This is a genomic window from Alkalihalobacterium sp. TH-98, from assembly GCF_057473385.1.
The window spans coordinates 1-57,671 of record NZ_JBYCKM010000038.1 but is presented as its reverse complement, the minus strand read 5'-3'; the positions used below and the strand labels follow the sequence as shown (position 1 = coordinate 57,671).

Below are 57,671 nucleotides of genomic sequence, written 5' to 3'. Positions count from 1 at the left end.
TATTCTTTATTTAATAAGCCGTTTATTTTAGATTTAAACCCAGGTTCAAGTATTATTGAAGGCCTTACTAAATTAGGTTATGACGTCTATTTACTTGATTGGGGTACACCAGGTTATGAAGATAAGGGTATTAGCTTGGATGATTATATCCTTGATTACCTTCAAAAAGGTGTTCGGAGAGCGCTGCGTCATTCTGGAGCAGAAGAGATCTCAGTTATCGGTTACTGCCTAGGTGGAACAATTGCTTCTATATATGCAGCTATTGCTGAAGAACCTATTAAAAATTTAATCGTAGCCACTGTTCCAATCGATTTCAGTGTACAATCTGCACCCGATAAATGGGTAGAAGGAATGAGAAAAGGCGATTATAACGTTGATCGACTGATTGAAGTGTATGGCAATATGCCACCAGCTTTTGTCAATGCTATGTTCCGTTCGATCTCAGCTCCTGTCTATTTCACGCCATATGTGCAGTTATTGACAAAAGCACATGATGATCGATTTGTAGAAAGATGGCGCCGCTTAGATAAGTGGACGAAAGAACATGTACCGTTCACTGGAGAGGCTTTCAAACAACTAGCAAATGATCTTGGTCGAGACAATAAGCTCGTAAAAGGTGAATTAACGATTCGCGGCAAGAAGGTCGACTTAGCGAATATAAAAGCTGACTTATTAGTCGTTACTTCTAAGTATGATCACCTAATTCCAGAGGAACAGAGCCTGCCTATTATGGAGTTAGTTTCTAGTGAAGATAAGACGTATAAGTTAGTTGAAGCTGGCCATGTTTCCTTAGCATTATCTGGGAAGTTCCCTGTATTACTAGATGAATGGTTAACAGAACGTTCAAATTTAATTGCAAAAACAAAGTAATATTTGCTTAAATGCTTTAATACAATAAATTGTGGGAAGGACATAGCCCCTCCCACAATTATGTTTCTTTAATAGTGTCTATACAAATTGTTCTTGCCTGTTCTTATTTAAAAACGTACGAAGGGTATGATTAAACCTCTCAGTATCTTCAAGCTTAGCAATATGCCCCACGTTTCTAAAAATTACCAACTCAGAGTGTGGAATGCTTTCATGCATCATAATTTGGACCCATAATGGGACAACTGTGTCGTATTGGCACCCAATGACAAGCGTTGGAACTTTAATTTGCGGTAAGAGCTTACGGTTGTCGATTGCAAGACAAGCTTCCATTGATTTTTGATAACTATTCGGTTTAGGGTTATAGAATTGAAGAAATTTATTTGATTTTTCTTCATCCCAGGCGTAGAGACAAGTACGTGCTGCAATATCTCTAGCCTTCTTAGGGGTATATAACTTTGCTCGAAACTTTCTAAATCTTAAGAAAGACCTTCCGAGTAATTTAGGTGCATAGTGAAAAGTACTAACAAAGGTTAAAGTGCGGCAACGATCTGGCGCTTGCCTGTAAATTTCTTGAGCAACTGTACCACCCATGGACAAGCCACAAATGTGAGCGCTTTCAATATTAAGTGCATCAAGTAACCCTAAAACATCGCTGGCAAAGTTTTTAATGGATATGCCTTCATAAGTTTCACTTTCGCCGTGTCCGCGTAAATCTGGGATAATAAGATCGTATTGATCTGCTAGTTCATGTTGGTCAACCCAACCTTCTTTAATTTCACCTAAACCATGAATTAAAACGAGTGGCTCACCATTTCCGAGACGTTGGTAGTGGACGGGGATGTTGTTTACATTCACCGTATGCATATAAAAACCTCCTAGGTTTAATTTAGTTTCTTATAACGTTTTACCCAATATTTTGGAATGTTAACCAAATTGACACAAATCTTTTAATTTAAGTATATGCACTATTGACTAAATATGACCTCTATGTGTAAAATACACCTATAAGAATTTTTCCAGAGGTGTATAACTATGGCAAATGAAAAAAAAGATACTTCTATCGTGCCTTCAAAAAATTTTGTATTGCCATTCATTTTATTAATCTTAAGTAGAATGTCTCTTCACGGTTATGAGCTTATTCAAAAGTTACAAGCATTTGGTTTTCAAACGGTTGATCAAGGAAACTTGTATCGATTGTTAAGAAAACTTGAAAGCGAAAACCTTGTGAAATCTGAATGGGATACAACAGGAAGCGGGCCAGCAAAACGACTATATTCTATTACAGATGTAGGAAGAAACTATTTACAGGGTTATGCGAAAAAGCTTGAACTTTACCAGTCAATGCTTGATCAATTTTTCAATATGTATTCTAGTTTTCTTGAGCTCTACATCCCTTCTTTTAAAAAGGAGGATAAGATAGAGGAATTTGAAAAACAAATGAGGAGGAACGAAGATGAGTCAAAAGGCGAAGCAAAAGAATGAAACAAATCATGTAACTGATACTCTAGTAGAGACATTATGGGATCAATACGAGGGGGCACTAGCTCGCTATCGTACTCAAACAGATGAAAGATACGATGCATATCTAAATGCATTAAAGCAAACGAGAAAATTTAATCAGGACTACCGAGAAACACTCAAAGGTTTTTACCAAGAAGCTCGAAATACAAATAAAGAAGTTTATAATGGAATTACTTCTAATATCTCTGAAAGATTACAAAGAGAACCATCAGAAAAGTCTAAAGAAGTACAAAATCAATGGCGTGATGTTACAAGCAGATTAGAACAAATTTCTGTAACACCAATGAAACAAATGTTTGATATGATTAACCGTGTGGAAGATCGTATAGAACAAAACACTGAGCAATATATTAACTACCGCCGTAATCGCCGTAAAGCGTGGGCTTCTCTAACAGATGAGTATATCCAATATGCTAGAACACAAAATATTAATGCGGCTCGTCGCTTAGAGAATAGCTTCCGTACATTAGTAAACACTGGTAATTAATTTAATAATATAAATAAGCAAGAGGAGAGCATTAAGCTTTCCTCTTGCTTATTTTTGTCATCTTAAAAAAAGTTGTTTACTATCACTTAATAATATTTTTAAAAAGTGTTAACTGAAAAAATGCTTCGATTATCAAAGTTTATGCAAAAATTCGACAAATTTTATATTAAAAGCATAAGGACAAAGTCATAAAACTGAAGATTTTTGTCGGAAATGATCGACAAGTTTTTGTTATTAATGGAAAAATATTGTTGAAAATTCAAAAGAATTAACAATATAATATTAGTATATTAAAAAATATCAGAAAAATCAGATAGGGGTATTAACATGGAAAAAATCGTTGAAAAGAAAATTCCTAAAGCTACACCAGAAGAAGCAGCAGAATTATTCACTAGCCACTTAAAAGCTTCATTACATTTGCTAGATAAGTACGGTGAGCATGATATCGTACAAATTCCTACAAAAAGTGAGGATGAAAAAAACTTTTTCTTATTCAATGCAGATCACATTGAGGAAGTTCTAGTAAAAAAACAAAAGTCATTTAAAAAGGGTAAAGACTATGATGGATTAATGCTTCTACTTGGAGAAGGTCTTTTAACAAGTGAAGGTGAAAAACATAAAAAACAACGTAAGCTGGCACAACCTTCATTTCATATGAAGAGCATCGCCCAATATGCGGATTTAATGGTTAAAAATGCAGACAACTTAATGAAAGATTGGCAAGATGAACAAAATCTACTAATCTCAAAGGAAATGATGGAAGTAACATTGAACATCATCACTGAAACGATGTTCGGTACGAAACTCGATGAGAAATTATTAGGTGATATTGATGAATCTTTTAGTAATTTCGCAAGTACTTTTGTTGATAAAATCATTAATGGAAACCCTTCACAAGAAAATCAGATGAAATTATACCAAGCAGTGAAGACGTTAAATAAAGTTATTTATGCAATTATCGAAGAAAAGAGAAAGTTAATTGAAAACGGAGATCATGAACATGATCTACTATCAATGTTAATTTCATCTCGATATGAAGAAGATGGATCAGCTATGACGGATAAAGAATTATACGATCAAGTTATGACAATCTTCTTAGCGGGTCATGAAACGACAGCTCATACGTTAACTTGGACATGGTACTTAATTTCACAACACCCTGAAGTAGAGCAAAAGTTCTGGAACGAACTAGACACGGTTCTTAAGGGCGAAAAACCAACACTTGAGTCTGTCCGACAACTTTCGTATACAAACTGCATTCTACAAGAGTCTATGCGTTTATATCCAGCTGCTTATGAGATCGGACGTGAAGCTCTTGAAACAGTTGAGATTGGTGGCGTAACATTTAATAAAGGTGATAACTTCCGAATGAGTCAGTATGCAGTTCAACGCAGCGAACGCTATTTTGACCAACCGCATGATTTTATCCCGGAACGTTTTGAAGGCGATTTATTAAGAACAATTCCGAAGTATGCATACTTCCCATTTGGTGGTGGAACACGAATTTGTATCGGTAATAACTTAGCAATCATGGAAGCTGTTCTTATTCTAGCAACGATCGGTCAAAAGTATAAATTAACACTTGCTGAAGATCAAACGGTAAAACAAATCCCGTTAATTACATTAAGACCAAATCATGGTTTAACGATGGTAGCAACGAAACGATCGTAATATTAGACATGACACCAAATACTGAATGGTTAGTATTTGGTGTCATTATTTTAAAAAAGTATAAAATTCAAAGATGTCTAGCTCAAGCACCCAGTGACTAGCGAGAATTCGCTAAACGGGCGCTTGCGCTTTTCTTAGGAGGATACAATGTCAAAACAAGTGCAGAAAGTAGAAGTAAGAAGAGAGTTAAAAAAACAAATCAAAATCAAAGGTCAAAATGTGGCTTATCTAGACTTCGGTCACACTGATGACCCGGTTGTATTGCTTATTCACGGCGTTCCTGAATCGAGTATGTTATGGAAGGAAATCATACCTGCGATTGTTTCTGAAGGGTATCGGACGGTAGCCCCCGACTTACCAGGCTTTGGTCAAAGTGAACGTTTTGAAGAAACTTCAAGCTGGGAGCGTTATGAACAGTTTGTAACTGACTTTTTAAATGAGCTTCAGTTAGATCAGGTTCATATCGTTTTACACGATTGGGGTGGATTAATTGGGCTGAGATGGGCGAGTTCAAATGCTGAAAGAGTAAATAGTTTAATCATTACAGATACGACGTTTACTCCTGATTATACTTGGCATAAAGCTGCACAAATTTGGCAAACACCAGGGAAAGGGGAAGAACTTGTTAAGCAAATGGCGAATAAAGAATTATGGTTTGCTGGGATGAAAAAAGAAGTTCCAGGTGTGGGTGAAGATGTGCTTGAAGACTTTTTCCAAATCTTTTCAAGTGATGACACGAGATCTGTCATTTTAGAATTATATCGTTCCGGTGATATGAAAAAAGTTATACCTTATCAAGGAAAACTGCAGGAAATAAATAAACCTGTAACGATTATCTGGGGAGAAAACGATCCGTATGTCTCGACAGATTACGCTTATAAGCTTCGTGATCAAGAATTCCCTCAGGCTAAAGTTCACATTATCCCAGATGCGGGCCACTTTATTCATATCGAAGTTCCAGAAGCGACACAAACGTTTGTAAAGGACCATTTTAATAAAATATAAACTAGTCTTTTAGGTACTGCTGTTATTGATTAGAAAGTCGTGTTATCGATCCATTATTTAACAAATGATCGTTCGATCTTCCTTTTTTTCGGGGATTCATTACATATTACTACATGAAATTACATAGAAGATAAGGCGTTAGAAGCTGTTTCTACTATTTAAATAACTGATAAAATGACCTAACAGTAAAGAATAAAAAAGTTGGTGAAATAGCTATGTTTATGAATTTTGAGTTAGGTATAGACTTAGGAACAGCTAATATCCTTGTATATAGTAAAGAAAAAGGGATTATATTAAATGAACCATCCATCGTTGCGATTAACAAGCATTCTCATGAAGTTGTAGCCGTTGGAATGGATGCCAAGCAAATGGTGGGGAAAACGCCCGAAAACATTAGAGTGGTTAGTCCATTAAAAAATGGAGTCATTGCTGATTTTGATGTAACAGCGATGTTGCTCAAACATGTGATGAAATTATCTGCAAAGAAGCTAGGGTTGTCGTTTAGAAAGCCGAGTGTCATCATTTGTGCTCCTTCAGGCTCTACATCGGTCGAACAACGTGCAATCATCGATGCGGTCAGAAGTTGTGGGGCTAAACAAGTGGAGCTCATTGAAGGCCCCGTTGCAGCTGCAATTGGTGCTGGATTGCCAGTAGATGAACCAATTGCTAATGTTGTCGTTGACATTGGTGGGGGAACGACGGAAGTAGCGATCATTTCTTTTGGCGGTGTAGTTTCTTGTCAATCGATTCGTATTGGCGGTCACAAGTTTGATGAGGATATTATTCAATACATTCGCAAAAAGTACAACTTATTAATTGGAGAACGAACAGCTGAACAAATTAAAATGGACATTGGTTACGCGCCTTGCGATCATGAGCAAGAAACAATTGAAATTAGAGGAAGGGACCTTGTATCTGGACTTCCTAAAAACGTTACAATTAATTCAACAGAAATACAAGAATCAATGAAAGAAGATCTATTTCATATTCTAGAAGCCATTCGTGCAACACTTGAAGATTGCCCGCCTGAATTAAGTGGGGATATTGTTGATCGAGGGGTTATCCTAACCGGTGGAGGGGCTCTTTTAAATGGGATTGAGGATTGGTTGAGTGAAGAAATTGTTGTCCCCGTTATGCTAGCACCAAGTCCATTAGAGTCCGTCGCGATCGGTACTGGTAAATCTCTAAAAATGTTGTCAAAGATGAAAAAGCGTATAGGCTAATATAAATTGTTTGTAACTAATAACAAAAAGCATCTATAGTCAGTTGACTATAGATGCTTTTTGTTATGACCACTCAATAATCTAATTAAAGTATAAAAGAATGGCTACTGGCTATTCTAGTGATACATGAAGTTTAATAGTAAAGGATTAGATTTCGATGAAAAAAAAGAAACCGATTTGGAAAAAATGGTGGCTTTGGCTAGTGATCTTGTTCGTTTGCTTAAATATACTCATTACGAATTTATCTGAAACCGAATTTGACCATGAACAAGAACGAAATGAGTTAAAAGAAGGGAACATCTCTACTCATTAGTCAGGTGTGGAAAACTTATGTCTAGCGAACCCTCTTACTCATGTGACAAGGAGGTTGGTAGTACATGATTTATAATCTCGTGTTGAAGGTACGAAAAAACATTTGGCTTATACCCAGCGTTTATTGTGTATTAGCTACCGTATTAGCTCTTTTCATCATTTGGTTAGATACTGTACATGGCGAGAGAGTAGAAGCTACACTTCCTGCAACTATATTAATTAGTGTTGATCTTGCCCAGACGATATTAGGGATTATTGCTGCGGCTTTATTAACGATGATTACAATCACATTTTCTACAATTATGGTCGTTCTGACAACTTATTCCTCACAGTTTTCACCGAGAACGCTTTCAGATTTTGTAACGAATAAAGTGACGATGCGGGTGTTAGGAATTTATATGGGAGGGTTTATGTACTCCATCCTTTCTCTATTATTTATGAGAGAGGACCTAGAACATGAAGTGATAGCAGGGACAATTGGTGTGCTATTTTCCATCGTTTGCTTAGCCTTTTTCGCTTATTTTATTCATTTTGTAGCGACTTCTATTCAAGTCAATAAGTTAATTAGCGAATTGACTAGACATACACTTGATACGGTCTATAATCGCAAAAAGCCAGAAAGAAAAACGGAAACGATAAGTATTACCTTTAACAAGCCTAAGCTAGTCCCAGAGGGATTCACTAAAATGGAAGTAAAAAGCAGGACATTCGGATATATTCAACTTTTTCAATATGATCACTTATTAAAAAGAGCGAAAAAGGATGATCTTTACGTAGAAATCGTTCCTGCAATCGGCACATTTATCACTACAAACCAAACCATTTTTAACGTTTACTATCAACATAAAAAACCGAAGATCAATTTTCATAAATACGTAGAAGTGGGTAATGATCGCACGATTTTACAGGATGTTGATTTTGGTATACAAAAAGTGGTAGAAGTAACACTTAGGGCTTTGTCCCCAGGTATTAATGATCCAAATACAGCAATAGATGGAATTTTGCACTTAGGAAAATTATTAGCAGAAGCATGTAAACAAGATGGAAACTACATTATGTATTCCGATCAATCTGTCGTACGAGTGGTTGCTCATCAAAAAACAGTAGAGGAAATACTTTACGTCACTTTTTATCAGATCTGTCATTACAGTCGGGAAGATATATCAATCATGCTTGCCACTTATGAAGCTCTAATTATGATTGCAGAAGAAAATGATCAACAGATAAAAAATAAGATCTGGACCTTTAGCCAGTACATAGATAAAAGTTTTAATAAAAAGGTCCTTCAAGACCTCGATCTTCAATATTACTATGAAAAAGTAAATCAATTACGAGTAAAAACACTTAATCCTTTATGAAAACTGTAGATCACTCTACAGTTTTTTTTTTTTTTCTTTACGGTTTATGGTTTATGTATGTAGACAAGGAAATAAATGTCTCTTTGTACACATTTAACTATTTCAAAACTTAATTAAGCAAATTCCTAGGGATATGGAGGATCTTCCGTTATTTAGGAGGAAACGGCTACGTATTATAGTTAACAAACCCTTATTATAAATTAACAGCATGAATACTAAAATATCAGTAAATACAGAATTTGTGAAAAAATGTATATATGTTTAACATAAAATGTATGAAAGAAGTTTGTAAAAGTATGTGATGAATGACACTACTTTCGCTTTACAAAAAAGAAAGGGGCGCAAACAACTTGAAAAAATTAGAAAGAAAAAGAAACAGTAAGATGAAGAAATGGATGGGTGGTCTTGTAACATCTGCACTCTTACTAGGCATGGCAGCGTGTGGGACTGCTGATGAAACTCAAGGTGAAGCAGCAGGTGATGGAGGTACGCAGGAAGAAGCACAAGAGATTTCAGTTGCTGTTGTACAAGATTATCCACCGTTTGAGTACATAGTGGATGGAGATTTAACAGGATTTGATATTGATATTATCGAAGCAATTGCGGCTGAAGAGAACTTAAAAGTTAACTGGGAGATCATGAGGTTTGATGGTATTATCCCTGCATTACAAGCAAATCAAGTAGATGCAGCTGTATCTGCGATTACAATCCGCGATGATCGTGCAGAAGTAGTTGATTTTTCACAACCTTATTTTGAATCTGGTTTATCACTGGTTGTTCCAGTAGATAGTGATATTAATAGCATTGAAGATTTAGAAGGTGCCCAGATCGTTGGAAAACAAGGAACATCTGGTCTTGAAAAGGCGAGAGAATTTGCAGAACAGTATAACGGTGATGTAACGGTTCTCCAAGAAGATGCAACGATGTACATGGAAATTTTATCAGGTAACGCTGATGCATTGGTGAACGACTACCCAAGTGTTGCTTATAAGATTTCAACGGATGGTGAAGATACACAATTACGTATCGTTGGTGAACGTTTAACAGGTGAAGATTACGGAATCGCTGTATCTAAAGGTGCAGAAGGACTACTTGAGAAAATGGACAATGGACTCTCTACTATTATGGAGAACGGAAAATATGAAGAAATCTACAATCAGTATTTTGGTGAATAACGGGTTTTAAAGGTGTGACTGATTAGGTCTCACCTTTTTTACTTAATCATAAGGAGGAACTTACAATCGAGACTTTACAGATAATCATCGATGCGATGCCAGTGTTATTAAAAGGGATGTGGGTTACGGTTCTTATTACGGTCATTTCCCTTTTAATTGCATTGGTCATTGGTTTAGCTTTTGGACTATGTAGTATTTCTAGAAATAAGCTGTTACGAGCTATAGCAACCATTTATGTTGATTTAATTCGCGGCACACCGATATTAGTACAAATTTTATTTATTTATTTTGGTCTTCCATCAGCGACAAATATTACACTTACTGCCTTTACAGCAGGTGTCATTGCTATCAGTATTAACGCTGGGGCCTATTTAGTTGAAATCTTCCGAGCTGGAATTAATTCCATTGACAAAGGACAAATGGAAGCAGGTCGTACGTTAGGCTTTTCTTATGCACAAACGATGCGTATTATCATTTTACCTCAAGCTGTTCGAAGAATGATTCCAGCGTTCGTAAATCAATTTATCGTTAGTATAAAGGATACATCACTTCTTTCCGTTATCGGTATTGCCGAATTAACAATGTCTGGTCAGTCCATCTATGCGATGAATTTCCGTGCGTTTGAGATTTTAGGGATGGTCGGCATACTATACTTCGTCTTAATCTATACATTAACGTTATTTTCTCGCTGGCTTGAAAGGAGATTGGATGTCGCATGATCAAAATCGAAAATTTAAAAAAATCATTTGGTGACTTAGAAGTTCTTAAGGATATTAACGCGGAAATTAAACCACAAGAAGTTGTTTGTGTCATCGGTCCGTCTGGTTCAGGTAAAAGTACGTTTTTACGTTGTATTAATCGTCTAGAGGAACCAACTGGTGGCTCAATCTATATAGAAGGGAACGATATTACCGATCCTAAAAACAACATTAATAAAATGCGTCAAAAACTAGGGATGGTGTTTCAACAGTTTAACTTATTCCCTCATATGACCGTGCTACAAAACATTACATCTGCACCTATTCGGCTTAAAGGAAAATCAAAATCTGAAGCTGAGACGCTTGGGTTGGAACTTCTTGAGAAGGTTGGTTTGACAGATAAAGCAAGTGTTTATCCTGATAACTTATCGGGTGGACAAAAACAACGGGCAGCGATTGCTAGAGCACTAGCGATGGAACCTAGCATTATGTTGTTTGATGAGCCGACATCTGCTCTAGACCCTGAAATGGTCGGTGGTGTTTTAGAAGTTATGAAAGACTTAGCAAAAGAAGGAATGACGATGGTCATTGTAACTCATGAAATGGGGTTTGCTAAAGAAGTTGCTGACCGAGTGATTTTTATGGATGGCGGCTACATTGTGGAAGAAGGAGAGCCGAAAGCGATTTTTGGTAATCCACAACACGAACGTACTCAAGCTTTTTTATCGAAAATATTATAAGTAAATGGGAAAGGTGCTGGTTATTTATCAGCATCTTTTTTTCTAATTTGTGACCTTTTTTCCTTTATATAGACAAAACCTCTATTGTAGAAGAGAATGAAATAAAGGTAGTTAAGGAAATACTAAGTATAATTTCTAGATGTTAGAAAGAAGGAATGGAAGTGGAGAACTCTCATAACGAAGTAGATGTTGTCATTATCGGAGCTGGTTTATCTGGTTTGGCAGCTGCTTTTGAATTAAAAAAACAAAATATTTCTTTTACAATTCTAGAAGCCCGTGACCGTGCAGGGGGACGTATCTATAGTTTAAAAGAAGATCGTTTTGGCTTAGATTTAGGAGCCCAATGGATTAGTCCTCATCACGAGAGAATGAAACAATTAATTGCAGAGTTTAGTCTAGAAACGGTTTCGACGAATCAAAAAGGGAAAACGATTTACGAACAAAGAGGAAGAGTTAAGGAAGTGAACGGGTTTTTACCACCTGTATCACGCTTAGCTCTTATTGATCTTTTTAAAATTAAACGGAAAGTCAATCAAATAATTAAACAACTCCCAGACGAAGCCCCTTGGAATACGGAATTGGGAAAAAGCCTTGATCAAATTACGATGCAGGATTTTGTTAATGCTTCGATGTTTACAGACGAGGGGAAAATTCATTTTACGTTGTTGGCAGAAGAAGAATTAAGTACAAAAATGTATAATGTATCAGCACTCGATGTTTTTTGGTTTCTGAAATCGGCCGGAAGTGTAAACAAATTATTGTCCGCAGAGCAATATTGGATTCGAGAGGGAGCATCTTCATTAGTGGAGTGCATGGCAGAATCTCTTAAGAATTATATTGAGTATAACCGACCAGTTGAAGAAGTTAAATACGATTCATATAACAAGGCAGTTGTTTCTACAAGAGAGAAACAATGGAAAGCGCAGAAAGTGATAATCACTGTTCCACCTAATATTACAGGAAACATCAAGTTTGATCCCGAGCTCCCTGAAACCCGTATTGCACTACAACAGGAATCGGACTTTCCTTACGTTATGAAAATGGTAGTTGTATATGATAAACCGTTTTGGCGAGTAGCTGGTTTAAATGGATCCTTATTTTCAGATCAAGGTCCAATTAGTTTAACGATGGATAGTTCACCAATAGATCAAAGGTTCGGGGTTTTGACGATTTTAATAGGTGGGGAGAATGCACAAATCTTTAGTAAAATGGGTCAAGAATACCGCAGAACGGAAACAATTAAAACGTTAGTACGATTTTTTGGAGAAAAAGCAGGAACACCTATCCAGTTCTACGAAAAAGATTGGTCAGATGACAAGTGGACACGGGGTGGGTATGGAAGTCATTTTCCACCTGGGACGTTATCAAAATACGGAAGTGCTTTAACTGAGCCAGTAGGTCCTATACATTGGGCCGGGGCAGAAACAGCAACTCAATGGCGACTTTACATGGAAGGTGCCGTACAATCTGGACAAAGAGCAGCTGAAGAAGTTAGGTATGCTTTTCATTCCAAACAGTAGCAGCACATGAGGTTAGGAAATGAACCTCATGTGCTTTTTTCATAAAAGTTGTAAGTTATAAAAAGAAAATCGTCAAAAGGAAACCTTTTTCAGAATGGAGGAGTATTCTCAGTTCATTTCTGCACTAATTTTCGGTTCTGATTCAGTCTGATGTACAGCACTTCTTACTTTTAGGCACAAGACCAATCCAACCGATAAACAGATAGATGAGAATACAAAGGCACCCTTAAATCCGCCCCAATCATCAATTAGCCAGCCAGCAATAGTTGGCCCGATAAATTGACCAACTGCGAAATATAGGGTCACATAACTGAAAGCGAGCGGCATATCAGCAGGTTTTACTTGGTCCATACTAGCGGCCTGTATCAAGGTAAATAGACCGATTAAAGTACAGCTTAAACCAACCATATGAACGGTAAAACCGAGTATCGTAGGGTAAAGGATTGGAAGGAGCATAAACATTAACGTAAGCGCCATGGTTAAAATTAATGATTTTCTTCTTCCTAATTTATCAGATACAATTCCCCAGATGGGTCCGCTAAAAATAGATAAAATCCCATTTAAGGCTATTAATTGTCCTGCTAACTTTGCACTGATCCCATATTCAATCATAAAACTCATAATGAACAACATTTGAATAATGTAAGCGATACCAATAATTCCATAAATAAAGCCTACATTAATAACGGCAGGATTTTTATAAATTTCTCTTGGAGAAGATTGTTGATTATCTAATTCTTTGGAAGCTGTGTCGGGCGGATTTTTAATTAAAAGTAATGTCAACAGGACAACAGTAAAGCTAACGATAGCGAATAGTCCCCAAGATAACCTCCAGCCAATAATAGGGAAGCTGGCATTTAAAGCTGGAATGATAAACCCTGTTAACAATAGTCCAACCCCGACCCCGCTTGCGGTAAGACCTATGACAAATCCTTTCTGTTGCGGGAACCAGGCGACAAGTAATGAGATTAATGGAGTGTACGTAAATGCAGTACCGATACCTAATAAAAGCATAAATAATACAGTTAACGAATAAAACGGAGTGAAGGTTAATCCGATAAACCCACAGGTAACGATTGAGATCCCAAGAAGTACCGTTTGTTTTCCACCCCACTTTGCAGCAAGAACACCTGCAAACATGACTGTACATACATATCCGAATGATGTAATCGTTCCGAGTAAGCCTGCCTCTTTGTATGTAATATGTAGACCGTCTCGCATAAATGGGAGAACAACACCATAAGAAAGTCTTGCAAAAGCTAATACGACAATAGTAGTTAACATGCCTAGAAGAGAATAAAGCCACAGTTTCTTTTTTTGAATCGACGCCATATTTTCTAATCTCCTTTATAAAAATTGGACTTATTAAAAAAGGTTCCATCTGAGAAATGGTAGATCAAAAGTTTTTGACCATTGGTTAAATTTTCTGATAATTAATTTTACTATGGATTCCGAAAAAATAAAATAATTAACTTCCTGTTTTTAGGAATTACATAATTTTTTGGTAGAAAAATCATTTTAGTTTGATAATCATTGGTGGTCGTTTATTATGAAACGATAGATGTTTGATTTTTTGTGTGGGCGTTCATTAGAGATGTAGAGTAGGTGGGTGCGTTATAATAATTGTTGCAACAAGTAAAATAGAGGAATGAGAAAACATTAAAGGTGTTTTAGGTCATGGGCTCAATTGATTTACATGACGATGTATTATAGAAAGGGAACTACTGAAAGAAGGGTTAAGTTAAATGTGCAAATGGATCAATAGCAATTTATATTGGATATACACTTCCATATTACTTCTCTTTATCATCAATATGTTTGTTGAAAATTTGATAATTACTTATACTGTTGGGATCTTAGCAGTACCGATGTTATTTATTTCTTTTTTAGGTGCCACAAGACTCTTTCGTATAATGGGAACAATTTTTGTAGGGGTTGGCTTGGGTTTCTACGTTTATTCCGGTCTACCCATCTATGAAATTCCACTGTATACGACGTCTACAATGCCTTTGTTGGCTTTTTTAACTGTACTTCCATGGATGAACAGTGTGGTTCGGTCCGGTCGATTTGATCGACGAATTAATGAAATTATGAAAGTTAATGTAGCTGATCTAGGAAAATTATATATGAGAAGTTCATTTACAACGTATATCTTATGTACGTTTATCAATTTGTCTGCTTTATCGTTTACCCAAGATGTTTTGAAAGAGAACCTGGCAAAAATGAAGAAGAAAATTAGCGACTCTTTTATAAGCAAGTCGACATTACGAGCGTTCGCTCTTGCATTAGCTTGGAGTCCGATGGAAATCATAGTTGCTATTACAGTTGATGCAACAGGGGTAAGCTACCTTACGTATTTACCTTGGATGTTCTTATTTTCCTTCGTTATATTTACTCTAGATAGTTTGTGGAATAAAAAGAAATTCCAATCGATCCCATATCATTTAGCTGAAGGCGAGGAAACGAGGAAGATCAATCCGAGAACTATTACTATCCAAATCTTTAAATTATTACTTGCATTGACAGCATTTCTAGTCACGGTTGTAACTGTTAGCAACTATTTTAACTTAAACTTTATTTTGTCGGTTACGTTAGTTATTCTACCGTTTTCGTTTAGTTGGGCCTTACTTATGAAAAGATGGTATAGTTTTTGTGCAATTGGCTGGAAAACTTGGAAAGTCCGAACGAATAATCTACAAAACTTTGTCGTGTTATTTTTATCGTTAGCATTCTTTTCTAGTAGTTTAAATGAAACACCGTTTCTTCAGCTAATTCAACAGCCTTTTCTAGGAGCTGCTGAGCAACCGTTGTTCATATTAATCTTGATTCAAATGACCTACTTGTTCATGAGTATGATTGGTGTACATCCTATCGCAACAATTGGTGTCTTAATAGAAGTACTGCCGCCACTCTATGAATTAATAAACCCTGTTAGTATTGGAGTCGTTCTTATTACCGGGGCGTTGGCAACAGCAACAGTAGGAACATATGGAGTAACTGTTACTATGACGTCAATGAATACCGATCAAAACCCTTATCGAATTACCCTGCGCAACATGCCTTTTGCACTTTTTTATGGAGCAGTTGGAGTATTAATGGGTTTTCTTCTATTGAAATAGAGACTTGCTTAAAGAGTACTTAAAAAACTGAATATTCCTATTAAATGTATCGTTGGTTGTAGAAAACGTGGTATAATGAATTTATCTTCGGAATACGAAATATATTTTAATAGTTTCTAGTAGACTTTACGAATGAGGAGATGAATGAGTATGTCTAAACGATTAGCTCGAACGGATGCACTGTTGGAACAAACGTGGGATTTAAATGACTTATTTACGTCAGATGAAGCTTGGGAAACAGAACTTAGTCAATTACCCAAGGAAGTAAAAAAAGTGACTCAATATAAAGGGAGATTAGGTGAAGGTTCAGACGTTTTGCTTGCTTGTTTAGAAGCTCAAGATGAACTCTTACAACGCACAATCCGTGTGGCGACATATGCTCATTTAAATACGTCTGTTGATGGAACGAATCCAACGTATCAGGCAAATGCAAGTCATGCTTCATCGACTGTAGCTTCGATCGACGCGGCGCTTTCTTTTATTCAATCAGAAATTTTAGATTTGCCAGAAGGAGTCGTTGAAGAATTTCTTAGTAAAGAGGAAGGGCTGAGCACCTATCGAAAGACGTTAACGGAACTTCTGGAAACAAAACCACATCGTTTATCACCAGAAACGGAAGCGATTTTAGCGTCGTTAGGGGAAGTGTTGGATGGACCTTTTTCAATCTACTCACGTAGTAAAACAGCAGATATGCAGTTTGATCCTATTATAGATGAACAAGGCGAAGAGCAACATGTGTCACTAGCTTTATATGAAACGTATTATGAACAGTCATCAAATACAACTGAACGAAGAAAAGCATATGCTTCCTATACAAAAGCATTAAATCAATATAAAAACACATTTGCTGCTACATACGCGACAGAAGTTAAGAAACAAGTTGTTATGGCGAAAGAGCGTAATTACAAATCGGTAACGGACATGTTATTACAGCCGCAACAAGTAACCCAAGAAATGTATCATAATATTTTAGACGTTATTCAAACGGAATTAGCTCCCCATATGAGACGTTTCGCTAAGTTAAAGCAACGCGTTTTTGGACTTGATAAGATGTACTTATGTGACTTGAAAGCACCGCTCGACCCAGAGTATAACCCAGATGTGACGTACGATGAGGCTGCACAAGAAGTCCTTGAAGCTTTAGAAGTAATGGGACCTGAATATATGGAGATTATGACAAAAGCAATCAATGAGCGCTGGGTTGACTATGCAGATACAGTTGGTAAACGAAGTGGTGCTTTTTGTTCGAGTCCATACGGGGTACATCCATACATCTTAATGACATGGGCAGGAAAAATGCGTTCGGCGTTCACACTAGCCCATGAACTAGGGCATGCTGGGCATTTTGCTTTAGCTGGTCGCTACCAACGTTATCATAATACGAGGCCTTCTTTGTATTTTATCGAAGCTCCGTCTACATTGAATGAAATGTTACTAAGTCATTCTTTACTAGCTAAATCAACAGATCCACGCAAACGCTTAGCGGTAATTGTGCAAGTGTTAGGGACGTATTACCATAACTATGTAACGCACTTGCTAGAAGGTGAAATGCAACGTCGCGTTTACGCTCATGCTGAAGCAGGAAAGCCGATTACAGCAAATGTTTTATGTGACTTAAAAGGTGCTGTACTATCTGATTTCTGGGGTGATACAGTGGAAATTGATGAAGGAGCTCGTCTGACTTGGATGCGTCAGCCTCACTATTATATGGGATTATATCCGTATACATACGCAGCAGGGTTGACGGTTTCAACTGCAGTTGCTCAAATGATTCAAGAAGAAGGACAACCTGCTGCAGAACGTTGGATGGAAGCCTTAAAAGCAGGTGGGACGAAAAAACCTCTTGAGCTTATGAAGATGGCGGGTATTGATATGACGAGTCCAGAGCCAATTCGCAATACCGTTCAATTTGTCGGTTCTCTAATCGATGAGTTAGAAAAGGGATTTGAAAAAATATAAACATCTATTCCGGTCATAGGAATTATATATAATGCGTTAAAACGAAGAAATAGATAAGTAGCTAAGTGGTTGTCTTAAAGTGTATGCTAAGCACCTATTTATGACTTAATGTGCTGAGTACCTATCCAATGGTGCTCAGTGCTTTTCTATTTATGAGTAGTATGGTGAGCAGTTAAATCAGTTAGTAGGTCACCGCATAGGAATAGTTGGAATGATGCACAGAAGTGGGGAATAAGAATGCACTCTAGACTTACTGAAGTTGGTAGAGGTGTGTTTAAAAGAGTAAGAATGCGACTAATATTTACATAAAATAGTAGTGATGGGATCGGATGTGGAAAGTATATGGTAGGTTAGGTTCAAAAGTAGAAAATATGGCTCGGTATTCACATAAAGTGGAAGTTGGTTCGAAAGAAGAACATACATGCCGGACACACAGCTTTAATAATGAAGAAGTGGGGTCCTTCCCCAATAAAAAAAGCCCATTTTCTCATAAAAACTGAAAAACGGGCGCTTCCAACCTACCAACTACTAAATCTTACTAGATTGAGCAATAGTCAGCGATAAAGGGGCTGATTAATCGTCTATTATTAGGCAACTATTACGCGGCATGTTTCACAGCGTTCTTTTTAAAATACCACTTCAAAAGGGGCGGAACACATATGATAATGACGAGAATACGGGTTAGCTGTAGTGCACTGACAATTGCTGGATCGCCGCCGACATATACGGCTGTTAAGACCATTTCGATAATTCCTCCAGGAGCCACACTTAACACCGCCGTCGCTAAGTCGAGTGATGTGAAGTAAGCTAAACCAGCACCTAATCCAAAAGAAGTAATAATTAAAAAAAGTGTAATCCCAAAGTAAACGTAACAGTATTTACCTCCTAGTTTTAAGTCAGTAAAAGAAATACTTTTACCAAGACTAATTCCAACCGCCATTTGTGCAGCAAGCAATACAAATTCAGGAATACTCGGGAGATTAACTAATCCGATGTTCATGAGTGCAGTAATCGCGAGAGGGCCTATTACGATCCCAGCTGGAATTTTATTTTGAACCAAAATTCCAATTATAATAGGAAGTAATAACCATAAATAGTTCAACCCTCCCCAAGTAAACGTGTCTGCAACCACTTCCGAGGCACCTGTTACTTCCTGTTGGCCAGTAAAATAAAAGACAATGACCGTAGGAACAATAAAGAGGACGGTTAATAATCGGACCGTTTGGAAGATGATAACTAATGAAGATTTTGCATTTAACGACTCACTGGCAATGACCATCTCGGTTAAGCCACCAGGTATAGAACCGAATACACTTGTCACTTGGTCAACTTCAATCCATTTCGTAACTAGGGTGCTTACGATAATACTTACACTTATTATTATTGTCGTTACGAGCAGAAACGGCAGGAAATACGGTCCAATTGTTAAAAATGTTTCGGCTGTAAAATACAACCCGAAATAAATTCCGAGAATGATTAATCCTGATTGTTTAATAGGGTTAGGCCAGTTGGCTTTACGCTTGGTAAAGCCTTGCCATAACATAACAAATGTTAATGGACCTAACACCCAAGGTAACGGGAGGTTAGCAAGGCTGTATACATACCCGCCTGCGAGACCTAAAAGTATCGTTTCCAAAAACTTTTTAAATTCTGAGGTGTTCATTTTTAGAGACTCCTTCTATGCACTATAATAGATGCTTATGAACTCACTGTAATTAAATATCTATGAAAATTTTAACACATTAGAAACAATTTCGCTTGTCGAAATATATATATTTGTTTTCATGCCACGAACAGGGTGGAAAACTTACAGAAAAAGTGGTTCAGGAAGGAGAATTAATGTCGTAATTGGATGTTGATTCCATACCGTAGTATAATGCAAATAGAACTGTGTATAGGAAGAGTTGGTGAACCATGCAATCGAAAATCGATTTGTCGCTTACTAAATCAGAAATAAAAGATATGTTTTCTAGTTCTGTTTTTAAAAGAGGCCTTGTTTATTATTATGAAAATCGTATTGAGGATTTGTCCTATGACGCTGATGAACAAGTATGGCATGCTTCAGTTATCGGAAGTGAGTCTTATGATGTTGAAGTTAGTGTGAAGAAAAATGGAATGGTTGTTGATCATTGCAGCTGTCCCGCACATGCAAGTTACGGGGAATGTAAACATAGTGTGGCTGTTTTACTTAAGCTTTCTGAAGGTGGGTCCTTAGGAGATAGTCAAACGTATTTTGAAGAACAACAAAAACGAAGAAGTTATGAAACAGCTAAGGCGCTTATTAACTCTTTTACCAACCTCCGTCCTCGTGAAAAGACCGAACTAAGCTTACCTACAAAGGAATCGTTGACCGTAGAATACTATTTAAAAATACATAATTCATACTCTATGCAAGATAAATATTTTTTTACGATTGAACTAAAGGTGGGTCCGAAAAGAACGTATGTAGTTAAGAAGGTCGGAGAGTTTTTAAAGCATTATCACGAACAAAAATCATACTTTTTTACAAATAACTTTAGTTTCGATCCTTTTGAACATCAGTTTACAAGCAAGGATGAAAAATTATTAGAAATGCTATATGACATGTATGCGCAAGAACAGTTATATACGCGTATGTCTCCTAATTATTGGTCAAAGACATCCATTATACCTAACCGGGAATTGCTGATTGCACCTTATTCAATCGATCGTTTGTTTTCAACATTTAAGGAATCTGGAACCGAGTTATTCTATAGCGATGCATATGGAAGGAAACAACGCATTGAGATCCATCCGTATTTTGAGTTGCCTTACTCCATTGAATTATTTAAAGGTGAAGAGAATGAATTTATCGTTGATTTGAGTCATTTTCAAGATCTGTTTTTTATGGAAATGTACGGTTATGTGTTTGATGAAAAAAACCTCTATAAGCTAACGAATGAACAACAAACGTATATGAAAGAGTTGGAACGGTTCTTAACTCAAGAAAAGTTAGCCATTTCTAAAGAGCAAATTGAGCAATTTGTATCGCACGTCGTTCCGAAATTAAACAAACTTACTACTATTCAAATGGATGAAACGCTTCAAGATGACTTGATTAGTGTTCCACTTCGGTCTAATGTTTTTATTGACTACGATTTGGAAAGAGTTACAGTCAAAGTAGAGCATCTTTATGGTGACATTACAATCAATCCATTTGAAAGAGAAAGCCGAACAACTGCTGATGTCAGTGAACGTATTATTATTCGTGATGTAGAAAACGAACAACGAGTTATGGATGTAATAGAAAGCTCATTCTTAAAAATTAACGGCGATCAGTTGTATGTTGAAGGGGATGAAGAGATTTATCACTTTCTCTTTCATAGTCTTCCGCTTTTTGAGCAAGCGGCTGATGTCTTTCTAACAAACTCTGCTAAAAACTTATTAGGATACGAACAATATGAACCTTCAACTTCCATTGATATTGATTCGAGCGGGAATTGGCTGGAAGTGAGTTTTAACGTTGAGGGAATCGAACAAGAGTCCGTCCAAGCGATCTTACAAGCGGTTGTGGAGAAAAAACGTTTTTATCGTCTGCCAAATGGCGCATTTCTATCATTTGAAGACAAGTCATTTCAACAAATGGATCAGATTTTTAAGCAGCTCGATATTCATGGTTCAGAGCTCGATAATGGTAAGGTTGAAATTCCTCTTTATCGAAGTATGCAACTAGAAAATATTATTGGAGAAGATCAACACTATAAAGCAAAGTACAGCAGAGCTTTTCGGAGGCTTTTGCAAAATTTAAAGCACCCCGATGAACTTGATTTCACTTTTCCAGAGAATGTGAAAGCGGAATTACGGGATTACCAAAACTTTGGATACCAATGGTTCAAGACATTATCTTCTTATCGTTTGGGTGGCATACTTGCCGATGATATGGGGCTGGGGAAAACGTTGCAAAGTATTACGTATCTTGTTTCGGAAAAAGAAGAACATCCATCTGAATTTCCATCCCTTGTCGTCGCACCTGCATCATTGATCTACAACTGGAAAAGCGAATGTCAAAAGTTCGCACCGAGTCTAAAGGTAGCTGTTATTGACGGCGCTCCGGAGGAAAGGAAGCAGAAGCTTGAGGATTTAAACGGTGTAGATGTTTGTATTACATCTTATCCATTGATGCGACAAGATAGCGACCTTTACGCTGAGAAGACATTCGATACTTTAATTTTGGATGAAGCACAGGCGATCAAAAATCCGCAAACGAAAACGTTTAAAGCGATTACGTCCATACGGGCACCAAAGCGTTTTGCTTTAAGTGGCACACCGATTGAAAACTCTATTGATGAATTATGGTCAATTTTTTACGTATTATTGCCAGGGTTTTTCCCGAAAAAACAAGAGTTTAGCAATCTAGAACTTGACCAAATTTCAAAAATGGTTAAGCCGTTCATCCTCCGTCGCTTAAAGACTGATGTATTAAAAGAACTGCCTGATAAAATTGAGACAGTACAAATATCGGAGTTAACGAAAACGCAAAAAGAATTGTATGTCGGATATTTACAAAAGGTGAAGCAAGAAACTTCAGAAATCTTAAAAACAGAAGGACTTAATAAAGGTAGAATTAAAATACTAGCTGCACTAACAAGGCTGCGGCAGCTTTGTTGTCATCCTTCATTGTTTTTAGAAGAGTATGACGGGGGTTCTGGAAAGTTGGAGCAACTTCTCGAAACAGTCCAAACTGCCATTAATAATGGGAAGCGAATCCTTATTTTTTCTCAATTTTCTTCTATGCTTAAAATTATTGAAGAAAGAATGAAAACAGAAGGCTATAACTATTTTTATTTGGACGGACAAACGCCAGGGAAAGAACGTGTCGATATGGCCGAGCGATTTAACCAAGGTGAGAATAGCTTGTTTTTGATATCCTTGAAAGCTGGCGGTACAGGATTGAACCTAACAGGCGCAGATACCGTTATCCTTTATGACTTGTGGTGGAACCCAGCAATAGAGGAACAAGCAGCTGGTCGAGCGCACCGAATTGGACAGAAAAATGTCGTTCAAGTTATTAAGATGATTGCTCAAGGAACAATCGAGGAAAAGATATATGAGATGCAGCAATCGAAAAAAGAGTTAATTGAAAAGGTGATCCAACCTGGTGAAACGATGCTCACTAGTTTAACGGAACAAGAGATACTAGAGTTACTAGGTTAGTCTGATTAAAGTCAGTTAGATAGTAATGGTTACATGAGAGACAGCTAAAAAACACCCGATATATCAAGGGATAGAAGGACACGCGGTTTGAAACAGCTGCGTGTCCTTTATTTTTATATAATAAACATATTATTTCAGTATATAAACATATCGAATAATCACAAGGAAGGGGATTGGATATAATGTAAAACACTCTTCTTTGTGTTCTTCTGCAGTGGACAACTTTGTTATTGAAGTTATATACCCAATTGTTAGACGTAACAATGTTTCGTTGTTGGTGAGGTGATTATGTATAGAAGTGAATAAACGTCGTATAAATATAAGGTGGGATGAAGAGAAGTTGGTCGCCCGTATTTTAGTGATTTTGTTTGGTGTTTTTAATTGGCTAGCGTTGGCTCAAATAAAAAACTGACCCTTGATTAAGAGTCAGCCGTATTCATTAATCGTGAACTACTTTCCAGTTGTGATTTATAGTAGCATCGATAACTTTGCGTTCCAAAATGTAGTTGGCAAGAAGTTCAGAGACATCGAGCGGGATGTCCTGGACGACTTCTTTTCCTTGGAACATAATATAATCTCCCCCGCCGCCAGCGCGGTAATTATTCATGACAACATGATATTCTTGATCTAACTCAATTGGTCTGCCTTCATAATCGAGTCGGACAATTCTTTCGCCAAATGGTTTAGAAATGTTTATTTCGTACTCAATCCCTTCCCACATATCGTAATTATAATGTTGAGGTTTCGGTGTTGTGAATTCAGGGTTGACCTCAATTTCTGTTCCATTAAAAGTGGCAAAGTAGGAGGCGGAGCGCTCTAGTGCATCTTTCATGTCTTGGCCCGTTATTTTCAGTACTTTTAACGTGTTTGGATAAATGTAATTTGAGACGATATCTCGCATCGTTACATCGGAATGTAATCCAGGTGCCTCATCATTAAAGAGAGCGGTGTTTGAAATATCAACTTTTGAAACGTCCATCTGCACTTTATTTATAAACTCAATTAATGCATTGTCGTGTGTGCGAATTTTCAAAGGATCGTCAATTAACATATTGCCGTTAATTTTACCAATCGGTTGATCTAACCATTCTTGGGTTTGAGTTTCAAATGACTTAATTAAGTCGATTATATGTGGATCAGCCTCAACTGATTGATCAACTTTAATAAGTTCTGCACTTTTTTTAACGATTTTCCAGGTATCCGTTTCTTTTTCTAAAGTAATGGATACGTGTCCTAAAGCCTGTCCTTTGTCGCTCGGTTGAACAATTGTAACGTTGTTCACTTCACCTGCCAGTGAACGGTGTTGATGTCCTGTTAATAATACATCAATACCTTCAACTTCTTTACAGAGTGCATAGCCTTGATTTTCTCCCGTTAAGTGTTCTGTAGCTTCACCCGAAGCGAGGTCACGTTCAAAACCACCATGATACGATACGATGACGACATCGACCTTTTCCTCATGACGTAAAATAGGCACCCATTTTTTGGCTGTCTCTAATGCATCATCAAACGATAACCCTCTAATATGATTTGGATTTTCCCAATTAGGTATGTAATGAGTTGTTAACCCTAAAATCCCTACTCTTAATTGATCCTGAAGTTCTTTAACGAGATAAGGTTTCCCGTAATAAGGTTCATTCGTTTCACTGTTAATAATATTAGCTGAAAGCCATGGGAAGTTAGAATCGTTAATTGATTTTTGTAGTATATTTTGCCCATAATTAAATTCGTGGTTACCGAGTACAGCAGCATCATAACCAATTTCGTTTAAAACTGTGATGACGGGGTTTACCCCTTCGTTATTAACGCGAGCATAGAAATAAGTTAATGGTGTTCCTTGAATGACATCACCGTTATCAATGAGAAGTGTATGAGATTTATTGGTCGCTTTGTATTGTTTAATTAGTGTAGATAATTTTGCTAATCCAACTTGGCTCGTAGCGTTATTACCATAGTTAATAGGAAGAATATTACCATGTATATCACTTGTTTCGAGAATAGAGAGAGTAACTTTTTTGGTCATTATCATACTTCCTTTCTTTTGTAAAATTTCCTTCATTAAATAATGTAGGGGAAATGTATAACATTTTAAGTAGAGTGTATTGGGTTTGGTCTATCTAGCGGTTTTGATTGTAGGCGCGGTATTTACGATGAACTCGTTGATTATTATAACTTAATGGTAGTCATAAGAGAAGAAGCTATGAGCATAAACAATTATAGATGATTGATTTACAAGAATATCTTTTGTTAGAGCCTGAAGGTAATTCTAAAAGAGTAAGCAAGGTAAATTGGAACTAAAACATTAAAATATAATCAAGAAAGAAGGTGTAACACCAAGAAAGAACGTGTACAACCACGTTCTTTCTTTGGTTCTCGTTGTGTTTAGCTAAAAAATGAACTAAATATAAATAGATACTTTAACATTTAAGCCCACATTATCAAGGGGAATAGTTAACGTTTACGTTTTGTTTTGTTTAATTCATACTATGTTCTTTATCTTTTCTTTCAATGAGGTCCTTTAAAATCTCAGTATGTAAGGACGCCCATGCTTGTTCACGATAGTGAAGTAAAATAAACACGATAGCAAAGCATGTAAAAAAAGTAAGGAAGAGAAAAACAAAAAATAAGTTCCCCTCAGCAGTTTCTTGGATTTGTTTTGAAAAAATTAATCCGAGCCAAGGTAAAATCGATATTAGTAAAGGAAACGTACCACTCCCGTTTTTTTCTTTCACCATTCGGTAGTGGATCATCTTTAATTCATTAACGGGAATGTTTTCATAAAATTTTTGAATTGAATAAATTTCATCGATTTCCCTTACGTCCTTAACGGCGTATTGCAGGTCAGTTGCTTTCTTGATTTTTTTATAAAATTTATGAGCATCTCCTCGAAACTTATCCATCAGTACTCCCTCCTCATAACCTCTAGAACGTATTGCCTTTTTAGGCAGAGTACAAGAAAAATGTATGAATGCTTATGTTTCATTAGTCTTTTGTAAAGTATTAATTTTATGCTTTTATATTTGAAATTGATGATTTAGCGTTTGTCTTTTACTGCGAGTTGATCTTCTTAGTTTTCTGGAAATCGCCTAGGGGACTATGTTACAGTGATTAGATATAATTCAACAGTTTTAAACATAACAGTTTCGACAATAAAATTTAAATTTCTACTATAAATCATTGGGCAAATGGGAATAATTCGTATAAAATAACAGTAAGATATCATGATGCTAGCAGTTGATAGCAAAAGGACTGGGTATAATAAATCGGAATGGAGGTTTGAAGTTGAGCGAGGAAAGCAGGGTCCAATTAAACGTAAGAATTACTAGTGAAACAGCAAAACAGTTTGAAGAAATTGTTGAATACTATCAAGAAAACACAAAACTAGGTAGGGTGTACAAAGGAGATGTATTGACAGATATTATTGAAAAATCTTATCAGATTATGCAAAAACAAAAAGCTTTAAAATAATAGAAAAAACATACATTCGGAACTAGCAGCCAATTGGGCATAAAGTTTGTTTGTTGAAAAGAAAGGTTGGATCAATTATGGAGATTACAGGACATTTAGTTGAAAAGATTGATGATAAGACAGGAATACTACTCGGAGATCGTTATGAATTTACTTTAGATATTCAGGTGCCGGAGGACGATGATTTACATAGAGAAAATGGTCTTTATATACGAATTATCTTTGCCATCGATGGTAACGACGGCCGAATTGCACAATATCATTTTTACGAAAAAACGACAGATGAGTCTCTTGATTTCGCTTTAGAAGAAGATGAAGAAGAGTTAATTATTAACTATTGTAAACAACATGTTGAAATGGGTATATAACCAAAATTGCCCTTTTAAAAACCCCAGACCAATTGGTCTGGGGTTTTTAAAAGGGTTGAAAGAATGTTGATACACTGCGGTTGGTTAACAAAAAAATGTTGGATATTATCCCCAGACTTGGCATCTGCCTCCTCAGAATATATGACATTTATCATGTTTTAACTATGACATGTATGACTACAACTTATTTTTGAAAGCGTTTATCATTAAGTTATAAAGAACCAATGAGGAAGTGAAATAAAAACATGGCAAAACAAAATCATAATCAATTAAGGAAACAAATTGCTCCATATGAAAATTCAAGTACTAAGGATAGTGTCTGGCAAGTTATTAATACACTAGTTCCTTTCTTCGTGTTATGGTATCTCGCTTATCTTAGTCTTTCTGTTTCATATGTGATAACGCTGGCCATTTCTGTGGTAGCTGCAGGGTTTTTAGTACGAATATTTATCATCTTTCATGATTGTTGTCATCAATCGTTTTTTAAAAACCGAAGAGCGAATCAAATCCTCGGAACCATTACTGGAATTATGACATTTGTTCCGTATGAACAGTGGAAGCATAGTCATTCGGTCCATCATGCGACGAGTGGTAACTTGAATAAACGAGGTACAGGTGATGTTTGGGTACTAACTGTCGATGAATATATGAATTCATCTTTTGGGCGTAAGTTGGCTTATCGATTGTATCGAAACCCGTTTGTTATGTTTGTTTTAGGTCCGATTTATATCTTCCTTATTGAATATCGTTTTAACGAAAAAAATGCTCGGATGAAAGAACGAATCAACACGTATATAACCAATTTTTCAATCGTAGCGGTCGTAGCGCTATTATGTTGGGCGATTGGTTGGCAGGCTTTTCTTCTAATTCAAGGGCCGATCTTTTTAATATCTGGTTCTTTAGGTATTTGGTTATTTTATGTTCAGCATCAGTTTGAAGACTCTTATTTCGAACATGAAGGAGAGTGGGATTATGTAAAGGCAGCGTTAGAAGGTAGTTCTTATTATAAGTTACCGAAAGTGTTGCAGTGGTTAACAGGAAACATTGGGTTTCATCACATTCACCACCTTAGTCCACGTGTTCCTAATTATAAGCTTGAAGAAGTCCATAATAACCATCAAATGCTACAGGATGTTCAAACGATTACGATTCGTTCAAGCTTAAAATCGATTCATTTCCGTCTATGGGATGAACAGAATAAGGCGTTCATTGGATTTAAAGAACTTAAAAGTATCAAAGAAAAACCGAAAGTTAAAACATCAAAGATTTCTCCGTCTGTAAAGTCAGAGTTATAAGATAATATATATAACGCCTCTCTTTTTTACTAGTCTTGTCGTTTTGTAAAAAAGAAGAGGCTGCTTTTATATTTTTTATATTGATCAATATGTCTGTCTATCATTGAAATACTTAACGGGCGCCTAGACTGTACTTATGATAAGATAGCGAGTAAGAGAATTTAAAAATGAGGTTTCAACTATGTTAAAAAAGCTGAAGAGCTTTCAAAAAAATTCGGGCATTACTCCTTATATTTGGAGTAGCTTTAGTATTCTACCGTTCTATTTTATCTTTCAATCTTCGTCCACTCCTGAGATTATAGCTGGTATAACGCTTACGATCATGTTTTTTATCGCGTATCGGTTTGCTTTTATGTCAAATGAATGGCCAGTGTATGTTTGGACATGTATTTTAATTGCAATTTCCATTACGATGACGATTTTGTTCCAGTTCATTTATTTTGCGTTTTATATTGCTTACTATAATGGAAATATAAAAAATCGAATTGCATTTTTAACGTTGTACATTATTCATCTAGTATTTACGACCGTCTCAATCAATTATTCGATCCTCATGAAAGGTGAACTATTTCTAAAGCAATTGCCATTTATCATTATCGTTTGGATTAGTGTAATCCTCCTCCCGTTCAACTTATATAATAGAAAGAAACAAGATCAGCTTGAAGAAAAGTTGGAAGATGCAAATAACCGTATTGCCGAGTTAGTCAAGCAAGAAGAACGGCAACGTATTGCTCGTGATCTGCATGATACGTTAGGTCAAAAGCTTTCGCTTATTGGACTAAAAAGCGATTTAGCAAGGAAATTAATTTATAAAGACCCTGAGCAAGCAAGAGTAGAGATCAAGGATGTACAACAAACCGCTAGGACGGCATTAAATGAAGTACGAAAGATGGTTTCGCAAATGCGCGGCATCCGAATAAAAGAAGAAATTGTTCATATCAAACAGATTTTAAAAGCTGCTCAAATTGAACTAGTCTTAGATGGTGAGGTTCAATTAACGAATGTGTCCCTATTTATAGAAAACATTTTAAGTATGTGTATGAAAGAGGCAGTGACCAATGTTGTTAAGCATAGCCAAGCGTCCACTTGTCATATCTCGATCGAGCAATTTTTTAATGAAATATGCATTACGGTAAAAGATGATGGTATCGGTATGAAAGAAGATGAGGACTTTTATAAAGGCAGTGGTTTGCAAGGGATGAGGGAACGTCTAGAGTTTGTGAATGGCAGCTTAAAAATTGAAGCGAATGATGGAACGATGATAAAGATGAAAGTACCAAATGTAATCAAGATGACGGACAAGGGGGACTCGCTATGATACGCATCGTCATTGCTGAAGATCAGCAAATGTTATTAGGGGCATTAGGTTCATTGTTAAATTTAGAAGATGATATGGAAGTTGTCGGGAAAGCTTCAAATGGTAACGAAGCAGTTTCTCTTGTTCATCAATTAAAACCCGATATCTGTATTATGGATATAGAAATGCCAGAAAAAAGCGGTTTAGAAGCAGCAGAAGAGTTGAAGGCACTCGATTGCAAGGTCATTATCCTTACTACATTTGCGCGTTCCGGTTATTTTCAACGAGCGCTTAAAGCAGGGGTTAGTGGTTACTTGTTAAAGGATAGTCCAAGTGAGGAGTTAGCGGATTCGATTCGTGGTGTGATTGCTGGAAGAAGAATGTATGCTCCTGAATTAATGGATGACTTATATAGTGAGGAAAACCCCTTAACAGAAAGAGAAAAGGCGGTACTTGAACTGATTGCTGATGGTAAAACGACAAAAGAAATTGCACAAGAATTAAGTATAAAAACAGGGACGGTTCGAAATTATATTTCTACTATTCTAGATAAATTAGAAGTAAAAAACCGAATTGAGGCGATCATGCAATCAAAGGCCAAAGGATGGTTTAAATAATTTGTACATTTTAAATAATGGGTGATAGGAGAGGGGATTACCTCTCCTTTTTGGATTCTGTATCAAACAATAAATGGGTGAGTTGTTCGATTTTCAAACACTAATTAACAGGAAGATAGATTAATTGTTAGATTATTCCTACAACTTTTATGTTACTATTGAGAAAGCGACTCGTTTACGGAGGGTACATAGAACAAGATTGTTGAAGGGGTAGATTTCTTTGAATTCAGTAGAAAAGATCATGATACCAGTTGAAGAGTGCTTAACTCCGGATCATTCGTTAAATGAAGCGATTAAGTTAATGAAAAAAACAAAATGGAACACGGTCCCAGTTACTGATGAAAAGGGGAAATTGATTGGTGTTTTTACTCGAAGCGCTCTTTATGAGATGTTGCTGTTACAGTTAGAGCAAACCACATCAATTGCGAACTATATAAAAAAGGATATTGGGACAATTACACTAGATACAACGTTTGAACAATTAGAAGATTTTATCCAAATTAGTGAAGTAAGTACTGGGATCGTCATTAATGAAGATGGAAAACCTATTGGTCTCATTACAACTCCTTCGGCGGTACTGAGTTTTATACACCGTACCCATTTATTAAAAGGCCAACTAGAAACGATTTTACAAACATCGAACTTAGGGGCATTAATGACCGATGAAAGAGGAAAAATTATTTTTGTGAATGAAAAGCTAAATGAAATGCTTCAAGAAACAGCAGAACGTCTGTTGTTTCAAGATGTGCAACAGTTTATTCCTAATTGGGACCGCTCCAACCTGGATAAAGAAATTCATTTTCGCATAAATATTGGATCAGACTACTTTGTTGTGCGTCAGTCTACTTATCTTATGCCGAACGGAAAAAAAGGATCGATTGCCCTTTTCCAGAATATTTCAGAATTAGAGAATATGACACAAGAATTACAATCGGTTAAGAAGTGGAAAAGTATTTTACAAACGGTTATTGATAATGCGTATGATGGAGTAATAATGGTCAATGAGGCCGGTCACATTATTTTTATTAGTCCTTCACTTATCGAATTATTCGAGCTTGATGAGCAGCTGATTGAACGGTCTCCCGTGGATAAAATTCTACCGCATCTCGAACTTACTCAAACGCTCAAAACAGGTGTAGCGGATATCAGTGACTTTATGGAGGTCAAAGGAATCAATTATATGGTCCATCGTATTCCGGTCTACCAAGACGATCAAATTATTGGCGTTATCGGGAAGATCGTTTACCGTCAATTACATGAGGTGCGGGAGCGTTTTAGAAGATACGAAGACATTGAAAGAAAAATGCAAGTTTCTAATAGAAAAACAGAAACATCTAGATTTACGTTTAAAGAAATTTTATCGCAAGACCCGCAAATGGAGAAATTAATGCGAAGTGGTATTAAAGCTGCTAAGGGCCGTACGACCATATTAATTCGCGGTGAAAGTGGAACCGGAAAAGAACTTTTTGCACATGCCATTCATAGTTCTAGTTCTTACGGACAAGGGCCTTTTATTACGGTGAATTGCGCAGCTATTCCAGAGCATTTGCTAGAGTCAGAGTTTTTCGGGTACGAAGAAGGGGCTTTTACAGGAGCTAAACAAAAAGGCAAGATGGGCAAGTTCGATCTGGCAAACGGTGGTACATTATTTTTAGACGAAGTAGGTGATATGTCACTGCAGCTTCAGGCCAAATTGCTTCGGGTTTTACAAGAAAAAGAGTTCTATAGAGTGGGTGGAACTGAACGGATTGATGTGAATGTACGAATTATTGCGGCAACGAATCGACCACTTGAAGAAATGGTTGAGACAGGACACTTTCGTGAAGATTTATTTTATCGGCTCAATGTCATCTCATTTGATATTCCGCCGCTTCGAAAGAGGAAAAAAGATATTTTATTACTAAGCGAATCTTTTATTGAAGAACTAAATAAACAAAATGGGACAAGTATTGTTGGGTGGGACCCGGTTGTACAACAAGTGATGATAGAATATGATTGGCCAGGTAACATTAGAGAATTGCGCAATGTATGGGAACGAGCTATGATTTTTGCTGAAAATGGGAACGTACAACTTGTAGATTTACCGGATTATTTATTGAAAAAGGTAGGTTATGATTTATTCATAGACAACGAAGAAATGGATCCTCTTGATCACTCTTTGCTAGAAAAGGCTGAACAACTGGCTATTCAAAAAGCTTTAATCAGCGCAAACGGAAATAAGAGTCAAGCTTGTAAGATATTAGGGATCAGCAGGTCTGTTCTCTATGATAAGTTAAAAAAGTATGAGATGATTGAAGTGAAATAAGTCTAGAAATGGGCCTTTCCTATTAAATTAAGAGATAATCACAAGCTGCTGACTGAAAAGTCTAAGGTTTTGTGTTTATCTCTTTTTTTCTTTCATAAAGTAGTACAGATCCTAGTAAAGTGGGGGAAAGTGATTTATATCGGGACAATCTCGCCTTTTTTTGTGTACAGATTTCATACAACAGTAGGAGGTACGATTAAAAAATGACTTCACTAAAGCAGAATTAAAGATGGCATGATTTTTGCAAGTAGAGAAGAGAAAAGATTTGATTATTCTAGGATCAAGATTATTTAGGGGGAATGAAAATGCGTGAAGTAGTTATAGTAGAAGCAGTGCGAACACCTGTGGGAAAGCGTAAAGGGTTATTGAGTAACGTGCGCCCAGATGATATGGCAGCGAAAGTATTAAAAGAATTAGTTAATCGGGCCGGAATCGATCCAGCACTTGTTGAAGACGTTGTTATGGGATGTGTATCACAAGTGGAAGAACAAGGAATTAATATTGCTCGAACTGCTGTGTTACAGGCTGATTTTCCAATTGGTGTGCCAGGTACAACGATTGATCGGCAGTGTGGTTCAGGTCAACAAGCTGTACATTTTGCAGCACAAGCGATTGCAAGTGGCGATATGGATATTGTCATTGCTGGCGGAGTGGAAAGTATGTCTCGTGTTCCGATGGGAGCGACTCGACAAAAGTCAGATTGGAGCGAGGAACTTACACAACGTTATGAGATGATTCATCAAGGACTTTCAGCAGAACGTATTAGTGATAAGTGGGGGTATACTCGTACGCAGTTAGATGAATTCTCATTAGAAAGTCATCGTCGCGCAATTCAAGCTCAAGAAGAAGGACGCTTTGATCGCGAAATCATGCCATTTGAAGTAACACTTGAGGATGGGACAAAAACGATGGTTACACAAGATGAAGGACCGCGAAAAGGCACATCTTTAGAAAAGTTAGCTACGTTAAAACCAGCTTTTTCTGAAAACGGTGTCATTCATGCGGGAAATGCGAGTCAAATGAGCGATGGTTCTGCCGCTATTCTATTAATGTCCAAAGATAAAGCACTTGAGTTAGGCTTAACTCCTCGATTCCGTATCGTAGCTCGGAAAGTTGTCGGTTCTGATCCAACTTTAATGCTAACGGGTCCAATTGAAGCCACTAAACAAGTTCTTGATAAAGCTGGTCTTACGATTAAAGAAATGGATCTGTATGAAGTTAATGAAGCTTTTGCCCCTGTTCCGATGTGCTGGCTAGACGAAGTAAAAGCAGACCCAGCGAAGCTTAATGTCAACGGTGGTGCCATTGCATTAGGTCATCCGTTAGGAGCAAGTGGAGCACGTGTCATGATTACTCTTATGCACGAACTAGAAAGAACAGGTGGAAGATACGGGCTGCAAGCTATTTGTGAAGGTGGCGGTATGGCTAACGCAACAATTATTGAACGAATTTAATATTGAACGAAACAATTTAAATAATAAAGCTCTAAAATTTAAAACATTTTTCAGGAGGTATGTAGTATGAAGATGCAAGAAACAATCGCAATTGTAACAGGTGGCGCTTCAGGTTTAGGGGAAGCAACTGTAAGAAGTATTGTAGCCAATGGTGGTAAGGCAGCCATTCTTGATTTATCGGCAGGAAACGGTAACCGTCTCGTTGAAGAACTAGGTGGAAATGTGATGTTCGTCAAAACAAATGTAACAGATGAAGAAAGTGTCCAAAATGCCCTGAATGAAGCGACTCAAGCATTTGGTAATTACAATACAGTAGTTAACTGTGCAGGAATCGGTCTAGCACAAAAAACAGTTAGTCGAGGGGAAGCTCATGATTTAGACAGCTTTGTCAAAGTAATAAATGTTAATCTAATTGGTACATTTAACGTTATTCGTCTAGCAGCAAAACAAATGACGGAAAATGAACCAAATACGCAAGGTGAGCGAGGGGTGATCATTAATACTGCGTCTGTAGCAGCTTTTGACGGCCAAATCGGGCAAGTAGCTTATAGTGCATCAAAGGGCGGTATTGTCGGGATGACCTTACCAATTGCTCGTGATCTAGCGAAAAACGGGATCCGCGTAGTCACTATTGCTCCAGGACTTTTTGAAACACCTTTATTTAACGGACTACCTGAAGAAGCAAAAACTGCATTAGGTAAGCAGGTTCCTTTCCCGTCAAGACTAGGAACACCTGCTGAATACGGTCAATTAGCTCAGGCAATTATTGAGAACCCGATGTTAAATGGAGAAACGATCCGCTTAGATGGTGCGATTCGTATGCAACCTAAATAATTGCAGCAAAGCTAGTTATAGTTATAAGGAAGGTTATTCTATTAAGCTAGTATTATAATCAATTAGAGATTTATCCAAATAAAAGGGGTGTCTTAATGTCTAGAGCGTACTTAACTGAAGAGCATGAAATCTTTAGAAAATCTTTACGAAAATATTTAGATAAAGAAGTGGTCCCTCACTTTGAAGAATGGGAAGAGGCGAGACAAGTTCCGAAAACCTTTTGGAAGCAGTTAGGCGAACAAGGTTTCTTATGTCCATGGTTGGATGAAGAATACGGTGGTATGAATGCTGACTTTGCTTACTCTGTGGTGTTTACAGAAGAGCTTGAAAAAGTAGGAGCTGGAATTGGTGGTCCAGGTCTTCATAATGATATTGTAATGCCATACATTGATTCCTATGGATCCAAGGAGCAAAAGCAAAGATGGTTACCGCGAAGTGTAACTGGAGAAGTGATCTCTTCAATTGCGATGACAGAACCAGGGACAGGGTCGGATTTAGCTGCGATCAAAACGACAGCTGTAAGAGACGGAGATCATTACGTTATCAATGGTGAAAAGATATTTATCACAAATGGTTATTCAACGAATTTCATCGTCGTTGTTTGTAAGACCGATACGAAAGCAAACCCTCCGCATAAAGGGATAAGCCTTATTGTTGTAGATACGATTGATGGGGAAGTGCCAGGATTTAAAAAAGGGAAAAAGTTAAAAAAGGTAGGTCAACATACGTCTGACACAGCTGAATTAATTTTTGAAGATGTAAGAGTTCCTGTTGAAAACCTACTTGGAGAAGAAGGAAAAGGATTTTATTACCTTATGGATAAATTACAGCAAGAAAGGTTAATGGTTGCAATAGGAGCGATTACTTCAGCTGAGAGAATGCTAGAAATTACGATTGATTATGTTAAGCAACGTAAAGCTTTTGGAAGACCAATTAGCCAATTTCAAAATACACAATTTAAGCTGGCAGAAATGGCCACTGAAGTGCAAATCGGGCGAACCTTTGTTGACAACTTAATCGTTAAACATATGGCTGGAGAAGATGTTGTGACAGAAGTTTCAATGGCCAAATGGTGGGTGACAGATTTGGCGAAAAAGATGGCTGGAGAGTGTATGCAGCTTCATGGCGGTTATGGTTATATGGAAGAATACGAAATTGCTAGAAGGTATCGTGATATTCCAGTTTCAACGATTTATGCTGGAACGAATGAGATTATGAAACAAATTATTGCTAAAAATATGGGATTATAATAAAAGGTAACAGTAATAACTGTAATTATTTGCTGCTTTACACATAATTATTAAATTTTACTTTTGGAGAAGGAAATTGTGGTTAAGGCAGCAAATACTACTATAAAGAGAAAAAATATATTGGTAGAATATCCTATTTAGTTGCTATCAATATGCTATAATCTGTCTAGCAATTATGTAGCAGATTATTAAAGGAGAGGTTTGATAGCAATGGACAGTGGAACGAAATACTCGTATACAATATCTGAATCAGACAAGAAAAAACTCATGAGTATGTTGTTTATACTCGTATTATTTTCAATTATGAATTCCACCATGTTTATGGTTTCTGTTCCTGATATTGCTCAATACTTTGGACTCTTACCTTCACAAGTAAGTTGGGTCGTTACTGGTTATATCATTTTATATTCGATCGGTGCATTATTATATGGGAAGTTAGTTGATATTTTTCCAATCAAAAACCTCTTAACGTTTGGAATTAGTCTGTTTGTCATCGGTTCCATCTTTGGGTTTTTAGCTCCAAGTTATTTGCTCGTTGTCCTTTCGAGAATGGTCCAAGCTTGTGGTGCTGCCGCTGTTATTGCGATTGTTTTTGTAATTCCCTCGCGCTATTTTCCACAAGAAAAAGGAAAAATGCTCGGAATTTTATCTTCTGCAATGGCGTTTGGTGCAGGCTTAGGTCCAGTGCTCGGGGGATTTATTGCAGGTTTTTTAGACTGGCACTATATCTTTTTGTTTTCTTTTTTTGTTGGTTTAACTTTGCCTTTTATTAGGGCTTTATTGCCGAAAGAAGAAAAGAAAAATGGTAAACCTGACGTTATTGGAGCTTTACTTATGGCTACAGGTGTTGCTCTATTTATACTATTTATTACTACTTTTCATTGGCCGTATTTATTGTGCGGTACAATTATTAGTGCAACGTTCTTTTGGTGGATTTACTATTGTAAGGATCCATTAATTTTACCTGATATGTTTAAAAATAATATTTATCGAATAACGGTCTCCACCTCTTTTTTCGGTACATTAATAATGTTTAGTAATTTATTCATTTTGCCACTTCTATTAAGAGATGTGCATGGACTTAGTACAGTTCAAATTGGATTAGTTCTGTTTCCGGGAGCGGTACTCGGAGCTTTTGTCGGACGTCTTGCTGGAGGGTTTACAGATCGTTTTGGAAGTCAAGTGGTTTGTTATTTTGCGATCACATTAATTTTCTTTGGTTCAACGTTTCTTTCTAGCTTTATTGGCTTTGCCCCTTGGATTATAAGTATTATTTTTAGTATTAATTTTATTGCATTTCCGATCTTTCAAACGTCCATGGCGAATTTAATCTCGACTGTGTTACCAGATGAACAAATGGGTGTTGGAATGGGGGTTTACAATCTCGGCAACTTAATCTCAGGTGCGATTGGCGGTGCAATTATTGGAAGAATTTTAGATTACTCATTTGTCGGTATTTCATTAAATCCCTTTGTTGAGAGTACTGGGGTTGTCGTGGTGTACAGTAATATTTTTGTCGGATTAGCTGTGCTAACCATATTTATCGGGCTTTATTTTTATCTATCCAATCGCCGGCAGCAAATGTTGGTTTTAAGAGACAACGTTCAACAATTTAAACAATTAGGTAGTTAGCAAAGGTCAGAGTCGATTTGTATGGATAAAATAAAATTTATAGAAAATTCAAAAAAATAAAGGGTTTCTCATTTCGACATAGAATTAATATACTAAACAATTGATAAAGCGTTTTCATGTATATCCGGTAAAAAGATTTCGAAGTTAGAAAAATAATTGTACCTAGGGGGAAGTTATGAGCACAATTCGAAAAAGTGGAATTTATGAGAACATCAGTAAAAAGAGATGGGAATATTGGTTAGTAAAGAATAGTGATATTAAAATTATGGTCTCTTGGCTGCAGTGGGGCTCTACAAATGAAGAATATAAAAAGTGGGAAGAAAACTGTTTAATAACAAAAGCTGGATAATGTGGTTTTTTATTAAGATAAAGCTGACTTAATGGGCTGAATAATGCCTGTTGAGTCAGCTTTTTTTATGGAAATGGTTAGCCAAAAGTACATTATCCCTACCGTTCTCAAACAAGCAAAATCTTTGCTTTTGTACTACTCGAAACGTATCATGTATCATACATTCATTACTTCATCTCCAAAAGGGAATACTTAATCAAAATACATAAATGAGGTTTTTATTAATGAATTCAAAAAGCTTTCAAAACTACCCATTAAGTTCAGAAATCATTAGAGCACTATCTAGTCTGCAATATCATGAACCGACTGAAGTACAAAAGAAGGTGATACCAACAGCTCTTGAAAAAAGCGACTTAATCGTTAAATCGCAAACAGGAAGTGGGAAAACCGCTGCTTTTAGTATCCCGATCTGTGAACTCGTGGATTGGGAAGAAAATAAGCCTCAGGCTTTAGTTCTCACCCCAACGCGAGAGCTTGCAGTACAAGTGACAGAAGACTTGATGAATATCGGTCGGTATAAGCGAATTAAAGCGAATGCGATCTACGGCAAACAGTCCTATGCTAGACAAAAGTTAGAATTAAAGCAAAAAAACCATGTTGTCGTTGGAACTCCAGGACGTGTGTTAGATCACATTCAAAAAGGAACTCTTCCGTTAGAGCGGATCGATTTTCTAGTGATAGATGAAGCAGATGAGATGCTTAACATGGGCTTTATCGACCAAGTAGAAGCCATCATTACGGAACTGCCAACCAATCGCGTAACGATGCTGTTTTCTGCAACGTTTCCAGCGGATATTGAAAGTCTTTGTCAAAAATATATGAAAGAACCTGTTCAAATTGAAATAAAAGCAACTGGGCTAACGACTGATAAAATTGACCACTTTGTCATTGAAGTAACTGACGAAAATAAATTCTCTGTTCTGAAAGATTTAACGACTATAGAAAATCCTGATAGTTGTATCATCTTTTGTAGTACGCAAGATGAGGTTGACGAATTGTCTAAACGATTGAATCGTTCGGACTATCGTTGTGAAAAAATTCATGGTGGCATGACACAAGAAGACCGTCTTTCTGTCATGAATGATTTTAAAAAAGGAAAGTTTCGTTATCTAGTAGCTACAAATGTTGCAGCAAGAGGCATTGATATTGAAAATATTACGCATGTCATTAACTATGACGTTCCTTTAGAGAAAGAGAGTTATGTACATCGTACAGGAAGAACCGGACGGGCCGGAAAAACGGGTAAAGCATTTACGCTGCTTCGACGTGATGAACTCACGTATTTAAAAGAAATCGAAGACTACATTGGCTTTAAGATAACAAAACGACCTATACCGTCCCCAGAAGATGTTGCGAAGAAGCAAGTTGCTTTTGAAAGGAAAAATAAAGAGCAACCAACCATTAAAAAAGATAAAAGCGCTAACCTAAATAAAGGAATTATGAAGCTTTACTTCAATGGCGGGAAGAAGAAAAAGATTAGAGCGGTAGATTTTGTAGGGACGATTTCAAAAATTCCAGGTATTACTCCTGACGATATCGGGGTTATTACGATCCAAGAAACAGCTTCATTTGTTGATATTTTAAACGGGAAAGGTCCTATTGTGTTAAAGGCTATGAAAAATAAAACGATTAAAGGAAAGTTATTGAAAGTTCACCAGGCGAAAGAATAACAATTTTGATGTCCAACTGAGGATGAAGCAGGAATTTACTGCCCAATAAACGAATTTAATATATGACTACTTACGGAAAATGGAGAGGAGCTAGAGATGGAGAAGAAATATTTTACACTAGAAGAAGCAAATGAATTACTACCATTACTCGAAGTAGAATTAGTTACTTTGCAGGAAATTCAAAAGAATTTTCAATTCAAAATTAAGAAATTAAAGGAATTGAAAGCAAATCCAAATCAGCAACTAACCGAAAAAGACCGTATCTTTACATTAGAGAGTGAGCTTGAGTTTTTACAAATGCAAGCACAGCTTCATTTGCGGAATATTGAGTCTAAAGGTGCTAAACTAAAAGGAATCGATTTAGGACTGCTTGATTTCCCTGCGATACTTAATGGTGAAGAAGTTTTACTTTGTTGGCAACAAGGAGAGTCTAAAATTTCTCACTATCATGGTGAGGATGAAGGCTTTGCTGGGAGAAAGCCGATTAATTAAAAGGCTCTTCTCTTCTTAGGTATTAAATTCCGATGCTGGGAAGACAGCAGAACATAAAATCGCTTGAGGTTTTTCCATATAAGTAGGAAATAAATATATTTTTAGGTAGGGAGGTGGAATCATGGACGTTACAGCGATTTTAGGTGCTAGCTATGACAGTTTAGTTGAAGCAAGTGTTGATAAAAGTCCTGATGAGGTAGTTGTGACTAAAGATGATGAGGTATTCTATATTGTTTCAGAAAACGATCATGAACAAACACTGGCATCTTTAGGATATAAAATCGTGGTCAACACAGGAGAGTAGTTCAATGAGCTCTCTTTTTTAGAGGACACAGAGGCCCTTATTTGTGAACAAAATGCCCTTTGGTTCGATTTAGGGGACTCAAAGGACCTTATTGCAAGAAATTTTGATTAATATCAAATGGTTTTAGGAAAATAAGAGCCTCTCAGTCCCCATAAGTCATCAAAACTATGATTTTTGTAAAAATAAGGTCCTCTTAGACCGCAAACCATAGAAGAACATCAATCATTCCACTCACACAGTCTCTAGAGCTAATAGAATTTAGAAAAACAAGAGAGGTAGCAGCTTTAGGAGGACAAAGACTTTTTATTTTTCAGGTAGATGAGTGTGAAATGGTATAATGCTAGATCATACTGAACATGTATGCAATTAACCAGGAGTAATTGAAAACGAATATTAATCAAGGGGGATGAAAATGAAAGCGATTGTATTAAAAGATTTAATAAAACCGGGTACCAACAAAAAAGCAGAATTATTTTTTGAGGAAGTGCCTACTCCAAAGCCAGAAAAAGGAGAAATTTTAGTTCATCTTCGCACAGCTGCATTAAATCGTCGTGATGTATTTATTCGTTATGGAATGTACCCAGGCATTCAAGTTCCTTCTATACCAGGGTCTGATGGGGCTGGTGTAATTGCTGAAGTAGGTGAAGGGGTTGAAGGATTTGAAGCAGGCCATGAAGTTGTAATTAATCCATCAATGGATTGGGGTGAAAACCCAGCATTCCCGAACCCAACTTTTAGTGTGCTAGGGGTGCCGATTGATGGTACATATGCTCAATATATTAAAATACCAGCGGAAAATGTATTTCATAAACCAGATTACTTATCATGGGAAGAAGCAGCTGCCCTTCCTCTAGCAGGGCTTACAGCGTATCGTGCAGTTGTGACGAAAGGCAATGTTAAAGAAGGAGACACGGTTATCATTCCTGGTATCGGTGGTGGAGTGGCGACCTTCGCACTGCAAATTGCTGCGGCTAAGGGAGCAAACGTATATGTCACTTCTAGTAGTGAAGAAAAAATCGCTAAGGCGATCGAGTTAGGCGCTGCTGGAGGAGTAAACTATCGCTCAGAAAACTGGGTTAAAGAATTAAAGAAGATATCTGGCGGTGGCGACCTATTAATTGACAGTATTGGCGGAGATACGTTCAATGACCTAATTAACCTTGCTAAGCCTGGAGGAAGAATTGTTTCTTTTGGGGCAACTTTAGGTCCGGTTAATAATTTAGTCATGCCACGCGTGTTTTTTAAGCAACTTCACATTATGGGTTCAACAATGGGAACACCACAGGAGTTTGGCGAAATGCTCGCACTCTATGAAAAAAATAAAATCCAACCTGTCGTTGATCAAGTATTTCCATTGGAACAGGTCAACGAAGCACACTTACAAATGGAACAAGGCAGTCAGTTCGGAAAAATTGTGCTAACCATACCTGAATAAAATTAGGAGAAATGATGGAAAGAAAAGAAAAGTACTCCATAAGTGAAATTGCATCAATGTTTGATATTACCTCGAGAACGATCCGCTATTATGAGCAGGTTGGCTTATTAAAGTCTGAAGAGCGTGAAGGACCGACCCAGCAACGGTATTTTACCGATAGTGAGCGTAGGCGTCTTAAGTTGATTTTACGTGGTAAACGTCAGGGATTTAAATTAGAGGAAATTAAAGAAATGATTGATCTTTATGAGTCTAATCCGACGGGTGATAAGGAAAGGCAACGTATTTTACAATATGCCGATGATAAAATCGCTGAAATTACCGAAAAAATTCATGAGCTAGAAATGATGAGGGCTGAGATTGAAATGCACCGGCAACGATTTTTAGAGGAGAAAGACAATAAGCATCAGGATTAATGTCGTTTTACGCGAATTAGAACTTTCGTTTTAAGTTATAAAACTGACTTAAAAGAGAAAGTTCTTTTATTTTGGAAATGAACTAACAATGTAGAAAGAATATTTTGACAAATAAAAAGGCGGGTGTTAAAATTTTATTAAGTTGACGTTAACGACAACTTTAACTGTTGTGTTTTATTTTGAATGGTAAACTCTATTAATTTACTATTCTTCTTTTTTCTAGAATATAATGAAAGCGCTTCCTTGATAAACGTGAAGAAGAAAAAGCATCTATTTCGTTATGTACGATGTAAAGAGCTTTATCAAAGTAAAATTAAAGGAGATGCAAAGATATGGGGAAAAACTTGATGGAAGAACAAAATCAGCTAGATTACGGGAAGTGGGAAAGTGGGAATGAAGCTAATTGGTATACCGATGACCCAATTTTGACACGTTATGCGAAACGGTATCTATCAAACGCCGTTTTCAATTATGTTGAAGAAGCCTTTAAAAAAACCGGTGCTTTAGCTGCAGGTCCGATGGATAAACGTGCAATACATACGGATCGTGAAGGTGCCCCTCGATTAAATCGTTACAATAAAAAAGGTGAGGAAATCAATGAAGTGTGGTACAACGAGGGATATAGGCAAACGGTCAAAGATGGATATGGAACTGGTGTCGTTGCTTATCGGTATGATGAGAACGCTCCTGAGAAAATCCCATTTTTAGTGAATGCAATCTTGATATATTTAATGTGTGAAACAGAGCCTGGCTTTACTTGCCCTGTTGGACTTTCACAATCTGCTGCGTTTGTGCTTGAAAAATTCGGTTCTGATCAACAGAAAGCTGACTATTTATCATTACTTGCTTCTTGGGATCCAGAAACACATCAAGAAGGCGCAACTTTTTTAACCGAAATTCAAGGGGGATCTGACGTTGGCGCTGCGACAACTGCAGCAGTCAAAAATGGAGACCATTATTTATTAACAGGTGAAAAGTGGTTTGCGAGTAATTGTGATGCCGAAGTAGCGATTGCTTTGGCTCGTGTGAACGATAAACCTTCGACTAAAGGATTAGGGCTATTTGTTGTCCCGCGTACACTTTCAGATGGAACGCGAAATAACGTAACAATTCGTCGTTTGAAGGATAAGTTAGGTGTGCGAGCTGTTGCTAGTGGGGAACTGATCTTTAATAACGCAGTAGGCTATTTAATTGGAGATGAAGATAAAGGATTTAAATATATGGCTGAAGCGCTAAATGTTTCTCGTTTGGGAACAGGAATTTCTGGCATTGCACTAGCTAGACGTGCATTTCTAGAAGCGGCGATCTACACGGAACATCGTGAAGCGTTCGGGCAGCGTATTAATCGTTTTCCGATGGTTCGTGAAACATTAGTCAAAATGATAACAGAAATTGAGGCGGGCTGGGCGATTTCAGCTCAGATGATCAAGTTATTTGATGACGTACACACGTTTGATAATAAAACAGATGAAAATTATGCTTTATTACGAATTTTACTATCGTTAGTGAAATACCGTGGTAGTGAACTAGGAGTTTCGGCTACAAAGGATGCTCTAGAACTTCATGGTGGAAATGGATACATTGAGGACTATGTGACACCGCGACTGCTTCGTGATGCCATCGTTAACCCAGTATGGGAGGGTACAGCTAACATTCAAGCATTAGAAATATTAAAAACGTTGCAAAAAGCAGGAGCTAGTTGCTTTATGAACGATTTATGTGCAACTCTTAATGGAATAAATGATACTACGTTAACAGATTACAAGGAGACTCTTCAGCAAGAAGTTGATCGTGTTGAGGAGTTACTCAATCATACGTTGAACCAAGATGCATATGCTCAAACTGCATTAGCAAAAAAACTAGCTGACTTTATGTATGATGTTTACGCAGGTGTTCATTTACTAGAAGAAGCACAATATGATATTAAAACGAGTGGCGACCGACGTAGGGTATTAGCCGTTGAACAATGGAATCGCCTCGTCTTCGATCGCTCACCAGACCGGGGAATTTTATCAAATGAAACCATTTCTAATGAAGTGTTTGAAGCCCTGATTTGCTTCGGTAAACCTTCACGTTAAGTTTTATTACTATTCATATTGCATCACACTTCCTACAAACGTCGTTTAGGTGCTTAATAGGGGGTGTGGTGCTTTTATTTGGGTGATTGGTTATGGTTTTGATTTTGTTATACTAATTTTGAAGGGATTATCGAAATATATACTTAAGAGTGGAAGGAGTGAATGGATTGACACAAGAGAAAGAGAAAGAAAGATACGTATGGTACGCAAGTTATGGTTCAAACTTAAGCACGGATCGGTTTTTATGTTACATACGTGGCGGTAAACCTGAAGGATCTGACAAAGAAGAAGTAGGCTGTAGAGACCATTCCTTACCTCTAAAAGAACGTTCCCATACTATGCACTATCCACTGTATTTTGCGAAAAATTCCGACCGTTGGCAAAAACAAGGTGTCGCATTTATTGGCCTCACTAAGGAAGAAAATCATAAGACATATAGTCGAAAATATTTAATTACAGAAGATCAGTTTTTTGATGTTGTAAAACAAGAAAATAACGGAATTGACTTACAGGTTAACTTAACTGAAGTCAAGAAAAGCCAGTATAGAACATTACGTGACTCATGGTACGGAACGATCTTATATGTAGGAGAAGAAGACGGGTACCCCATTTTTACATTTACAGCTGATTGGGATTTAGATGTCTCTTTTAACAAGCCATCTGAACCATATTTAAGCATGATTATTGAAGGTCTTAAAAGGAATGTAAAGCTTAGCCCCTCAGAAATTGTTGAATATTTAATTTCAAAACCAGGTGTTAACGGAAACTATGAGAAAAGTGAGATCGAGAGGTTAATTAGACAGAGATAGAGATTGAGACGCTCATTATAAAGGCGTCTTTTTTTATTTTGGCTTGAACGGTATTTAGTTTTGTCGAGTGAAACTTTAGCTCCAAATCCCTTTCAAAGGCTTAACTCTATAATTAAACAGTCCAGCTTTTTCTAAGTTTGAATGATTTATGATAAGGAAGGGAAACAAGTCGAGAAAATTGAATAGATATATATAGTAAGAGTGGTATTCGTTTAATTGAACAATATATTAGCTAATTGAAAAAAGGAGGTAATAATGGCTGTCATACCTAAACCTGCATCAACTGTAGTTTTAATGGATAAGTTCTCTCGAGTGTATTTAACGAAGCGTCCGAATACGATGAAATTTTTAGGTGGTTTTTATGTTTTTCCAGGTGGCACTGTTGAAACAGAAGACTACATAGCAGGAAGTGATTATATTAAAAATCATGATCCTAGTGAGACATTTAGTGTAGCCCACTATGTAGCAGCTGCCAGAGAACTATTTGAAGAGATTGGTATATTTCTTGGTACGCGAAAAGGCGGACAGCCTGCGTATTTTACAGAACAACAAGAGAAGGACTATCGTCAACAACTATTAGAAGGTAGGATTTCATTTCTACACCTGTTAAGGCAAGAACAATGTTATCTGAACCTTGATCAATTGCGATACTTTGGCTACCGGTTAACACCGAAAGCAAGTCCGTTTCGGTTTGATACTCGCTTTTTCCTTGCTAAACTACCGAAAGGACAAACACCTAGTCCGGATTTGCATGAAGTTGACGAGGCTTTTTGGATCGCACCAGAAGATGCTTTAGCTTTATATGAGAAGGGCGAATTGCCGATGGTTTCACCAACGATTGTTTCACTTCGTACGCTAGTCAATCATCAAAAAGGTGATCCATTGATGATGCCAGAAAGACAAAAAAGAAATGGCTAACATAACGTAATATTACTGGAGTGCATAATGTATATCTCGTTTTGTGACGATGTCTTCTGATAGAAGTTTAATCAAGTGCGCTTCTATTGTTTTCATTGCCACATGAAAAACACTAGGATGGATCGTATTTTCATAGATCTTTTCGGTTAATTGAGCCGCGGTTAACTGTTTGTACTGCTGAAGTAACCTTTTAATTTGATCTTCTCGTTGCAGTCGACGATTTATAACGAATTCAATTTGTTCATAAGGGTTTGTTACCCATTGCCCGTGACCAGGTCCAATTTTAACAAGTTTAAGCTGTTTTAGCCGATTTAATGTTTGGATATAATCGCTCATATCTCCTTCTGGAGGACCAATCCATGTCGTCCCATTAGCAACGATATTGTCACCAGCCAGTAAAACCTGTTCTGAAGGTATAAATACGTTTAAATGCCCTGCTGTGTGACCTGGGCCGTGAATGATGTTTAAGTCAACATCAGCTATTTGCAGAGTGGCGCCATCTTGTAAACAAGAAATATCAGTTATTGGTGATATCGCTTTTAGGATTTCTTGTTTCTCATGTTTATGACAGTATACAGTAGGTGTCCAGTCACGGAATTGTCGTACACCTGGTGCGTGGTCACGGTGAGAATGGGTGAGGACGACTGCGCCTGGTTGGGCTAGGTTGTTTTCCTTAATCGCTTTTTCAATTTTTTCTTTCGTCACTTTCCGATCATAACCTGCATCAACTAGTAAGCTCTCATTCTCGTTTCCAATTAAATAACAATTTGTAGTCGTGTGTGGGTATAGTGTTGGGGTTGGAACAGGGACCTGAACAATTTTAATTTTATGGCCTACTTGCATAAACACCTTCCTTTCTAGTCCATTATTTTATGCGATAACAACTGTTTCTTCTTTTCTCATCATATTCCTTTCAAAAGATAACTTACCAGTAAGCTAACTTTTTTTGTTGGGTCATGCCAACTTTTCCTATAAGGAGTTAGATAGATGGATTTACATGTGTTAACTATTGTTTTTCCACTTTTGCTTTTGCTGTATCAAGTTATTATTGATTTTGTAGATCTTTTCCCATTTAATGATATCAAGGCAAAGGATAAGCGGTTAAGGAAACTCGAAGTAATGGGGAATTATCCGCCACTTATTATCATTGCGTTTTGTTTTTACTCTAATATGCCTTGGAGTGTGTTGGTTGGTTTCTTAATAACAAGTACTATTTTGATAATGCATTTATTTGCTTGGTGGCTACCTTATTTAACGGGATATCCGAATGGGGTGCGGAGCGATTATGAAAAATATTTTTCTAGGACGTATAAATTTTTACCAAAAATTAAAAATCACATTGTTCCAGATGCAGAACATATTGTAGTCGGTGTGTTAATCGTTTCCACTTTTGTAATTCAAGCGTTGTATGTTCTGGGATGAGATAATAGAAAGTCCCCTCGAAAGATGCATTTTACGAATGTAATTTGGATCTTTCGAGGGGATGATTTCGCTTATTGAATTATGTTGGGATGCTTAACCCGGATTATTGCTCTGAATTTTGACGTCCTGTTGGAGAAATTGCTTTTTCTAGTTCTTCTTTTGATAACATGTTATCTGAAGTCATTCCATCGTTATACGGGTTCCCTTTTTGACTACCGTTTTTCTGATTCATTCTTTTTTTGTTATTAGTCAATGTATTCACTCCTACAGTTTAGTTCTTCACTAAATATGATGGCAATTTCAAAAAGGAATTATGCTTTGTTAATACATTTAAGCTAATTGAAACACAAGACAAAATAAATCTAGAAACTGACTACCGCGATAAGTGGTAAATATTTTATGATAGTTATTAGGTATATAAGAAGAAGGTGATCGTATTGAGAATAGTAACAGGTGCAGAAATGTATAAGGTGGATACATACACAATTAAGAAGGTTGGCATTCGTGAAGATACCTTAATGGAGAGTGCAGGACAAGCTGTTGCAAAGGAAATGATGGATAAGCTAAATCCTAGTCAAACTATCATGGTTCTCGCGGGTGCTGGGAATAATGGTGGAGACGGATTTGTTATCGCAAGGATATTAAAAAGTTACGGGTACCGTGTTGACTTGTGGATTATTCCACTTCCTGAAAAAATAAAAGGGGCAGCTAAACACGCTTTAGATGTATACCTTCGATCGGGCTACAATACCCACTACTTCACCGAAAATGAAGAAAATTTCTTTAAGGTGTTGCCTACATACGGTGTAATTATTGACTGTTTGTTAGGAATTGGTGTAAAAGGTGATTTGCGTGCTCCATACAACGTGATCATTCAAGAAGTCAATGGGTTGCAGTCTGCCAAAGTCATTTCTGTTGATGTTCCAAGTGGTGTCGCAGCAGACGGGGGAAATGTAAGTGATGCGATTAAAGCGGATGCAACGATTACAATTCAAAATCCAAAAGTAGGTGCGTTTACTTATCCGTCAGCATCCTATTATGGGGCAGTTAGTGTAGCTGATATCGGTATCCCGCCACTTGTAATTGATGAGTGTACAGAACGAAAAGAGTTATGGACAGAGAAACATGTGTTGAAGCACTTGCCAACAAGACAACCACACGTGCATAAAGGTACGAATGGTAAGGCATTAATAATCGGTGGTTCTCGGCAAATGACAGGTGCTGTTATGCTTTCTGCAAAGGCTGCGCTTCGAAGTGGTGCTGGTTTAATCACTGTGGCAGTTCCAGACGTCATTCATTCGATTGTGGCAACACATCTTTTAGAGGCGATGTATTTGCCTTGTGCTACGGAGAAGGATCATTTTCAAGGTGAACTAGCTATTGATTTTGGTCGATTTGATGCAGTTGCTGTTGGTCCGGGGATGGGAAGAACAACAGGAGGACAAAAGGTAGTCGGAGAGGTTTTAAAGCAGAGGGTACCTGTTGTTTTAGATGCTGATGCTTTATTTCACGTAAAAGAGCTGTTGCCCTTTTTAAAAGATCGTAAAGAGGCAACTGTGTTAACTCCGCACTCAGGCGAGATGGCTCGTTTATGCGGAATATCGATTGAAGAAGTTGAAGAAAAACGATTGGAGTTATCTAAGCAGTTTGCAGTAGAATATGGCGTTTATCTGGTGCTGAAAGGCCCTTTTACCATTGTAACGACACCTCGTGGTGAGCAGTTTGTCAATCCAACTGGGAATGCGGGATTAGCTAAAGGTGGTTCAGGCGATGTTTTAACAGGGATGATCCTCGCCTTTATGATGCAGAACACGTTTGTTCAAGCAGCGATTAGCAATGCTGTATTTGTACATGGGAAAGCAGCAGATTTGTTAGTTGAAGGTAAGCACACACTTACGGATATACTAGCTACTGATGTGATTGAAAGAATACCAGATGCGTTAAAATTGTATCAACCGGAGTAAAAAGGGAGGGCTAGGTTTTGATTACATATAAGGAACTTCATCATGTTAGTTTACCAGTAACTAATTTGGAGAGATCTAAAATGTTTTATAGAGAGATATTAGGACTTGAGGAACTGGATCGGCCTAATTTTGATTTTGATGGAGCTTGGTTCCAAGTCGGTAAGCAACAAATTCATCTCATCTTGTTTCCAGAGTCAGAGATGATTAGACAGAAACGAGAGATTAGTACGCGTGACGCTCATTTTGCCTTGAGGGTTTACGATTATGATAAAGCACTAGAATGGCTGAAGAAGCAAAACGTCTCGTTCAAAGAAAATCGTTATAGTAAAAGCGGTTTTGCTCAGATTTTTTGTAGTGATCCGGATGGCCATATAATTGAGTTAAATGTGGATCAAAACGATTTATAAAGGCAGTGAGCGGAGAAAGAAATTGCTATAGAAAGGGACGTCTTGTGAAAAGATGGACTTAAACGAGCGAGGCTGGAATTTATCGAAGACGTAATGTCCTTCATAGAGGTGATGAAGGACAAAGCAAGGAAGAACGGCAAGGGAAGCGCCCTTCATAGAGGTGATGACGGAACTCTTAGACTTGTTTAGCGTCCCTTGTTCGCTTTTTACTCTGTTATTTGTGCATCGAGGATTTTTTTTAGTAGCGTTAGCCTTTTTTTATTACTAACTTGATGAATGGTACGGTTCAAAACATTATCTGAATTAACGCGGTGGACAAAGACTACATTTTTTTCCGGTATGATATCGATCGATTGTCCGTACCGTCCGATTGCAGAGTAAAGACCTAAGTCACTGAACTCGCCAGTGTCTGCTACCCACCACATATAGCCGTACCCATATTGTTCCGTCCCTGGAACTGGAGTATGAACGGTTGTACTTTCTTTAATCCATTGTTTAGGTATAATTTGTTCACCTTCCCATACCCCATTTTGAAGGATCAATTGGCCGAATCTTGCCATATCTCTTGCTGACATTCGAAACAGGTAAGAAGGGTGAATGGAACGGTTAACTTCTAGCTTGTAAGACGTATCGTCGGCAGTATAATCTTCCATACCGATTGGAATTGCTATTCGCTCTTTAAATTCTGTAAAGATATCAGTGTTTGTTTTTTCTTTGAAAATGGTTCCCAATACATTGAAGTCCCAATTATTGTAGTAAAAATGGGTGCCCGGCAAATGTAAGCCACGATCTGGACGAGTCCACCTCATCCATAGCGATTCTTCCCCAGCTGTTAGGAAAACACCTGAACGCGATGTAAGTAAGTCAACGATCTTGGCTGTTTGTTCTTGCTCGGTCAGTTGCACGTTGTCGATAATGTCTAATTCTTTTAAAGTTGATTGAATATTAATGTTTCCTTCATGGACGTGAATTCCGTAAAGGGCACTTAAGAAACTTTTTCTAACCGAATGAATATTGCTTTTTCTCGTTGTATCTCCCCATGACACAAGAACTTTCCCGTCGTAAATGACCATGGCAGCAGTTGAACCTAAAGAATCATAATAGTGTTTTGCCTCTTCTAATCGCTCTGATGACCAGCCCGCATGTTCTGGCGTTTCATATTGTTGCCATGTTGAGTATGAAATTGTGGGTGTTGAATTTTTTGAACTTGTTAAAGTGTAAATGAATGTAAAAAAGATCCCAGAAAGGATAATAATTGGCCACTTCTTTTTACCGAGCATAGTTCATTCATCCTCAATTAGTAGGTTACTTTCATGTTCTTTTATCTAATTATGGCTATTGTTGTTTCTTTGTTTTGTGCACTTCAATAAAATCAACATTGAGTTTAGGGGCGTTACGACTTTTCCGGCAACGATCATTTATTTAATAAACTTAGAAATGGAGCTCATAGGTGTCGTTGACGTCTTTATCGATGTTTTTGTAATGTCGACATGACCAACTATATATTTCCCAAATGAAAAGAGATTAAATAAATAGATCGTATAAATAGAGGCAAGAATGCTGCCAAAAAACAAAACCACAATTGTAAAAATGCCTAAATTAATAGCGGTCAGACTAAAGACCAAAATAAGTGCTGCCATATAGAGTGTATGAAGCAAATAGATACCATAAGAATATTTGCTGATGAGCATAAATACAATCGGGATTCGTTTCATTTTCAGCGCTAAATATAGGACAAGTGCTATTATACTGATTGTATGAAATAGAATGTCAATTCGTTTTGAACTGTGGATCGTAATCAATTCAGAATGATATAAAAAAAGCAGTATCACGCTTGTTATCACGGGAGCGCTAAACACTAAATATTTGTATTGGTTAATATAGTGGGTTACTTTTTGATAATGTCTTCCAGTGTAATACGCGAGTGAATAATAAAAAATCCAACCTGGGAAAGGGATCCAATAGTAACGTTCCCAAATGTATTCGCTAAACCAAAAGCTTATGGGATTGCTGAAATTAAAGATAGATAAGTAGATAATATTGATGATTAAAGAGCTTGTTATGACGAGGATTGGTGAATGTTTGTCAAACCACTTTTTGAAAAGAATAAACATCAGATAGAATTGGAAAATAATGAGCACAAAATAAGCATGGAAATCACCAATCAAAGCATTTAAAAATACTTTTAAAGTAAATTGTTCGAATGAAATCAGTAAGAATGGTAAAGCGTAGAGGACTGCCATACATAAATACGGTACTAAAATAAATTTAACTCTTTTTAGCAGAAATGGCTTATAGTCAATTGTCCTATCTTTGTAACTATAACCGAGAATAAAGGCTGTAATAAAAATGAATGCAGGTGTTCCGTAATATAGGAATACATTCAAAGAGTCTAGTATGATTAATAGTAAATCAGGCAGTTTTGATAAAACCCGTATATACTCCGTACCCCATGCAATTGAATGCAGAAGTACGATCGTTAAACAAGCAATACTTCTTAGAAAAAAGATCTCATTTACATGTTTTTTTTCCATAATTACTCAACATCTTTCTCTCGTTTTAAAGTTATACAACCGAATTTAACATATTTTTTCCATTTTTTAAAGCAACAAGCTATTGATAATCTCAGGCTCCCTGGTTTATAACTAGTTACCCTCAATATTCAATCCATAAACATGGTGCCAGGCACCTTTACCACAGTAAAAGAGTAAAGGTGCCTGGCACCATGTTGTTCATTTTTTTACTTTTTTTACTATTTTATTTTAAATATTAGTTATAATATCATTATAAAAATATTGAACAATTCGTTCAGTTCATATTCAGTTCATTTTGAAATGTTAAAATGGCTAAAGTTAATAAAAGTTATTCATTTTGATAATATAGATGGAGGTCAAGAGGATGAGGTTTAGAAAGAATATTGGAGCTGGACTTCTAGCAACGACAATGTTAGTTGGACTTGGACTAGCTGGATGTAACTCCGAGACAACTAGTTCAGTAGAGGAAGAAAATGAGGAAGTTTCTTTTCCAGTGGAAATTAGTGAAATCGAAAAAGGGGAATTAGTCAGTGAACTAAAGCTTAATGGAAATGTCATGGCTGGTAAGGTCGTACCTGTCCTTCCTATGTTAACAGGCGAAGTTAAAGCCGTTCATGTTAATAACGGCGATACGGTTAAGCGAAATGATGTCATTATTGAGATAGATGCTACCGACGTGGATTTAAATATCTCGCAAGCCCGTGCTGGTCTAGATGCTGCTGAAGCGAACTTAAAGAGTGCTAAGTCAATGAGAGAACAAAGCATCAAGCAAGCCGAGTTACAGGTTCAACAAGCAAAAGATGTTCTCCACATGGTTAATACTTCCAGTAAACCAGATGTCTCGCTGGATGATGTACCTGAAGAACTGCAAGGTGTTGTTGATAGTTTACTAGAAAGTAACATGCCAACTGAAAACGATAAAAAACAGGCTGAAAACGCAGTGAAGCAAGCTGAGATGGCATTACAACAAGCGAGAGGTACAGATCAAATTTCGGCAGCTGAAGCTTCAGTAAAGCAAGCTAAGGTCGGCGTTCAAATGGCTGAACAGCAAAAAACACATGCTGTCGTGAGAGCACCGATGGCTGGAGAAATTAGTAACTTTAAAGTGTCCGTAGGAGAAATGGTGTCACCCCAATCACCATTATTACAAATCGTGCAGATGGACGAACCAATCGTTCAACTTAACGTAAATGAATCAGTCTTGGCAAATTTACAAGTCGGTGAATCCGTTGATGTTCATATTCGATCATTAAACCAAACGTATGAAGGTCAAGTTAAGCACATTAGCCTTATTCCGGCCGAACAATCACGCGCGTATCCGGTAGAAGTCACGTTGACTGAACCGGATGAAAACTTACGAGTCGGGATGTTAGCCGAAGTGATCATTAAGCCTTCATTTGCAGTTGAAGAAATCTTAGTCCCTGCAAGCGCTGTAACCATTGAAAATGAGGAAAGAACTGTTTATGTGACCTCTGATGGAGAGCGTGTTGAAAGACGAGTTATTACTATTAAAAATGAAACTTCTGAGATGTATAGTGTTGAAAGCGGACTAGCAGAAGGAGAATACGTTGTTATTAGAGGAACTCATCAACTATATGATGGAGCGCTAATTAATATCCGTAATGATATTGGTCAAACGTTTGTACCTCAATCAGAAGAAGCTATAAATGATGAAGATACTGAAGAAGCAAATAACGAAGAAACAGAACAAAATGACGCTTAATCACAAACGGGGGTTCTAAATGAAATTAATTAAAGAATCGGTGAAACGGCCAGTTGGTGTTATCATCGTCGCTCTCGTTATGATTATGCTTGGCGGGGTGTCGTTATCTGGCTTGAAAGTTGACTTAATGCCGGATTTAGATTTACCAATTGCTGCTGTTGCCACATCATATAGTGGTGCTGCACCACAAGAGGTTGAAAATTTAGTTACTAGGCCGCTTGAAGGAGCACTTAGTGCAACAGAAGGTTTATCGACAATGCAGTCGATTTCTACCCAAAATCAGTCATTAATCATTTTAATGTATGACTTTAACACAGATTTAGATGCCGTCATGTTAGACTTGCGGGATCGGATCGATATGGTTCGAACGACTTTACCAGATGGTGCTGGGACACCAAGTGCGATGCGATTTGATCCCAATCAATTTCCGATCATGCAAATTGGTATTTCAGCAGACATGGATTTAACAAGACTTACTAACATTGCTGAAGATACTATTATTCCGCGTATGGAACGTATTATTGGTGTTGCTACTGTTAATTTAACAGGGGCGCAAGAACGTGAAATTATTGTTGAGCCGGACTTAACGCTCATGCAAAACTACGGTTTAACCATTTCACAATTATCACAAATCATCGGTGGAGAGAATATAAGTGCACCGGCAGGAGAAATCAAGCGAGGCGGGCAAGAAATGCCGCTGCGAATGATTGGAGAGTTCCGTTCGATTTCAGAGATTGAAAATATTAATCTTCCACTCCGTACAGGTGAAACCATTAAGTTGAAAGATGTTGCAGAAGTAAAAGATACCTTTAAAGATATGTCTTCATTTGCCTATGTAAACGGTGAACCTACATTAAGTCTTGATATTTCCAAACAAGGAGATGCCAATACAGTAGATGTAGCAGATGCTGTAAATAGAGAGATGGAAAGACTCCAAAGAGAATTACCCCAAGGTGTTACACTAACAATGATTATGGACTCTTCCATTTTTATTAAAGATTCGATTAAAAGTGTAACAATGAATATGATCCTCGGTGGCGCCATGGCGGTGCTCGTCTTATTGCTGTTTTTAAGAAGTTTTAGAAGTACGTTAATTATTGGATTGTCAATTCCAATCGCAGTTATTTCTGCGTTTACGCTTCTATATTTTGCAGGAGAAACTGTAAATATTATTACACTCGGTGGACTTGCCTTAGGAATTGGTTTACTAGTAGATAGCTCAATCGTTATTTTAGAGAATATTTACAAGTATCGTGAACGTGGTTATAGTCGGAAAGAAGCTGCGATAAAAGGGGCTTCTGAAGTTTCGTCTGCTGTAATTGCATCAACGATGACAAGTCTTGTCGTGTTTGTTCCGATTTTATTTACGCAGGGAATCGCTGCAGAACTGTTCTTACCATTAGCCCTTACAGTTGGATTTACATTGATCGCATCCTTAGCTGTAGCTTTAACGATCGTCCCGATGTTATCTGGTCTTTTATTACCGGAAATAAAGGTAGAGGAAGATGCAAGAGGTTTAGGGAAATTAAGTGTTAAAATTGGCGAATTTCTAGAAGGAATTAATAATAAATATCGTAGTATTTTGAAGTGGTCAATTAATCATCGGAAAACAATTACATTTGGAACGTTGTTTTTATTAGTAGCCAGTTTTGGAACAATTAAGTTCGTAGGGTTAGAGTTAATGCCAGCCTTTGACCAAGGAGAAATTTCAGCTAGCTTTGAAATGCCTTCTGGAACGTCACTTCAAGAAACACAGGCTGTTGTAAGTGAATTAGAAGAGTTTTTATTAGACACCGGTGTCACTGAAGTCGTATACACTTCAATCGGTGGCGGCGGAATGATGGGAGCTGGTGGTGGTTCCAATAGTGGAAATTTCTATATTCGCCTCGTGCCAGCAAGTGAGAGAAATGTTACTACAAACCAAGTTATTCAAGACTTTGCCGCGTTTTCCGAGACACTTCCTGATATCGAAGTAAATGTTTTCTCATTTGAAAGTGATGGAATGGGAGGCAACCCGATTGAAGTCGAAGTAAGAGGTGAAGACTTTGATACGCTTAAGGTGATTGCAGATGATATTAGTGAGTTAATTAACGAAATTCCCGGTACAGCTAATGTGACGCATTCGATGGGGGAAACGAGACCAGAGATGCAAATTCATGTTGATCGTGATGTCGCTATTCAATATGGATTTACGTATGCTGAAGTGATGGACACTGTAAGAGGTAGTGTGAGCGGACAAGTTGCGTCGCTTATGCGAACTGAAGGACAGGAAATAAACATTACGGTGATACTGCCTGAGGAATATCGAGAAAATTATACGCAATTGCAAAACTTACCGCTAGTCACTCCAACCGGAGATACGGTTCTGCTTTCGACGATTGCTAATTTTGTTCAAGCTGATGGACCGAATGTTATTAATCGTCAAAATCAAACACGTGGTGTTGCTGTAACAGGAGACATCATGGAGCGTGACTTGGGTAGCGTTATAGCAGATGTTGAAGCTGAATTAAATCAGTACATCTTCCCTGAGGGGTATGATTATCAAATTGGTGGAGACTATGAAATGATGATGGAGGCGTTTTTTGATTTAGCGCTTGCCCTAACTTTAGCTATATTCTTAGTTTATGCAGTTATGGCGTTCCAGTTTGAAAAAGTGTTGTATCCATTTATCGTTATGTTCAGCCTTCCAGCAACATTTATTGGTATAATGGCAGGCTTCTTGATTACAGGGCGACCATTAAGTGCCCCTGCTTTTATCGGAGTCATTATGCTCGCGGGTATTGTTGTAAATAATGCGATTGTTTTAGTTGATTATATTAACAAATTGAGAGATCGTGGAATGACAAGAGATGAAGCGATTTTGGAAGCTGGACCAACGAGGTTGCGACCAATCTTAATGACAATGCTGACCACTGTTTTAGCGATGGTACCATTAGCGATTGGAATTGGAGAAGGTGCGGAGTTACAAGCCCCAATGGCAACCGTTATTGTGTTTGGGTTAACGTTTTCTACTGTCATTACGTTAGTCCTGGTTCCGGTTATCTACATCTACACTGATAACTTTACAAATTGGTGGAAAGGCATATTTACTCGTCGTAAAGAAAAAAATGAAATTGATGTGTAATATCTCGGAATTGTTAGCCATTTAAAAAAGGATAAAGTATACAAAGGGTGGATCCGTCCATCCTTTGTTTATATAAGAAGGGTGAAGCCTGAAGTCTAGAGAAGATTGGTAATCAAAGAGCCGGAAGAAGCCCGAAATCTAAGAAGACTCAAAAAAACGGTAATCAAAGAGACGGAAGAAGCCCGAAATTTAGAGAAAATCAAAAAAACGGTAATCAAAGAGCCGGAAGAAGCCCGAAATTTAGAGAAAATCAAAAAAACGGTAATCAAAGAGCCAGTTGAAGCCTGAAATCTAAGAAGACTCAAAAAAACGGTGATCAAAGAGCCGGTTGAAGCCCGAAATCTTAGAAGACTCGAAAAAACGGTAATCAAAGAGCCAGTTGAAGCCTGAAATCTAAGAAGACTCGAAAAAACGGTGATCAAAGAGCCGGTTGAAGCCCGAAATCTAGAGAAGATCGAAAAAACGGTAATCAAAGAGCCAGTTGAAGCCTGAAATCTAGAGAAAATCGAAAAAATGGTAATCAAAGAGCCTGTTGAAGCCCGAAATCTTAGAAGACTCGAAAAAACGGTAATCAAAGAGCCAGTTGAAGCCCAAAATCTAGAGAAGATCGAAAAAACGGTATTCAAAGAGCCTGTTGAAGCGCGAAATCTAAGAAGACTCGAAAAAACGGTGATCAAAG

At 37.3% G+C, this 57,671-nt stretch carries 49 protein-coding genes (1 of these 49 running past the window's edge); 40 read left to right on the top strand and 9 right to left on the bottom strand.

The window, feature by feature from the left end:
• Positions 1–870, top strand: partial view of an alpha/beta fold hydrolase gene (locus AC2VNP_RS13640; RefSeq protein ID WP_486917853.1) — the 3' portion only. It extends 222 nt beyond the left edge of the window; the window shows 870 of its 1,092 coding nt (coding positions 223–1,092); its start codon lies beyond the left edge, outside the window; it ends in the stop codon at positions 868–870.
• Positions 871–948: 78 nt separating this feature from the next.
• Here AC2VNP_RS13640 and AC2VNP_RS13635 read toward each other — a convergent pair whose 3' ends face one another.
• Complete coding sequence (locus tag AC2VNP_RS13635) at positions 949–1,734, bottom strand: alpha/beta fold hydrolase (RefSeq protein ID WP_486917852.1); 786 nt, start codon at positions 1,732–1,734, stop codon at positions 949–951.
• A 168-nt stretch (positions 1,735–1,902) separates the two neighbouring features.
• Between AC2VNP_RS13635 and phaQ the strand changes: the two genes are divergently transcribed.
• From phaQ to AC2VNP_RS13580, 11 genes are all read left to right on the top strand, one after another.
• Positions 1,903–2,352: a poly-beta-hydroxybutyrate-responsive repressor gene (gene phaQ, locus AC2VNP_RS13630; RefSeq protein ID WP_275119108.1), complete on the top strand. Its 450-nt coding sequence runs from the start codon at positions 1,903–1,905 to the stop codon at positions 2,350–2,352.
• On the top strand, positions 2,324–2,878 hold the full coding sequence (locus tag AC2VNP_RS13625; protein ID WP_486917851.1) for a hypothetical protein: 555 nt from the start codon (positions 2,324–2,326) through the stop codon (positions 2,876–2,878). The genes phaQ and AC2VNP_RS13625 overlap by 29 nt, the downstream gene beginning before the upstream one ends.
• Positions 2,879–3,205: 327 nt before the next feature.
• Positions 3,206–4,549, top strand: a complete 1,344-nt coding sequence (locus AC2VNP_RS13620) for a cytochrome P450 (protein WP_486917850.1) — start codon at positions 3,206–3,208, stop codon at positions 4,547–4,549.
• A 147-nt stretch (positions 4,550–4,696) separates the two neighbouring features.
• The gene (locus AC2VNP_RS13615; protein ID WP_486917849.1) at positions 4,697–5,554 is read left to right on the top strand and encodes an alpha/beta fold hydrolase; all 858 of its coding nucleotides are present in this window, start codon (positions 4,697–4,699) and stop codon (positions 5,552–5,554) included.
• Positions 5,555–5,769: 215 nt separating this feature from the next.
• Positions 5,770–6,777 (top strand): rod-share determining protein MreBH, encoded by a 1,008-nt coding sequence (mreBH, locus tag AC2VNP_RS13610; RefSeq protein WP_486917848.1) that lies wholly within the window; start codon positions 5,770–5,772, stop codon positions 6,775–6,777.
• Between the two features lie 157 nt (positions 6,778–6,934).
• Positions 6,935–7,090 carry a hypothetical protein gene (locus AC2VNP_RS13605; RefSeq protein ID WP_486917847.1) on the top strand — a complete coding sequence of 52 codons (156 nt, stop codon included), beginning with the start codon at positions 6,935–6,937 and terminating at the stop codon, positions 7,088–7,090.
• 64 nt (positions 7,091–7,154) lie between these two features.
• Positions 7,155–8,447 (top strand): DUF2254 domain-containing protein, encoded by a 1,293-nt coding sequence (locus tag AC2VNP_RS13600; RefSeq protein ID WP_486917846.1) that lies wholly within the window; start codon positions 7,155–7,157, stop codon positions 8,445–8,447.
• A 350-nt stretch (positions 8,448–8,797) separates the two neighbouring features.
• The gene (locus AC2VNP_RS13595) at positions 8,798–9,622 is read left to right on the top strand and encodes a transporter substrate-binding domain-containing protein (protein ID WP_486917845.1); all 825 of its coding nucleotides are present in this window, start codon (positions 8,798–8,800) and stop codon (positions 9,620–9,622) included.
• A gap of 95 nt (positions 9,623–9,717) precedes the next feature.
• Positions 9,718–10,341, top strand: coding sequence for an amino acid ABC transporter permease (locus tag AC2VNP_RS13590; protein ID WP_486917844.1), 624 nt, complete (start codon positions 9,718–9,720; stop codon positions 10,339–10,341).
• The gene (locus tag AC2VNP_RS13585; RefSeq protein ID WP_486917843.1) at positions 10,338–11,060 is read left to right on the top strand and encodes an amino acid ABC transporter ATP-binding protein; all 723 of its coding nucleotides are present in this window, start codon (positions 10,338–10,340) and stop codon (positions 11,058–11,060) included. Before AC2VNP_RS13590 ends, AC2VNP_RS13585 begins: the two co-directional genes overlap by 4 nt.
• 155 nt (positions 11,061–11,215) lie before the next feature.
• Positions 11,216–12,580: a flavin monoamine oxidase family protein gene (locus AC2VNP_RS13580; protein WP_486917842.1), complete on the top strand. Its 1,365-nt coding sequence runs from the start codon at positions 11,216–11,218 to the stop codon at positions 12,578–12,580.
• 108 nt (positions 12,581–12,688) lie between these two features.
• Here the strand turns inward: AC2VNP_RS13580 and AC2VNP_RS13575 are convergent, their stop codons facing one another.
• A complete protein-coding gene (locus AC2VNP_RS13575) occupies positions 12,689–13,912 on the bottom strand; it encodes an MFS transporter (RefSeq protein ID WP_486917841.1) in 1,224 nt (407 codons plus the stop codon).
• A 482-nt stretch (positions 13,913–14,394) separates the two neighbouring features.
• Here AC2VNP_RS13575 and AC2VNP_RS13570 point away from each other — a divergent pair, with 482 nt between their 5' ends.
• Both AC2VNP_RS13570 and pepF read left to right on the top strand, forming a co-directional pair.
• Positions 14,395–15,699: a hypothetical protein gene (locus AC2VNP_RS13570; protein WP_486917840.1), complete on the top strand. Its 1,305-nt coding sequence runs from the start codon at positions 14,395–14,397 to the stop codon at positions 15,697–15,699.
• Between the two features lie 150 nt (positions 15,700–15,849).
• Positions 15,850–17,658 (top strand): oligoendopeptidase F, encoded by a 1,809-nt coding sequence (pepF, locus tag AC2VNP_RS13565; protein ID WP_486917839.1) that lies wholly within the window; start codon positions 15,850–15,852, stop codon positions 17,656–17,658.
• 598 nt (positions 17,659–18,256) lie between these two features.
• On the opposite strand, the gene AC2VNP_RS13560 is transcribed toward pepF, so the two are convergent.
• The gene (locus AC2VNP_RS13560; RefSeq protein ID WP_486917838.1) at positions 18,257–19,321 is read right to left on the bottom strand and encodes an AbrB family transcriptional regulator; all 1,065 of its coding nucleotides are present in this window, start codon (positions 19,319–19,321) and stop codon (positions 18,257–18,259) included.
• A 251-nt stretch (positions 19,322–19,572) separates the two neighbouring features.
• On the opposite strand from AC2VNP_RS13560, the gene AC2VNP_RS13555 reads away from it, so the two are divergent.
• The gene (locus tag AC2VNP_RS13555) at positions 19,573–22,830 is read left to right on the top strand and encodes a DEAD/DEAH box helicase (RefSeq protein ID WP_486917837.1); all 3,258 of its coding nucleotides are present in this window, start codon (positions 19,573–19,575) and stop codon (positions 22,828–22,830) included.
• A gap of 439 nt (positions 22,831–23,269) precedes the next feature.
• On the opposite strand, the gene AC2VNP_RS13550 is transcribed toward AC2VNP_RS13555, so the two are convergent.
• Together AC2VNP_RS13550 and AC2VNP_RS13545 are read right to left on the bottom strand one after the other, a co-directional pair.
• Complete coding sequence (locus tag AC2VNP_RS13550; RefSeq protein WP_486917836.1) at positions 23,270–24,853, bottom strand: bifunctional metallophosphatase/5'-nucleotidase; 1,584 nt, start codon at positions 24,851–24,853, stop codon at positions 23,270–23,272.
• Between the two features lie 451 nt (positions 24,854–25,304).
• Positions 25,305–25,730, bottom strand: a complete 426-nt coding sequence (locus tag AC2VNP_RS13545; protein WP_486917835.1) for a hypothetical protein — start codon at positions 25,728–25,730, stop codon at positions 25,305–25,307.
• A 382-nt stretch (positions 25,731–26,112) separates the two neighbouring features.
• Between AC2VNP_RS13545 and AC2VNP_RS13540 the strand changes: the two genes are divergently transcribed.
• The 19 genes from AC2VNP_RS13540 to AC2VNP_RS13450 all read left to right on the top strand — a co-directional run bounded on the left by AC2VNP_RS13540 (position 26,113) and on the right by AC2VNP_RS13450 (position 45,818).
• Positions 26,113–26,298, top strand: coding sequence for a hypothetical protein (locus AC2VNP_RS13540; RefSeq protein ID WP_275119127.1), 186 nt, complete (start codon positions 26,113–26,115; stop codon positions 26,296–26,298).
• A gap of 77 nt (positions 26,299–26,375) precedes the next feature.
• Positions 26,376–26,666 (top strand): DUF6509 family protein, encoded by a 291-nt coding sequence (locus tag AC2VNP_RS13535; RefSeq protein ID WP_486917834.1) that lies wholly within the window; start codon positions 26,376–26,378, stop codon positions 26,664–26,666.
• 245 nt (positions 26,667–26,911) lie between these two features.
• Positions 26,912–27,961, top strand: coding sequence for a Delta(5) desaturase DesA (gene desA, locus AC2VNP_RS13530; RefSeq protein ID WP_486917833.1), 1,050 nt, complete (start codon positions 26,912–26,914; stop codon positions 27,959–27,961).
• Positions 27,962–28,142: 181 nt separating this feature from the next.
• Positions 28,143–29,279: a histidine kinase gene (locus AC2VNP_RS13525; RefSeq protein WP_486917832.1), complete on the top strand. Its 1,137-nt coding sequence runs from the start codon at positions 28,143–28,145 to the stop codon at positions 29,277–29,279.
• Positions 29,276–29,875 (top strand): response regulator, encoded by a 600-nt coding sequence (locus AC2VNP_RS13520; RefSeq protein ID WP_486917831.1) that lies wholly within the window; start codon positions 29,276–29,278, stop codon positions 29,873–29,875. Before AC2VNP_RS13525 ends, AC2VNP_RS13520 begins: the two co-directional genes overlap by 4 nt.
• A gap of 220 nt (positions 29,876–30,095) precedes the next feature.
• Positions 30,096–32,180, top strand: a complete 2,085-nt coding sequence (locus AC2VNP_RS13515) for a sigma 54-interacting transcriptional regulator (protein WP_486917830.1) — start codon at positions 30,096–30,098, stop codon at positions 32,178–32,180.
• A 305-nt stretch (positions 32,181–32,485) separates the two neighbouring features.
• On the top strand, positions 32,486–33,634 hold the full coding sequence (locus tag AC2VNP_RS13510) for a thiolase family protein (protein ID WP_486917829.1): 1,149 nt from the start codon (positions 32,486–32,488) through the stop codon (positions 33,632–33,634).
• A gap of 66 nt (positions 33,635–33,700) precedes the next feature.
• Positions 33,701–34,468, top strand: a complete 768-nt coding sequence (locus AC2VNP_RS13505; RefSeq protein WP_486917828.1) for a 3-hydroxyacyl-CoA dehydrogenase — start codon at positions 33,701–33,703, stop codon at positions 34,466–34,468.
• 95 nt (positions 34,469–34,563) lie between these two features.
• Positions 34,564–35,718 (top strand): acyl-CoA dehydrogenase family protein, encoded by a 1,155-nt coding sequence (locus AC2VNP_RS13500; RefSeq protein WP_486917827.1) that lies wholly within the window; start codon positions 34,564–34,566, stop codon positions 35,716–35,718.
• A gap of 210 nt (positions 35,719–35,928) precedes the next feature.
• Entirely contained in the window at positions 35,929–37,350 is a 1,422-nt protein-coding gene (locus tag AC2VNP_RS13495; RefSeq protein WP_486917826.1) for an MFS transporter, read from the top strand.
• Positions 37,351–37,525: 175 nt separating this feature from the next.
• On the top strand, positions 37,526–37,699 hold the full coding sequence (locus AC2VNP_RS13490) for a hypothetical protein (RefSeq protein ID WP_486917825.1): 174 nt from the start codon (positions 37,526–37,528) through the stop codon (positions 37,697–37,699).
• A 224-nt stretch (positions 37,700–37,923) separates the two neighbouring features.
• Positions 37,924–39,369 carry a DEAD/DEAH box helicase gene (locus AC2VNP_RS13485; protein ID WP_486917824.1) on the top strand — a complete coding sequence of 482 codons (1,446 nt, stop codon included), beginning with the start codon at positions 37,924–37,926 and terminating at the stop codon, positions 39,367–39,369.
• A gap of 96 nt (positions 39,370–39,465) precedes the next feature.
• Positions 39,466–39,861, top strand: coding sequence for a DUF2203 family protein (locus AC2VNP_RS13480; protein WP_486917823.1), 396 nt, complete (start codon positions 39,466–39,468; stop codon positions 39,859–39,861).
• Between the two features lie 121 nt (positions 39,862–39,982).
• Positions 39,983–40,165: a hypothetical protein gene (locus AC2VNP_RS13475; protein WP_486917822.1), complete on the top strand. Its 183-nt coding sequence runs from the start codon at positions 39,983–39,985 to the stop codon at positions 40,163–40,165.
• Positions 40,166–40,577: 412 nt separating this feature from the next.
• Complete coding sequence (locus tag AC2VNP_RS13470) at positions 40,578–41,600, top strand: zinc-binding dehydrogenase (protein WP_486917821.1); 1,023 nt, start codon at positions 40,578–40,580, stop codon at positions 41,598–41,600.
• Positions 41,601–41,611: 11 nt separating this feature from the next.
• Positions 41,612–42,013, top strand: a complete 402-nt coding sequence (locus AC2VNP_RS13465; RefSeq protein ID WP_486917820.1) for a MerR family DNA-binding protein — start codon at positions 41,612–41,614, stop codon at positions 42,011–42,013.
• 332 nt (positions 42,014–42,345) lie between these two features.
• Positions 42,346–44,091 (top strand): acyl-CoA dehydrogenase family protein, encoded by a 1,746-nt coding sequence (locus AC2VNP_RS13460; RefSeq protein WP_486917819.1) that lies wholly within the window; start codon positions 42,346–42,348, stop codon positions 44,089–44,091.
• A gap of 167 nt (positions 44,092–44,258) precedes the next feature.
• On the top strand, positions 44,259–44,900 hold the full coding sequence (locus AC2VNP_RS13455) for a hypothetical protein (protein ID WP_486917818.1): 642 nt from the start codon (positions 44,259–44,261) through the stop codon (positions 44,898–44,900).
• Between the two features lie 255 nt (positions 44,901–45,155).
• Positions 45,156–45,818 carry an NUDIX hydrolase gene (locus tag AC2VNP_RS13450; RefSeq protein ID WP_486917817.1) on the top strand — a complete coding sequence of 221 codons (663 nt, stop codon included), beginning with the start codon at positions 45,156–45,158 and terminating at the stop codon, positions 45,816–45,818.
• Between the two features lie 12 nt (positions 45,819–45,830).
• On the opposite strand, the gene AC2VNP_RS13445 is transcribed toward AC2VNP_RS13450, so the two are convergent.
• Positions 45,831–46,661 carry an MBL fold metallo-hydrolase gene (locus AC2VNP_RS13445; protein ID WP_486917816.1) on the bottom strand — a complete coding sequence of 277 codons (831 nt, stop codon included), beginning with the start codon at positions 46,659–46,661 and terminating at the stop codon, positions 45,831–45,833.
• Between the two features lie 144 nt (positions 46,662–46,805).
• Here AC2VNP_RS13445 and AC2VNP_RS13440 point away from each other — a divergent pair, with 144 nt between their 5' ends.
• Positions 46,806–47,240, top strand: coding sequence for a hypothetical protein (locus tag AC2VNP_RS13440; RefSeq protein WP_486917815.1), 435 nt, complete (start codon positions 46,806–46,808; stop codon positions 47,238–47,240).
• Between the two features lie 103 nt (positions 47,241–47,343).
• Here the strand turns inward: AC2VNP_RS13440 and AC2VNP_RS13435 are convergent, their stop codons facing one another.
• The gene (locus AC2VNP_RS13435; RefSeq protein WP_275119180.1) at positions 47,344–47,493 is read right to left on the bottom strand and encodes a hypothetical protein; all 150 of its coding nucleotides are present in this window, start codon (positions 47,491–47,493) and stop codon (positions 47,344–47,346) included.
• Between the two features lie 184 nt (positions 47,494–47,677).
• Here AC2VNP_RS13435 and AC2VNP_RS13430 point away from each other — a divergent pair, with 184 nt between their 5' ends.
• Both AC2VNP_RS13430 and AC2VNP_RS13425 read left to right on the top strand, forming a co-directional pair.
• Positions 47,678–49,204 carry an NAD(P)H-hydrate dehydratase gene (locus AC2VNP_RS13430; RefSeq protein WP_486917814.1) on the top strand — a complete coding sequence of 509 codons (1,527 nt, stop codon included), beginning with the start codon at positions 47,678–47,680 and terminating at the stop codon, positions 49,202–49,204.
• A 17-nt stretch (positions 49,205–49,221) separates the two neighbouring features.
• On the top strand, positions 49,222–49,611 hold the full coding sequence (locus AC2VNP_RS13425) for a VOC family protein (RefSeq protein WP_486917813.1): 390 nt from the start codon (positions 49,222–49,224) through the stop codon (positions 49,609–49,611).
• 206 nt (positions 49,612–49,817) lie between these two features.
• Here AC2VNP_RS13425 and AC2VNP_RS13420 read toward each other — a convergent pair whose 3' ends face one another.
• Together AC2VNP_RS13420 and AC2VNP_RS13415 are read right to left on the bottom strand one after the other, a co-directional pair.
• Positions 49,818–50,891 (bottom strand): serine hydrolase domain-containing protein, encoded by a 1,074-nt coding sequence (locus AC2VNP_RS13420; protein ID WP_486917812.1) that lies wholly within the window; start codon positions 50,889–50,891, stop codon positions 49,818–49,820.
• A gap of 138 nt (positions 50,892–51,029) precedes the next feature.
• Positions 51,030–52,145 carry an acyltransferase family protein gene (locus tag AC2VNP_RS13415; protein WP_486917811.1) on the bottom strand — a complete coding sequence of 372 codons (1,116 nt, stop codon included), beginning with the start codon at positions 52,143–52,145 and terminating at the stop codon, positions 51,030–51,032.
• 364 nt (positions 52,146–52,509) lie between these two features.
• Here AC2VNP_RS13415 and AC2VNP_RS13410 point away from each other — a divergent pair, with 364 nt between their 5' ends.
• The 3 genes from AC2VNP_RS13410 (at position 52,510) to AC2VNP_RS13400 (ending at position 57,280) form a co-directional block, all read left to right on the top strand.
• On the top strand, positions 52,510–53,868 hold the full coding sequence (locus AC2VNP_RS13410; protein WP_486917810.1) for an efflux RND transporter periplasmic adaptor subunit: 1,359 nt from the start codon (positions 52,510–52,512) through the stop codon (positions 53,866–53,868).
• A 19-nt stretch (positions 53,869–53,887) separates the two neighbouring features.
• Complete coding sequence (locus AC2VNP_RS13405) at positions 53,888–56,992, top strand: efflux RND transporter permease subunit (RefSeq protein ID WP_486917809.1); 3,105 nt, start codon at positions 53,888–53,890, stop codon at positions 56,990–56,992.
• A gap of 105 nt (positions 56,993–57,097) precedes the next feature.
• Positions 57,098–57,280 (top strand): hypothetical protein, encoded by a 183-nt coding sequence (locus tag AC2VNP_RS13400; protein ID WP_486917808.1) that lies wholly within the window; start codon positions 57,098–57,100, stop codon positions 57,278–57,280.
• Positions 57,281–57,671 lie beyond the last annotated feature (391 nt).

Coding starts and splice junctions, on each gene's coding strand:
- AC2VNP_RS13635 (WP_486917852.1), bottom strand. CDS start 1,734: ATGCATACGGTGAATGTAAACAACATCCCCGTCCACTACCAACGTCTC.
- phaQ (WP_275119108.1), top strand. CDS start 1,903: ATGGCAAATGAAAAAAAAGATACTTCTATCGTGCCTTCAAAAAATTTT.
- AC2VNP_RS13625 (WP_486917851.1), top strand. CDS start 2,324: ATGAGTCAAAAGGCGAAGCAAAAGAATGAAACAAATCATGTAACTGAT.
- AC2VNP_RS13620 (WP_486917850.1), top strand. CDS start 3,206: ATGGAAAAAATCGTTGAAAAGAAAATTCCTAAAGCTACACCAGAAGAA.
- AC2VNP_RS13615 (WP_486917849.1), top strand. CDS start 4,697: ATGTCAAAACAAGTGCAGAAAGTAGAAGTAAGAAGAGAGTTAAAAAAA.
- mreBH (WP_486917848.1), top strand. CDS start 5,770: ATGTTTATGAATTTTGAGTTAGGTATAGACTTAGGAACAGCTAATATC.
- AC2VNP_RS13605 (WP_486917847.1), top strand. CDS start 6,935: ATGAAAAAAAAGAAACCGATTTGGAAAAAATGGTGGCTTTGGCTAGTG.
- AC2VNP_RS13600 (WP_486917846.1), top strand. CDS start 7,155: ATGATTTATAATCTCGTGTTGAAGGTACGAAAAAACATTTGGCTTATA.
- AC2VNP_RS13590 (WP_486917844.1), top strand. CDS start 9,718: ATGCCAGTGTTATTAAAAGGGATGTGGGTTACGGTTCTTATTACGGTC.
- AC2VNP_RS13585 (WP_486917843.1), top strand. CDS start 10,338: ATGATCAAAATCGAAAATTTAAAAAAATCATTTGGTGACTTAGAAGTT.
- AC2VNP_RS13580 (WP_486917842.1), top strand. CDS start 11,216: ATGGAAGTGGAGAACTCTCATAACGAAGTAGATGTTGTCATTATCGGA.
- AC2VNP_RS13575 (WP_486917841.1), bottom strand. CDS start 13,912: ATGGCGTCGATTCAAAAAAAGAAACTGTGGCTTTATTCTCTTCTAGGC.
- AC2VNP_RS13570 (WP_486917840.1), top strand. CDS start 14,395: ATGTTTGTTGAAAATTTGATAATTACTTATACTGTTGGGATCTTAGCA.
- pepF (WP_486917839.1), top strand. CDS start 15,850: ATGTCTAAACGATTAGCTCGAACGGATGCACTGTTGGAACAAACGTGG.
- AC2VNP_RS13560 (WP_486917838.1), bottom strand. CDS start 19,321: ATGAACACCTCAGAATTTAAAAAGTTTTTGGAAACGATACTTTTAGGT.
- AC2VNP_RS13555 (WP_486917837.1), top strand. CDS start 19,573: ATGCAATCGAAAATCGATTTGTCGCTTACTAAATCAGAAATAAAAGAT.
- AC2VNP_RS13550 (WP_486917836.1), bottom strand. CDS start 24,853: ATGACCAAAAAAGTTACTCTCTCTATTCTCGAAACAAGTGATATACAT.
- AC2VNP_RS13545 (WP_486917835.1), bottom strand. CDS start 25,730: ATGGATAAGTTTCGAGGAGATGCTCATAAATTTTATAAAAAAATCAAG.
- AC2VNP_RS13535 (WP_486917834.1), top strand. CDS start 26,376: ATGGAGATTACAGGACATTTAGTTGAAAAGATTGATGATAAGACAGGA.
- desA (WP_486917833.1), top strand. CDS start 26,912: ATGGCAAAACAAAATCATAATCAATTAAGGAAACAAATTGCTCCATAT.
- AC2VNP_RS13525 (WP_486917832.1), top strand. CDS start 28,143: ATGTTAAAAAAGCTGAAGAGCTTTCAAAAAAATTCGGGCATTACTCCT.
- AC2VNP_RS13520 (WP_486917831.1), top strand. CDS start 29,276: ATGATACGCATCGTCATTGCTGAAGATCAGCAAATGTTATTAGGGGCA.
- AC2VNP_RS13510 (WP_486917829.1), top strand. CDS start 32,486: ATGCGTGAAGTAGTTATAGTAGAAGCAGTGCGAACACCTGTGGGAAAG.
- AC2VNP_RS13505 (WP_486917828.1), top strand. CDS start 33,701: ATGAAGATGCAAGAAACAATCGCAATTGTAACAGGTGGCGCTTCAGGT.
- AC2VNP_RS13500 (WP_486917827.1), top strand. CDS start 34,564: ATGTCTAGAGCGTACTTAACTGAAGAGCATGAAATCTTTAGAAAATCT.
- AC2VNP_RS13495 (WP_486917826.1), top strand. CDS start 35,929: ATGGACAGTGGAACGAAATACTCGTATACAATATCTGAATCAGACAAG.
- AC2VNP_RS13490 (WP_486917825.1), top strand. CDS start 37,526: ATGAGCACAATTCGAAAAAGTGGAATTTATGAGAACATCAGTAAAAAG.
- AC2VNP_RS13485 (WP_486917824.1), top strand. CDS start 37,924: ATGAATTCAAAAAGCTTTCAAAACTACCCATTAAGTTCAGAAATCATT.
- AC2VNP_RS13480 (WP_486917823.1), top strand. CDS start 39,466: ATGGAGAAGAAATATTTTACACTAGAAGAAGCAAATGAATTACTACCA.
- AC2VNP_RS13475 (WP_486917822.1), top strand. CDS start 39,983: ATGGACGTTACAGCGATTTTAGGTGCTAGCTATGACAGTTTAGTTGAA.
- AC2VNP_RS13470 (WP_486917821.1), top strand. CDS start 40,578: ATGAAAGCGATTGTATTAAAAGATTTAATAAAACCGGGTACCAACAAA.
- AC2VNP_RS13465 (WP_486917820.1), top strand. CDS start 41,612: ATGATGGAAAGAAAAGAAAAGTACTCCATAAGTGAAATTGCATCAATG.
- AC2VNP_RS13460 (WP_486917819.1), top strand. CDS start 42,346: ATGGGGAAAAACTTGATGGAAGAACAAAATCAGCTAGATTACGGGAAG.
- AC2VNP_RS13450 (WP_486917817.1), top strand. CDS start 45,156: ATGGCTGTCATACCTAAACCTGCATCAACTGTAGTTTTAATGGATAAG.
- AC2VNP_RS13445 (WP_486917816.1), bottom strand. CDS start 46,661: ATGCAAGTAGGCCATAAAATTAAAATTGTTCAGGTCCCTGTTCCAACC.
- AC2VNP_RS13440 (WP_486917815.1), top strand. CDS start 46,806: ATGGATTTACATGTGTTAACTATTGTTTTTCCACTTTTGCTTTTGCTG.
- AC2VNP_RS13420 (WP_486917812.1), bottom strand. CDS start 50,891: ATGCTCGGTAAAAAGAAGTGGCCAATTATTATCCTTTCTGGGATCTTT.
- AC2VNP_RS13415 (WP_486917811.1), bottom strand. CDS start 52,145: ATGGAAAAAAAACATGTAAATGAGATCTTTTTTCTAAGAAGTATTGCT.
- AC2VNP_RS13410 (WP_486917810.1), top strand. CDS start 52,510: ATGAGGTTTAGAAAGAATATTGGAGCTGGACTTCTAGCAACGACAATG.
- AC2VNP_RS13405 (WP_486917809.1), top strand. CDS start 53,888: ATGAAATTAATTAAAGAATCGGTGAAACGGCCAGTTGGTGTTATCATC.